54 protein-coding genes (2 of these 54 running past the window's edge) are annotated in these 55,803 nt (G+C 71.5%); 25 read left to right on the forward strand and 29 right to left on the reverse strand.

From position 1 onward, the window contains the following. Both M8C13_RS27420 and M8C13_RS27425 read right to left on the reverse strand, forming a co-directional pair. Window positions 1-50: the 5' portion of an E3 ubiquitin ligase family protein gene (locus M8C13_RS27420; protein WP_252483592.1), read on the reverse strand. Its footprint begins 715 nt before the window's first position; the window shows 50 of its 765 coding nt (coding positions 1-50); it begins with the start codon at window positions 48-50; its stop codon lies beyond the left edge, outside the window. Between the two features lie 10 nt (window positions 51-60). Next, the gene (locus M8C13_RS27425; protein WP_252483593.1) at window positions 61-1,173 is read right to left on the reverse strand and encodes a serine hydrolase; all 1,113 of its coding nucleotides are present in this window, start codon (window positions 1,171-1,173) and stop codon (window positions 61-63) included. Window positions 1,174-1,264: 91 nt separating this feature from the next. Between M8C13_RS27425 and M8C13_RS27430 the strand changes: the two genes are divergently transcribed. Continuing rightward, on the forward strand, window positions 1,265-1,939 hold the full coding sequence (locus tag M8C13_RS27430) for an SDR family oxidoreductase (protein ID WP_252483594.1): 675 nt from the start codon (window positions 1,265-1,267) through the stop codon (window positions 1,937-1,939). Here the strand turns inward: M8C13_RS27430 and M8C13_RS27435 are convergent. Both M8C13_RS27435 and M8C13_RS27440 read right to left on the reverse strand, forming a co-directional pair. Further along, window positions 1,920-2,429 (reverse strand): nuclear transport factor 2 family protein, encoded by a 510-nt coding sequence (locus M8C13_RS27435; RefSeq protein WP_252483595.1) that lies wholly within the window; start codon window positions 2,427-2,429, stop codon window positions 1,920-1,922. The two genes, M8C13_RS27430 and M8C13_RS27435, sit on opposite strands and share 20 nt — an antisense overlap. A 22-nt stretch (window positions 2,430-2,451) precedes the next feature. Beyond that, entirely contained in the window at window positions 2,452-3,210 is a 759-nt protein-coding gene (locus tag M8C13_RS27440) for a TetR/AcrR family transcriptional regulator (RefSeq protein WP_252483596.1), read from the reverse strand. Between the two features lie 100 nt (window positions 3,211-3,310). Here M8C13_RS27440 and M8C13_RS27445 point away from each other — a divergent pair, with 100 nt between their 5' ends. Next, window positions 3,311-5,296 carry an alpha-amylase family protein gene (locus M8C13_RS27445; RefSeq protein WP_252483597.1) on the forward strand — a complete coding sequence of 662 codons (1,986 nt, stop codon included), beginning with the start codon at window positions 3,311-3,313 and terminating at the stop codon, window positions 5,294-5,296. On the opposite strand, the gene M8C13_RS27450 is transcribed toward M8C13_RS27445, so the two are convergent. From M8C13_RS27450 to M8C13_RS27460, 3 genes are all read right to left on the reverse strand, one after another. Beyond that, the gene (locus M8C13_RS27450) at window positions 5,293-6,378 is read right to left on the reverse strand and encodes a serine hydrolase (RefSeq protein ID WP_252483598.1); all 1,086 of its coding nucleotides are present in this window, start codon (window positions 6,376-6,378) and stop codon (window positions 5,293-5,295) included. The genes M8C13_RS27445 and M8C13_RS27450 overlap by 4 nt on opposite strands. A gap of 30 nt (window positions 6,379-6,408) precedes the next feature. Next, window positions 6,409-7,254: a DUF4097 family beta strand repeat-containing protein gene (locus M8C13_RS27455; protein ID WP_252483599.1), complete on the reverse strand. Its 846-nt coding sequence runs from the start codon at window positions 7,252-7,254 to the stop codon at window positions 6,409-6,411. 193 nt (window positions 7,255-7,447) lie between these two features. Continuing rightward, window positions 7,448-8,380, reverse strand: coding sequence for a zinc-binding dehydrogenase (locus tag M8C13_RS27460; protein ID WP_252483600.1), 933 nt, complete (start codon window positions 8,378-8,380; stop codon window positions 7,448-7,450). Window positions 8,381-8,463: 83 nt separating this feature from the next. Here M8C13_RS27460 and M8C13_RS27465 point away from each other — a divergent pair, with 83 nt between their 5' ends. After that, a complete protein-coding gene (locus M8C13_RS27465) occupies window positions 8,464-9,198 on the forward strand; it encodes a TetR/AcrR family transcriptional regulator (protein WP_252483601.1) in 735 nt (244 codons plus the stop codon). Between the two features lie 9 nt (window positions 9,199-9,207). Next, window positions 9,208-9,774, forward strand: coding sequence for a dihydrofolate reductase family protein (locus M8C13_RS27470; protein ID WP_252483602.1), 567 nt, complete (start codon window positions 9,208-9,210; stop codon window positions 9,772-9,774). A gap of 10 nt (window positions 9,775-9,784) precedes the next feature. On the opposite strand, the gene M8C13_RS27475 is transcribed toward M8C13_RS27470, so the two are convergent. After that, on the reverse strand, window positions 9,785-10,825 hold the full coding sequence (locus tag M8C13_RS27475) for an LLM class flavin-dependent oxidoreductase (protein ID WP_252483603.1): 1,041 nt from the start codon (window positions 10,823-10,825) through the stop codon (window positions 9,785-9,787). Window positions 10,826-10,873: 48 nt separating this feature from the next. Here M8C13_RS27475 and M8C13_RS27480 point away from each other — a divergent pair, with 48 nt between their 5' ends. Then, window positions 10,874-11,464 (forward strand): DUF664 domain-containing protein, encoded by a 591-nt coding sequence (locus M8C13_RS27480; RefSeq protein WP_252483604.1) that lies wholly within the window; start codon window positions 10,874-10,876, stop codon window positions 11,462-11,464. Between the two features lie 22 nt (window positions 11,465-11,486). On the opposite strand, the gene dnaB is transcribed toward M8C13_RS27480, so the two are convergent. The 6 genes from dnaB to M8C13_RS27510 form a co-directional block, all read right to left on the reverse strand. After that, entirely contained in the window at window positions 11,487-12,860 is a 1,374-nt protein-coding gene (dnaB, locus tag M8C13_RS27485; RefSeq protein WP_252483605.1) for a replicative DNA helicase, read from the reverse strand. A gap of 472 nt (window positions 12,861-13,332) precedes the next feature. Beyond that, window positions 13,333-13,785 carry a 50S ribosomal protein L9 gene (gene rplI, locus M8C13_RS27490; protein WP_252483606.1) on the reverse strand — a complete coding sequence of 151 codons (453 nt, stop codon included), beginning with the start codon at window positions 13,783-13,785 and terminating at the stop codon, window positions 13,333-13,335. 27 nt (window positions 13,786-13,812) lie between these two features. Continuing rightward, a complete protein-coding gene (gene rpsR, locus M8C13_RS27495) occupies window positions 13,813-14,052 on the reverse strand; it encodes a 30S ribosomal protein S18 (RefSeq protein WP_252483607.1) in 240 nt (79 codons plus the stop codon). Between the two features lie 81 nt (window positions 14,053-14,133). Next, on the reverse strand, window positions 14,134-14,640 hold the full coding sequence (locus tag M8C13_RS27500) for a single-stranded DNA-binding protein (protein ID WP_252483608.1): 507 nt from the start codon (window positions 14,638-14,640) through the stop codon (window positions 14,134-14,136). A gap of 20 nt (window positions 14,641-14,660) precedes the next feature. Further along, window positions 14,661-15,008, reverse strand: a complete 348-nt coding sequence (gene rpsF, locus M8C13_RS27505; protein WP_283662286.1) for a 30S ribosomal protein S6 — start codon at window positions 15,006-15,008, stop codon at window positions 14,661-14,663. A gap of 114 nt (window positions 15,009-15,122) precedes the next feature. Then, window positions 15,123-16,085, reverse strand: a complete 963-nt coding sequence (locus tag M8C13_RS27510) for a hypothetical protein (protein WP_252483609.1) — start codon at window positions 16,083-16,085, stop codon at window positions 15,123-15,125. Window positions 16,086-16,238: 153 nt separating this feature from the next. On the opposite strand from M8C13_RS27510, the gene M8C13_RS27515 reads away from it, so the two are divergent. The 3 genes from M8C13_RS27515 to M8C13_RS27525 are packed head-to-tail and all read left to right on the forward strand — an operon-like array spanning window position 16,239 to window position 19,633. After that, window positions 16,239-17,009 (forward strand): deoxyribonuclease IV, encoded by a 771-nt coding sequence (locus M8C13_RS27515; protein ID WP_252483610.1) that lies wholly within the window; start codon window positions 16,239-16,241, stop codon window positions 17,007-17,009. Further along, a complete protein-coding gene (locus M8C13_RS27520) occupies window positions 17,006-18,361 on the forward strand; it encodes a glycosyltransferase family 87 protein (protein ID WP_252483611.1) in 1,356 nt (451 codons plus the stop codon). Before M8C13_RS27515 ends, M8C13_RS27520 begins: the two co-directional genes overlap by 4 nt. A gap of 45 nt (window positions 18,362-18,406) precedes the next feature. Continuing rightward, a complete protein-coding gene (locus M8C13_RS27525; protein WP_252483612.1) occupies window positions 18,407-19,633 on the forward strand; it encodes an SGNH/GDSL hydrolase family protein in 1,227 nt (408 codons plus the stop codon). On the opposite strand, the gene M8C13_RS27530 is transcribed toward M8C13_RS27525, so the two are convergent. The 3 genes from M8C13_RS27530 to M8C13_RS27540 form a co-directional block, all read right to left on the reverse strand. Beyond that, on the reverse strand, window positions 19,614-21,152 hold the full coding sequence (locus M8C13_RS27530; RefSeq protein WP_252483690.1) for a glycosyltransferase family 87 protein: 1,539 nt from the start codon (window positions 21,150-21,152) through the stop codon (window positions 19,614-19,616). The genes M8C13_RS27525 and M8C13_RS27530 overlap by 20 nt on opposite strands. 182 nt (window positions 21,153-21,334) lie before the next feature. Beyond that, complete coding sequence (locus tag M8C13_RS27535) at window positions 21,335-23,929, reverse strand: transglycosylase domain-containing protein (protein WP_252483613.1); 2,595 nt, start codon at window positions 23,927-23,929, stop codon at window positions 21,335-21,337. 343 nt (window positions 23,930-24,272) lie between these two features. Beyond that, complete coding sequence (locus M8C13_RS27540) at window positions 24,273-24,677, reverse strand: DUF5318 domain-containing protein (RefSeq protein ID WP_252483614.1); 405 nt, start codon at window positions 24,675-24,677, stop codon at window positions 24,273-24,275. A gap of 155 nt (window positions 24,678-24,832) precedes the next feature. On the opposite strand from M8C13_RS27540, the gene M8C13_RS27545 reads away from it, so the two are divergent. Together M8C13_RS27545 and M8C13_RS27550 are read left to right on the forward strand one after the other, a co-directional pair. Beyond that, window positions 24,833-25,360 (forward strand): PadR family transcriptional regulator, encoded by a 528-nt coding sequence (locus M8C13_RS27545; RefSeq protein WP_252483615.1) that lies wholly within the window; start codon window positions 24,833-24,835, stop codon window positions 25,358-25,360. 26 nt (window positions 25,361-25,386) lie between these two features. Next, window positions 25,387-26,472 (forward strand): inositol-3-phosphate synthase, encoded by a 1,086-nt coding sequence (locus M8C13_RS27550; protein WP_252483616.1) that lies wholly within the window; start codon window positions 25,387-25,389, stop codon window positions 26,470-26,472. A 17-nt stretch (window positions 26,473-26,489) separates the two neighbouring features. Here M8C13_RS27550 and M8C13_RS27555 read toward each other — a convergent pair whose 3' ends face one another. Further along, window positions 26,490-27,686, reverse strand: coding sequence for an NAD(P)/FAD-dependent oxidoreductase (locus M8C13_RS27555; protein WP_252483617.1), 1,197 nt, complete (start codon window positions 27,684-27,686; stop codon window positions 26,490-26,492). A 78-nt stretch (window positions 27,687-27,764) separates the two neighbouring features. On the opposite strand from M8C13_RS27555, the gene M8C13_RS27560 reads away from it, so the two are divergent. Further along, window positions 27,765-28,226: a MarR family transcriptional regulator gene (locus M8C13_RS27560; protein WP_252483618.1), complete on the forward strand. Its 462-nt coding sequence runs from the start codon at window positions 27,765-27,767 to the stop codon at window positions 28,224-28,226. On the opposite strand, the gene M8C13_RS27565 is transcribed toward M8C13_RS27560, so the two are convergent. Then, window positions 28,223-29,248, reverse strand: a complete 1,026-nt coding sequence (locus M8C13_RS27565) for a zinc-dependent alcohol dehydrogenase family protein (RefSeq protein ID WP_252483619.1) — start codon at window positions 29,246-29,248, stop codon at window positions 28,223-28,225. The genes M8C13_RS27560 and M8C13_RS27565 overlap by 4 nt on opposite strands. A gap of 35 nt (window positions 29,249-29,283) precedes the next feature. Between M8C13_RS27565 and M8C13_RS27570 the strand changes: the two genes are divergently transcribed. The 4 genes from M8C13_RS27570 to M8C13_RS27585 all read left to right on the forward strand — a co-directional run bounded on the left by M8C13_RS27570 (window position 29,284) and on the right by M8C13_RS27585 (window position 36,284). Further along, window positions 29,284-32,055: an FAD-binding and (Fe-S)-binding domain-containing protein gene (locus tag M8C13_RS27570; RefSeq protein ID WP_252483620.1), complete on the forward strand. Its 2,772-nt coding sequence runs from the start codon at window positions 29,284-29,286 to the stop codon at window positions 32,053-32,055. Between the two features lie 281 nt (window positions 32,056-32,336). Further along, window positions 32,337-32,759, forward strand: coding sequence for a MarR family winged helix-turn-helix transcriptional regulator (locus M8C13_RS27575; RefSeq protein ID WP_252483691.1), 423 nt, complete (start codon window positions 32,337-32,339; stop codon window positions 32,757-32,759). 1 nt (window position 32,760) lies between these two features. Then, window positions 32,761-33,972, forward strand: a complete 1,212-nt coding sequence (locus tag M8C13_RS27580; protein WP_252483621.1) for an MFS transporter — start codon at window positions 32,761-32,763, stop codon at window positions 33,970-33,972. 194 nt (window positions 33,973-34,166) lie between these two features. Next, a complete protein-coding gene (locus M8C13_RS27585; RefSeq protein WP_252483622.1) occupies window positions 34,167-36,284 on the forward strand; it encodes a PhoX family phosphatase in 2,118 nt (705 codons plus the stop codon). Window positions 36,285-36,288: 4 nt separating this feature from the next. Here M8C13_RS27585 and M8C13_RS27590 read toward each other — a convergent pair whose 3' ends face one another. Beyond that, window positions 36,289-37,590 carry an MFS transporter gene (locus M8C13_RS27590; RefSeq protein ID WP_252483623.1) on the reverse strand — a complete coding sequence of 434 codons (1,302 nt, stop codon included), beginning with the start codon at window positions 37,588-37,590 and terminating at the stop codon, window positions 36,289-36,291. Between the two features lie 241 nt (window positions 37,591-37,831). On the opposite strand from M8C13_RS27590, the gene M8C13_RS27595 reads away from it, so the two are divergent. Then, window positions 37,832-38,521, forward strand: coding sequence for an SDR family oxidoreductase (locus M8C13_RS27595; RefSeq protein ID WP_252483624.1), 690 nt, complete (start codon window positions 37,832-37,834; stop codon window positions 38,519-38,521). Here the strand turns inward: M8C13_RS27595 and M8C13_RS27600 are convergent. From M8C13_RS27600 to M8C13_RS27625, 6 genes are all read right to left on the reverse strand, one after another. Continuing rightward, window positions 38,511-39,842, reverse strand: a complete 1,332-nt coding sequence (locus M8C13_RS27600; RefSeq protein WP_252483625.1) for an amidohydrolase family protein — start codon at window positions 39,840-39,842, stop codon at window positions 38,511-38,513. The two genes, M8C13_RS27595 and M8C13_RS27600, sit on opposite strands and share 11 nt — an antisense overlap. Continuing rightward, the gene (locus M8C13_RS27605) at window positions 39,796-41,004 is read right to left on the reverse strand and encodes a VanZ family protein (protein ID WP_252483626.1); all 1,209 of its coding nucleotides are present in this window, start codon (window positions 41,002-41,004) and stop codon (window positions 39,796-39,798) included. The genes M8C13_RS27600 and M8C13_RS27605 overlap by 47 nt, the downstream gene beginning before the upstream one ends. 73 nt (window positions 41,005-41,077) lie before the next feature. Then, window positions 41,078-42,169, reverse strand: coding sequence for a VanZ family protein (locus M8C13_RS27610; RefSeq protein WP_252483627.1), 1,092 nt, complete (start codon window positions 42,167-42,169; stop codon window positions 41,078-41,080). A 111-nt stretch (window positions 42,170-42,280) separates the two neighbouring features. Further along, the gene (locus M8C13_RS27615) at window positions 42,281-43,432 is read right to left on the reverse strand and encodes a nitric oxide synthase oxygenase (protein WP_374213166.1); all 1,152 of its coding nucleotides are present in this window, start codon (window positions 43,430-43,432) and stop codon (window positions 42,281-42,283) included. 125 nt (window positions 43,433-43,557) lie between these two features. Then, window positions 43,558-44,280, reverse strand: a complete 723-nt coding sequence (gene trmB, locus M8C13_RS27620; protein ID WP_252483628.1) for a tRNA (guanosine(46)-N7)-methyltransferase TrmB — start codon at window positions 44,278-44,280, stop codon at window positions 43,558-43,560. 82 nt (window positions 44,281-44,362) lie between these two features. Further along, complete coding sequence (locus M8C13_RS27625; protein WP_252483629.1) at window positions 44,363-44,980, reverse strand: hypothetical protein; 618 nt, start codon at window positions 44,978-44,980, stop codon at window positions 44,363-44,365. A gap of 175 nt (window positions 44,981-45,155) precedes the next feature. On the opposite strand from M8C13_RS27625, the gene M8C13_RS27630 reads away from it, so the two are divergent. Beyond that, window positions 45,156-45,620 (forward strand): universal stress protein, encoded by a 465-nt coding sequence (locus tag M8C13_RS27630; RefSeq protein WP_252483630.1) that lies wholly within the window; start codon window positions 45,156-45,158, stop codon window positions 45,618-45,620. 158 nt (window positions 45,621-45,778) lie between these two features. On the opposite strand, the gene M8C13_RS27635 is transcribed toward M8C13_RS27630, so the two are convergent. Beyond that, window positions 45,779-46,168 carry a hypothetical protein gene (locus M8C13_RS27635; protein WP_252483631.1) on the reverse strand — a complete coding sequence of 130 codons (390 nt, stop codon included), beginning with the start codon at window positions 46,166-46,168 and terminating at the stop codon, window positions 45,779-45,781. Window positions 46,169-46,290: 122 nt separating this feature from the next. Here M8C13_RS27635 and M8C13_RS27640 point away from each other — a divergent pair, with 122 nt between their 5' ends. The 3 genes from M8C13_RS27640 to M8C13_RS27650 are packed head-to-tail and all read left to right on the forward strand — an operon-like array spanning window position 46,291 to window position 48,289. After that, window positions 46,291-46,725 (forward strand): PPOX class F420-dependent oxidoreductase, encoded by a 435-nt coding sequence (locus M8C13_RS27640; protein WP_252483632.1) that lies wholly within the window; start codon window positions 46,291-46,293, stop codon window positions 46,723-46,725. A 56-nt stretch (window positions 46,726-46,781) separates the two neighbouring features. Further along, on the forward strand, window positions 46,782-47,375 hold the full coding sequence (locus tag M8C13_RS27645) for a TetR/AcrR family transcriptional regulator (RefSeq protein ID WP_252483633.1): 594 nt from the start codon (window positions 46,782-46,784) through the stop codon (window positions 47,373-47,375). Next, on the forward strand, window positions 47,372-48,289 hold the full coding sequence (locus M8C13_RS27650; protein ID WP_252483634.1) for an SDR family oxidoreductase: 918 nt from the start codon (window positions 47,372-47,374) through the stop codon (window positions 48,287-48,289). Before M8C13_RS27645 ends, M8C13_RS27650 begins: the two co-directional genes overlap by 4 nt. Here the strand turns inward: M8C13_RS27650 and M8C13_RS27655 are convergent. Next, complete coding sequence (locus M8C13_RS27655) at window positions 48,286-48,945, reverse strand: response regulator transcription factor (RefSeq protein ID WP_252483635.1); 660 nt, start codon at window positions 48,943-48,945, stop codon at window positions 48,286-48,288. The genes M8C13_RS27650 and M8C13_RS27655 overlap by 4 nt on opposite strands. Window positions 48,946-48,971: 26 nt before the next feature. Then, window positions 48,972-50,153 carry a sensor histidine kinase gene (locus tag M8C13_RS27660; protein ID WP_252483636.1) on the reverse strand — a complete coding sequence of 394 codons (1,182 nt, stop codon included), beginning with the start codon at window positions 50,151-50,153 and terminating at the stop codon, window positions 48,972-48,974. 118 nt (window positions 50,154-50,271) lie between these two features. Between M8C13_RS27660 and M8C13_RS27665 the strand changes: the two genes are divergently transcribed. From M8C13_RS27665 to M8C13_RS27685, 5 genes are all read left to right on the forward strand, one after another. After that, window positions 50,272-51,795, forward strand: coding sequence for a dynamin family protein (locus tag M8C13_RS27665; RefSeq protein WP_252483637.1), 1,524 nt, complete (start codon window positions 50,272-50,274; stop codon window positions 51,793-51,795). After that, a complete protein-coding gene (gene grpE / locus M8C13_RS27670) occupies window positions 51,753-52,151 on the forward strand; it encodes a nucleotide exchange factor GrpE (protein ID WP_374213175.1) in 399 nt (132 codons plus the stop codon). Before M8C13_RS27665 ends, grpE begins: the two co-directional genes overlap by 43 nt. Then, a complete protein-coding gene (locus tag M8C13_RS27675) occupies window positions 52,148-53,995 on the forward strand; it encodes a dynamin family protein (protein WP_252483638.1) in 1,848 nt (615 codons plus the stop codon). Before grpE ends, M8C13_RS27675 begins: the two co-directional genes overlap by 4 nt. Before the next feature lie 121 nt (window positions 53,996-54,116). Further along, on the forward strand, window positions 54,117-54,845 hold the full coding sequence (locus tag M8C13_RS27680) for a hypothetical protein (RefSeq protein WP_252483639.1): 729 nt from the start codon (window positions 54,117-54,119) through the stop codon (window positions 54,843-54,845). Between the two features lie 318 nt (window positions 54,846-55,163). Continuing rightward, on the forward strand, window positions 55,164-55,803 hold the start of the coding sequence (locus tag M8C13_RS27685) for a phosphoenolpyruvate carboxykinase (GTP) (protein WP_252483640.1). It continues 1,181 nt past the right edge of the window; only the first 640 of its 1,821 coding nucleotides appear in the window; the start codon lies at window positions 55,164-55,166; the stop codon falls past the right edge of the window.

Consider the following 55,803-nt stretch of genomic DNA (forward strand, 5'->3'; position numbering starts at 1 on the left):
AGATAGCCGCCCACCCCCGCGACCAGCAGCACCAGTCCCAGCCACAGCACACGGCCGAACCTACCCACACAACGCGGTCTCGGCCACCGTCAGCACCCTGGCGAAATCGGGCATACCGGCAGGTCGGCCGGTGGCCAGCGTGGTCACCGCGCGGCCGAGGCCGCCGTCGCGCCGCACCAGCACCCCGGACAGTCCGGAGAAACCGTGCATCTCACCGCCGTGGCCCACGTAGTCCCCGCAGGAGAGCGGGAAGCGCTCCAGCCCGAGCCCGTAGAACGGCGCGGTCGGCCCGCCCGCGCGCCAGGTGGTCAGCTCCGCCTGGACCGGCGGCGGCAGCAGCTCGCCGCCGAGCACCGCGCGGAAGAAGCGGTTCAGCTCCGCGGGGGTGGACACCACCGAACCGGAGGCGTCCAGGTACGAGCTGTCCAGCTCGGTGACGTCGGCCAGCCTGCCGTCCACCGCCAGGTAACCGCGCGGGTGCGGTCCGCGCAGGGTGACCTCGTGCGGCCGGGGCAGGTAGGTCCGGCTCAGCCCGAGCGGCCGGATCACCTGCGCGGTGACCACCTCCGCCCACGGCCGGCCGGTGACCCGCTCGATCACCTTGCCCAGCAACAGGTATCCGGTGTTGACGTAGACCCAGCGCCTGCCGGGCCGGTCCAGCTGCGGCCGGTCCAGCGCGTGTCCGATCAGCCGCATCGGCTCGTGTGCGCGAAAGCGGTTCGCCACGAAGTCCGCGCCCTGCGGCAGGGCTGAGCCGTAGTCGGGCAGGCCGCTGGTGTGCTGCAACAGCTGGCGGATGGTGATCTCCCGCCGTCCGTGCTCGTCGTCCCCGCGCAGCACGCCCGGCAGGTAGGTCTCCACCCGCTCGTCCAGCCGGATCGACCCGGCCGCGACCAGCCGCAGCACGGTCACCGCGGTGAAGGTCTTGCCGATTGAGCCCGCCCGCAGCTCGGCCTGCCACGGGATCGGCGTGCCCCGTCGGCGGTCCCCTACCCCGGCCCGGTACAGCCGGTCCCGGCCGGGCTCGCTCACCGCGGTCAGCACGCCGGGCAGCCCACCGGCCACGATCGCGTCCACCCCTTGCTGCACCGAAGTGTGCGGCCGCGCCTGCGCCGGTGCGACCAGCCCGGCCAGCAGCGCCGCGACCACCGGTGCCAGCATCCATTTCCCCATGCGCACACCGTGCCAGCGGGCCGGGCGTCGATCAGGAGCGCTGGGACCCGTGCGGTGGTGGGCTTTCCCCCACTGCTGCCACGATCAGCGCATGTCGAAGGTCATGATCGTCACCGGCGCGGCGGGCGGGATCGGCGCGGCCACCGCCCGGCTGGCCGCCGAGCAGGGTTTCCGGGTGGTGCTCGCCGGGCGCACCGCCGCGCCGCTGGCCGCGCTGGCCGCCGAGCTGGACGGGCTCGCGGTGCCCTGCGATGTCGCGGACTGGCCACAGGTGCGGGCGCTGGTGGCCAGGACCGTGGCGGAGTTCGGGCGGCTGGACGTGGTCTTCGCCAACGCCGGCCACAGCGTGTCCACCAGCTTCCGCACCGAGGACGGCGCGCCGCCGGAGCAGTGGCCGGGCATGGTGCTGACCAACGTCTGCGGGGCCGCCTTCACCGCCCGCGCGGCCCTGCCGGAACTGTTGCGCGCCAACGGACACCTGGTGCTCACCGGTTCCGCGGCCGGCCGCGGCATCCGGCCGGGCAACCTGTACTCGGCCACCAAGTGGGCGGTCACCGGGCTGGCGCAGAACATCCGCGCCGAGTGCGCGGGCACCGGCCTGCGGGTCAGCCTGCTCCAGCCCGGCCTGGTGGACACCGGCGGCATCCCGCCGGAGCGCGCCGCCGAGCCCAAGCTGACCCCGGCCGACGTGGCCCGCGCGGTGCTCTACGCGGTGAGCCAGCCGCCGCACGTCAACGTGGACGAGATCATCCTGCGTCCCGCCTGACCACCCGCAACGGCGGCCTGCCCGCGGTCCAGCCCGCGCGCAGCGAGAGCTGGCTGAACCGCCAGCCGCCCGGCGTGCGCACCGCCGTCGCGGTGAAGAACGCGCCCACGTCGAAGTGCGCCCCCGGCCGTTCGCCCCTGGCCTCGGTGGTCTCCCGCAGGTGCACGTGCGTCATGATCGCGTTCCAGCGCACCGAGGCGTGGTCGCCGCGCAGGTCGATCACGTGGTTGGCGGTGACGTGCTGGGTCAGCTCGTACTGGCCCATCACCGCGTGCCCGGCCTCGGCGTAGTTCTCCAGCGTCTCCTGCTCCCCCACCGGGAAGTCGAAGCGCACCTCGGGGGTGAACAGCGCGGCCGAGGTGACCGCGTCGAAGCGCCGTTCGTCCAGGCTCAGCGCGTAGGCGTCGATCAGCGCGCCGATCTCCGCGCGGTCGCTGAGCAGGCGGACCTGGGCGCGCAGGGCGGCCAGCTCGTCCTCGATGGTCGGCATGCGCCCAGGGTGCAACTTCAAGTTAACTTGAAGTCAAGCCCCGTTCGGCGAGGTAGCCGGCGATCCCGTCCAGGATGCGCTGCAGGCCGAACTCGAACTTGCGCTCGTGCGCGCCGGCGACCGCGGCCACCCGCGCCGGGTCCGGCAGGTCAGGGCGGGCGGTGACGTCGAAGTGCTTGTGCCACAGCGGGATCTGGCTGGCCCACCACTGCTCGTCGGTCTGCCCGGTGCGCTGCTCGGCCTGGGCGGCGTCCGCGGCGTCCCGCGCCATGCCGCGCACGTAGCCGTCCACGAAGTCGATCATCGTGATCACCTCGTCCTCCGGCAGGCCCAGTCCGGCCAGGATGCCCAGCGCGGAGCCGGCCGCGGCCAGCGTGTTCGGCCCCATCACCGGTCGGTGGCCGGCGATGTGCAGGATCCACGGGTGCCGGGTGTAGAGCGCCCAGTCGTCCCTGGCCATCCGGGCCAGCCGGGTCCGCCAGTCGCCCTTGCCGTCGGGCCGCGGCACCTCGCCGATCACCGTGTCCAGCATGACGTCGATCAGCTCGTGCTTGCCCGGCACGTAGGTGTACAGCGAGGTGGCGCCGACGCCGAGCCGGTCGGCCACCTTGCGCATGGACAGCTGGGCCAGGCCCTCGGCGTCGGCGATCTCGATCGCGGCGCGCACGATCGCCGGCACGCTCAGCCTCGGTTTGGGGCCCCGGCTCGGTGGTTCGGCCAGGCCCCAGAGCAGCTCAAGGGTGCGGTCGGCGTCGCCCTGGCCCGCGTACTCGGTTGTCATGTGCCTCCCAGCCAGTGCCTTGACCGGCAATCCTAGAACACCGTACGGTGTGCGGAGTTTTACTCCGAACAGTGTTCGCCGTTTTGAGGGGATGACGGTGATGAGTGATGGACAGCCCTGGCGCAAGGTCATCTTGGACTTCAACAACAGCCCAGAGGTGCACGGCGTCGGCGCGGGGTTCGACCCGGCGGAGTTCGCCGCCACCCTGCGCGCCGCGCACGTCGAGGCGGTCGTGGTGGTGGCCAAGGACGTGCAGGGCAACTGCTACTTCCCCAGCGCCCGGCCGGGACCGGCGACCTGGGACCTGCTGCGCGGTCAGGTCGAGGCCTGCCGCGCGGCCAACCTGCGGGTGCAGGCCCTGTACCCGTTCGCCTGGGACGAGCACCTCGCCCAGCGGCACCCGGAGTGGCTGGTGATGCGGCGGGACCGGCGCACCGGCCTGCCGCCGGTCGGCGAGGTGCCGGACGTCAGCCAGCTGTGCCTGTCCCACCCCGGCCTGCTGGAGGTGGCGCTCACGCACACCGGCGAGATCCTCCGGCAGTGCGCGGTGGACGGCATGTGGTTCGACATGGTCAACCCCGGCCCGCTGTCGGTGGCCGAGTGCTACTGCGCGCGCTGCCTGGCCGAGCACGTCCGGTCCATCCGGCCCGAGGTCCAGGTCACCTGCAACACCTTGGCGGTGCTGGGATCCGCGGATCGAGTGTCCACTGTGGACACCATCGAGATCGAGGGCATGGCGACCGGGGTCTGGGGCTACGGCTACCTGCCGGTGCACGCCAGGTACGCCCGCACGCTGGGGCGGCCGGTGTACGGCATGCCGGGCCGCTTCGCCACCCAGTGGGGTGACTACGGCGGGCTCAAGCACCCGCTCCAGCTGCGTACCGAGCTGGCCGGGATCGTGGCCAACGGCCTGCGCTGCGACATCGGCGACGATCCCGGCCCGGCGCTGCGGCTGGACCCCGCGGTGTACGCGACCATCGGCGAGGCCTACGCCGAGATCGAGCGCATCCAGCCCTACCTGGAGGGCGCGGTGCCGGTCACCGAGGCCGCCATCCTGGCCGACGGCCCGCCGCTGACCCAGTTCGGCGTGGACGGCGGCGGCGCCGAGGACGGCTGGCTGGCCGACCAGCTGGCCGAGGGCCTGGACGCGTTCGTCGAGGGGTTCGTCCGCGGCGCCGGCGTGGCGGGCGCGGCCCGGCTGCTGATGGAACGCCAGCTCCAGTTCGACATCGTCGACCTGACCGCCGACTTCGAGCGCTACCGCCTGCTGGTGCTGCCCGAGCTGCTCACGGTGGACGCCGGGCTGGCCGCCCGCCTCAACCGGTACCTGGACGCCGGCGGCGCGGTGCTCGCCTCACACGGCGCGCTGCGCGTCGGCGAGAGCGCGGAGCTGTGGCCGGCCGGCCTGTCCGGCCGCTACCACGGCGAAGCGGAGTTCGAGCGCCCCTACACCAGCATCAGCGGGCCGATCCTCGGCGACGATCAGCGGTACGCGGGCTACGACTTCGCCCTCTACGAAGGCTGCGCCCGCTGGACGGTCGGCCCCGGGGTCACCGTGCACGCCCGCCTGACCGAGCCCACGGCTGACCCGGTGCACCTGACCGGGTACGCCGTGCCGCCCTCCGGCGTGGTCAGCGAGTACGCGACCGCGGTGCAGGCCCCCGGCCTCGGCGCGCTGGCCTTCCCGCTGGGCCGCAGTTACCTCAACCACGGCTACTGGATCTACCGCGAGCTCACCGCCAGGCTGCTCGACGGCCTGCTGCCCGAACCCCTGGTCCGCACCACCGCCCCGGCCAGCGCCGAGGTCACCCTCACCCACCAGCCCCGCACCGCCACCGGCCCGGAACGCTGGATCGTGCACCTGGTCAACCACTCGCCGCTGCGCGCCCCACGCGGCCGGGTCGAGTTCCTGGAGGACCCGATCCCGTTGCGGGACATCGAGATCGCGCTGGCCGCCGACCTCGCGGTGACCAGGGCGGCAGAGGTGCGCTGCGGCGTCGAGCTGCCGGTCCGCCGCACCGGTGACCGCTGGTGCGTCACCGTGCCGGAGACCAGGGTGGCCGCCACGGTGGTCTTCGAGGGCTAGCCTGCCTGCCCGCCGAAGACCTCGTTCACCAGCCGGTCCATCACCTTCTGGAACGCCTCGGCCATGTCGACCTCGGTGTCCCCGGCGGTCACCGAGGCGGTCAGGGTCTTGCCGCCGTCGGGGGTGCCGTACATCAGCGCGCCGTAGCCCTGGGTGCCGCCGTTGTGGAAGTAGAGGGTGCCGCCGTCCGGGGCCTCCTGCGCGCGCACGCCCAGGCCGAAGCCGGAGACCGGGTGCGTCTGGCGCATCTCGGCCAGCAGCGGGGCGGGCAGCAGCCTGCCGGCCATCAGCGCGGAGAAGAACGTGTGCAGGTCCTGGGTGGTGGAGATCATGTCGCCGGAACCGGGAGACCAGGACGGGTTCTGGCGGGCGACGTCGAGCACCTTCCACTCGCCCGCGTCCTCGTAACGGACGTAACCGTGCGCGTGCGGTCCGGGGATCTCCGGCGAGTCACCGGGCACCACGGTGCCGCGCAGGCCGAGCGGTCGCAGGATCCGCCGGTCCAGCTCCTCGGCGAAGGAGCAGCCGGTGACCTGCTCGACCAGCAGCCTGGCCAGCGCGTAGTTGGTGTTGGAGTAGCTCCAGTCGGTGCCGGGCTCGAACCGCGCTGGCTTGGCCAGGCCCATCCGCACCAGCTCCTCCAGCTGGTAGCTGTGGAACCGCTTCTCCACCCATTCCTTGCCCTCAAAGGGAATCCCGCGCACGATCGTCCCGTCGGGGAAGAACTCGCCGGTGTAGCTGAACAGTCCGCTGGTGTGCGCCAGCATCATCCGCACCGTGATCCTCGGGTCCAGCGGGAGCCGCGGCAGGTAGTCGGCGACCGGGGCGTCCAGTCCGAGCTTGCCCTCGGCCACCAGCTGCAGGACCGCGGTGGCGGTGAAGGTCTTGGTGTTGCTGCCGATCCGGAACAGTCCGTCCGTCGGCGGCTTCGCGGTCTGGCCCAGTTCGCGCACCCCGGCGCTGCCGACCCATTCGCCCCGCTCGTCGTGCACCCGCAGCTGCACTCCAGCGCAACCCAGGGCGACCGCCTCCTCGATGGCGGTCTGCAACTCCGGGCGATCGGTTTCGGTGAGTTCAGGCATGGCTGTCCCTCGTTTCGAGTAGGTGGGAAATCAGGAACGGCGGATGGTGATGCCGCCGATGGAGGTGTGCGCGCGCAGCTCGACGGTCTCGTCGGCGGGCGCGGGCTGGCTGGTGGTGGTCAGCAGGTTGTGCACCTGGCCGAACTTGGTGGTCACCGCGAGCCGCGCGGCGGTGCCCTCGGCGAGGCCGATCTCCAGGTCGCCGACCGCGGTGCCGAGCTCCACCACGCCGCGGATCACCTCGCCGAGCTGGATGCTGCCGTTGGAGGTCTTCGCCTCGACGCCCGCGCCCGCCCGGTCCACCGCGATGTCCCCGTTCGCCGAGCGCACCCGCACCTGGCCGGCCGCCGCGGCGATCGTGGTGTCGCCGTTGGGGTTGCGGACCAGCACGGTGCCCTCGACCTCGCCGAGGCGGACCTTCCCGGTGCCGGTGCGGATGTCGGCGTCGCCGTCCACCGCGGTCGCGGTGACCTGACCGGCCGCGGTGACCACCCGCAACTTGCCGGTCCGCTCCACCCGCACGCTGCCGATACCGGTCTTGAACCGGCACTCGCCGAGCAGGCCGGTGCCGTGCAGGTCCCCGGCCTGCACCTCACCGGCGAACCGCGAACCGGTGGGCAGGTCGATGGACACCTCCACCGACCTGGTCTTGCGGGAGAAGTCGAACGGGCCCGCCTTCGGCCCGATGACCCGCAGCACGCCGTCCGCGCACTCGACGCGGACCCGTTGCGCGGCCCGCACATCGGAGGCGTCCGCCGGGTCGCGCGGGCGCACCTCGACCGCGGTGTCGGTCCGGTCGCTCGCGGAGATCCGCACGCTGCCGACACCGAGCTCAAGGGTGACGGAGACCGGTTCGGGCGTCGGGAAAGTAGGCATGGCTGTCCCCCAGGAAGGTGGTGTGGTGACCGGAGCTACGAACCAGCTCCATGGGTGCCACAATGGCACAGATATGGCACCACCGCAAGCCAGCTGGGCTCCATTTGTGCGCAAGCTGGCACCACTAGGGGGAAACATGCTGGTCAAGCGCGGCACCACTGAGAAGATCAGTGGTGCCAGCGCGCCAGTTCAGTCAGGGGTGCAGAACGACCTTGGTGGCTCCGGCGGCCCGGTCGCCCGCCACGCGGAAGGCCTCGGCGGCCTCGTCGAGGGGGAAGCGGTGGGTGATCACCGTCTGCGCGATCTCGGGGTTGGCGGCGAGCAGGGCCGCGGCCTGTTCGGTGTCGCGGATGCCGTCGTGCCTGCTGTAGGCGATGGAGTTGAGGTAGGTCAGCTCCTTGACCAGGCTGACGATGCCCGGGATGGGCACGGTCTGCTGGTACACGCCCAGCAGCACCACGCGGCCGCCGGGGCGGGCGAGCTCGGCGCACCGGGCGAGCCCGGCCTCAGAGCCCGCGGCGTCGATCACCACGTCGTAGCCGCCGGTCACCGCGCCCGCGCCCAGGCGTTCCGCGGCCGTCCGCTGGTGCTCGTGGCGCGCCTCGAGATCGACCTCGAAGCCCTGCTGCCGGGCCGTTGCCGCGGCCAGTAACCCGATGCTGCCACCGCCCACGACCGCCACCCGCTCCCCTGGCGCCAGCGCCGCGGTGCGGACCCCGTGCCCGGCCACCGACGCGGGCTCCACCAGGCAGGCGTCCCGCACGTCCAGGCCGGGTGGCAGCCGGATGAGCATCTGCTCGGGAACCGTCACCGCATCGCACATGCCGCCGTCCCGGAAGATGCCGAGCGTGCCGTGCCCGGGGGCCTCGCACCGCTGGACGTGGCCGGCGCGGCACTGGTCGCACTCGCCGCAGTAGACGGTGGGTTCGACGGCGTAGGACTGGCCGTCGGCGGTGGTGCCGGCGAACTCGTGGCCGTAGGTGTAGCCCTGCACGCCACCCAGGGCGAAGTTGACGTCGGTCCCGCAGATGCCGATCGAGGCGACGGCGAGGCGGATCCCCGGACCGGCCGGCTCGTCGGCCTCGGCCACGACGATGCCCTGATCGGTGTTCCGTACGGCGCGCATGGTGTGTCCTTCCTCGGGCCGTTATGCGAACGCGGTTAACTTAACTTAAGTGATGTGTGTTCGCATAGCGCTATCCTGGTCCGGTGGACGAACCGAGCACGACCGCCGAGGCGCCGCGACCGGGAACGGCCGCCTGGTGGCTGGCCAGGGAGAGCGAACCCGCGCGGCAGCGACGGCGGCGGTCACTGACCCTCGAGGGCATCCTCGACGCGTCCATGGCCCTGCTCGACGAGCGCGGGGCCGCCGCGCTGACCATGCGCAACGTGGCCGAGGCGCTGGGCTGCACGCAGGCCTCGCTCTACCGGCACGTGCGCAACCGGGAAGAGCTGGTGACCCTGCTCATCGACCGGGCGGTCAGCGTGGCCAGCGCGCCGCCGCCGGAGGACGCGGACTGGGCCGAGCAGGCGGCGTGGTCGGCCCGCCGGTTCCGCGAGCACCTGCGCAGGCATCCCGGCGTGGCCTCGCTGCTGCGCGGGACCGAGCGGCTCGGCCCCAACTCGCTGGCCGGGATGCAGTACGCCCTCGCCCTGTTCATCGGCGCGGGCCTGCGCCCCGGCCTCGCCTCCGCCGCCGCCTCGGCGCTGGCCACCTTCGTCATCGGCTCGGTGCACTTCAACCTCGGACTCGACCGGCAGGACCCGGCGGAGAAGCGGCACCGGCGAGAGCTGTTCCGCTCCCGGGACGCCGCGACCTTCCCGCTGCTCGTCCAGCACGCCGAGGTCCTCGCCGAGGTCGGCGGCGACGAGGAGTTCGAGGTCGGCCTCACCGCGCTGCTGACCGGGTTCCGCGCCCTGATCGAGCCCGCGGATCGCGCCTAGGCTGGCACGATGCGGAAACTGGTCTACGGCATGAACGTGACCCTGGACGGCTACATCGCCGCGCCCGGCGACGACATCAGCTGGGGCGGGCCGCCGAGCGGCGAGCTGTTCCAGTGGTGGCTCGACTATGAGCGGGCGACCGCCCTGACGCTGTACGGGCGCAAGCTGTGGCAGACGATGAGCTCCTACTGGCCCACCGGCGACCAGCAACCCGGCGCCACTCCGGCGGAGATCGAGTTCGCCCGGAACTGGCGGGACATGCCGAAGGTGGTGTTCTCCTCGACGATCGAGAAGGTCGACTGGAACACCCGCCTGGTCACCGGCGACGCGGTCGCCGAGATCAGCAGGCTCAAGGCCGGGGACGGCGGCCCGATGAGCCTCGGCGGCGCGACGCTGGCCGGGGCCGCCATGCGGGCCGGGCTGATCGACGAGTACGTGCTGGCCACCTACCCGGTGCTGGTGGGCGGCGGCACGCCGTTCTGCACCGCGCTGGACAGCCGGCTGAACCTGAACCTGGTGGAGACCCGGACGTTCCCCGGCGGCGTGGTCCTGACCAGGTACGAGACGAGGCGCTGAGCGCGTCCGCTCAGGCGAGGAGTTCGGCGAGCTGAGCCATCTCGGTCGGTGGGTCGACCACCGGCTGGATGAGCAGCTCGTCGACACCGGCCTGGGCCAGGATGCTGATGCGGGCGCGGAGGTCCGCGCGGGTGCCGACCAGAGCCAGCATGTTCATCAGCGAGGGCAGGACCAGGTCGCGGTCCTGCGGCGCGATGCGCCCGAGGTAGCCGGGGTAGAGCTTGGTGTGCCGGTCCGGCGCGGTCGCGATGGTGCCGCGCCGGTCGAGCAGTCGCCGCACCGCTTCGCGTTCCGCCGGGCCGAGCTGCTCGGCGAAGGAGGGTGCGTCGCCGGCGAAGGCCAGCAGCGACAGCACGAGGTGGCCGGTCGCGTCGCGGGCCGCCTCGCCGTGCGGGTCCTCGCCCTCGCCGAGCACGTGCAGCGCGGTGACCAGGTAGGAGTCCGTGGCGGAGCCGGGGTGCCGGGCGGCGTGGCGGCGGGCGTCGTGCAGCGCGCGCCAGGCGACGGGGTCCAGCAGCCCGAAGGAGATCAGGCCGGTGCCGCGCCGACCGGCCGCGGCGGCGGCCTTCGGTCCGAGCGCGGCCACCACGAACTCGATCGGGTCGGCGGTGTTCACCTGCGCCCCGGTGTGCAGGAACCGGACGTCGCGGACGCGGTCACCTTCGCGGTATCCGGTCGAGCCACCCGCACACAGGTCCTGCAGCGCGGTGGTGAACTCCTCGAGCGCGGCCACCGAGACCGGCGGCATGCCCAGGGTGCGCCGGGCGGTGTTCCCGGTGCCGACCCCGCAGACGATCCGGCCCGGCGCCAGCGCGTTGAGGCTGGCGAACCCACTCGCGGCGGCCGGCGCCGAGCGCAACGCCGGTGAGGTCACGCCGATGCCGAGCTTGATCCGGCTGGTGGCCTTCGCACACAGTCCGAGCGCGATGAAGGGGTCGCCGTGGACCATCGGGGTGTCGTTGACCCAGAAACTGTGCAGGCCCAGCTCCTCGGCCAGCACGGCCAGGTCCTCCACCCCGGGCTGAGCCGTGACCACGACGCCTGCGCGCATGACTTTCCTCCAGCACCATTGTCCGCATCAGGTCTACGGTCTGCTCCCATGACCAACAGCGATCCCCCATGGGAGCCACCCCTGGCCGGTAACGAGGTCGAGCACCTCAAGGGTGCGCTCGACCGGCTGCGCACGACCTTTCGCTGGAAGGCCGACAACCTCGACGCGACCGGGCTCCGGACCCGCGTCGGCGCCTCCTCGCTGACCCTCGGCGGCCTGCTCAAGCACCTCGCCGCCGCGGAGGACTACATGTTCACCACCAAACTGAGCGGGGAGCCGATAGGCCCACCATGGGACACCATCGGCTGGGACGGCGGCAACGACTGGGAGCACACCTTCACCTCCGCCGCCGACGACACCCCCGAACAGCTCTACACGCTGTGGGACGGTGCTGTCGAACGATCCCGGGCTCGTCTCGACGCGGCCCTGGCCGACGGCGGACTCGACCAGCTCGTGCACGTGTCCTGCCCCGACGGACGCCGGGCCAACCTGCGCCGGCTCGTCTGCGACCTGATCGAGGAGTACGGCAGGCACACCGGACACGCCGATCTGCTCCGCGAAGCCGTGGACGGTCTGGTCGGTGAGGACCCTCCGCGCGGATGGCACCCCAAGAGCGGTCCAACTGGTCAGCGCAGCTGACCGTAGCGCTGCGGACGCCGCCTCAGCCCTGGGCCAGGTCGGTGAAGCGGCTGTAGTGCAGCTGGTGGGCGACCACGATGGTCGCGGTGGGACCTGCTCGGTGCTTGGCGATGATCAGGTCGGCCTCGCCCGCGCGCGGGTCGTCGCGTTCCCAGGCGTCCGGGCGGTGGATCAGCATCACCATGTCGGCGTCCTGTTCCAGCGAGCCGGACTCGCGGAGGTCGGAGAGCATCGGGCGCTTGTCGGTGCGCTGTTCCGGGCCTCGGTTCAGCTGGCTCATCGCGACCAGCGGCACCTGCAGCTCCTTGGCCAGCAGCTTGAGGTTTCGGGAGAACTCGGAGACTTCCTGCTGCCGGGACTCGACCTTCTTGCCGGAGGTCATCAGCTGCATGTAGTCCAGCACGATCAGCTTGAGGTCGTGCCGCTGCTTGAGCCGCCTGGCCTTGGCCCTGATCTCCATCATGGTCATGTTCGGCGAGTCGTCGATGAACAGCGGCGCCTCGCTGATCTCGCTCATCCGCCTGGCCAGCCGGGTCCAGTCGTCGTCGGTCATCCGGCCACCGCGCATGTCCGCCAGCCGGATCCTGGCCTCGGCGGAGAGCATGCGCATGACGATCTCGGTCTTGCTCATCTCCAGCGAGAAGATGACGCTGGACATGCCGTGCTTGATCGAGCAGGAGCGGGCGAAGTCCAGGCCGAGGGTGGACTTGCCGACGCCGGGACGGGCCGCGACGATGATCATCTGGCCTGGGTGCAGGCCGTTGGTCAGCGCGTCCAGGTCCATGAAGCCGGTGGGCACGCCGAGGGCGTTGCCGCCGCGGCTGGCGATCGCGTCGATCTCGTCCATGGTCGGCTGGAGCAGGTCCTCCAGCGCCACGTAGTCCTCGGTGGTGCGCCGCTCGGTGACCTCGTAGATGGCCGCCTGCGCCCGGTCCACCACCTCGGTCACGTCGGAGCCCTCCGCCCCGTGGTGGCCCAGCTGGACGATCTTGGTGCCGGCCTCGATCAGCCGCCGCAGCACCGCCTTCTCCGCCACGATCTCGGCGTAGTAGCCCGCGTTGGCCGCGGTGGGCACGGTGGCGATCAGGGTGTGCATGTACGGCGCGCCGCCGACCCGCAGCAGCTCGCCCCTGCGCTCCAGCTCGGCCGAGACGGTGATCGCGTCGGCGGGCTCGCCCCTGGTGTAGAGGTCGAGGATGCACTCGTAAACCGACTGGTGCGCGGGCCGGTAGAAGTCGTTCGGGCGGACCACCTCGACCACGTCGGCGATGGCGTCCTTGGACAGCAGCATGCCGCCCAGCACCGACTGCTCGGCCGCGAGGTCCTGCGGTGGTTGCCGCTCGAAGCCGCCGGAGGAGTCGCCGCCCCTGAAGTCACGGTCGTCCACCACGGCCACGGTCGTGCACCTCCACCAAAGCTCGAGCCCACCAGGATTCTGCTCGCGACCCCTGACAAGACGGCCGCCGGTCCGAGGAGCTCGGTCCGGCCCGGCCGTCACCGCCGGCGCGCAGTCGCGACGCTAGGTCCCCCGTCTGGAGCAGGCAAACCAGCCTGTGGATCGACCTGTGGGCAGCCTGGGGATGGCTGTGCACAGCTGACCACAAGCGTCCCGTGCCCTGTGGACAACTTGGGGAGAACCTGCGAGGAAAAATCAAAGCCCGCTGGTCAGGGCCTGTGTGTGCGATGTGGAAAAACTAACCGGAACTCGGCCCGGCGTGTCGCGTATAACCGCGTTTGCGGCGTGTCGCGGGCCGGGTGTCACAACTGACAAAACGTGCTGTGACGCTGAGACAAACGAGCACAGGCGCCTCCCGGATGGAGTAGCCCCGTTCGGGCGGCGCCTGTGCTCGATGTCGAGCAGAGCGTGCTCAGCCTGCGGCAACCACGAGGTTGACGTTGGCCGTGACCTCCGGGTGCAGGCGCACCGCGACGGTGTGCTTGCCGGTGGTCTTGATGTGGCCGGAGGTCTCGACCGAGCGCTTGTCCAGCGCCGGCCCACCAGCGGCCTTGATCGCGGCCACGATGTCCGCGGTGGTGACCGAGCCGAACAGCTTGCCGCCACCGGCCGCGGCGCGGCCGGTCAGCTGCACGGAGCCCAGGCCGTCGAGCGTGGCCTTGACCTCCTTGGCGTGGTCCAGGTCGCGGATCTTGCGACCCTCCTGCGCCCTCCGGATGGTCTGCACCTGCTTCTCCGCGCCCTTGGTGGCCACGATGGCCAGGCCGCGGGGCAGCAGGAAGTTGCGGCCGTAGCCGTCCTTCACCTCGACGATGTCACCAGGACCACCGAGGCCGGTCACGTCAGCGGTGAGAATGAGCTTCATCGCCAACTCCTCTCTATGGTCTCTGGGTCAGCGAGCGGTGGAGGTGTAGGGCAGCAGCGCCATCTCGCGCGAGTTCTTCACCGCGATGGCGACGTCCCGCTGGTGCTGGGAGCAGTTGCCGGTGACCCGGCGGGCACGGATCTTGCCGCGGTCGGAGATGAACTTCCGCAGCATCGCGGTGTCCTTGTAGTCGATCAGGTGCGCGGTCTTGTCCTTGCAGAACGCGCAGACCTTCTTCTTCGGCTTGCGCACAGGCGGCTTAGCCATGTGTCGTCCTCCTGGAGCTGGACGTGGTCGTGTTCGGAGTCTCGAGGGGTGCGGAGCAGGAGCGCTGGCGAGGCAGCCGGATCAGAACGGCGGCTCGTCGTTGAAGCCGCCACCGCCACCGGAGCTGGCAGGCGGCGCGGAGCCCCACGGGTCGTCCGCGGGCGCGCTGCCGCCGCCGGAGGAGCCGTACCCACCGCCGCCGCCGCCGCCACCGCCGCCACCGCGACTGGCGCGGTTGACCTTGGCCGTGGCGTAGCGCAGCGAGGGGCCGATCTCGTCGACCTCCAGCTCGATGACGGTGCGCTTCTCGCCTTCCTTCGTGTCGAAGGAGCGCTGGCGCAGGCGTCCCTGGGCGACCACGCGCATACCGCGGGTCAGGGACTCGGCGACGTTCTCCGCCGCCTGGCGCCAGATGCTGCACCGCAGAAACAGCGCTTCGCCGTCCTTCCACTCGCCGCTGGCGCGGTCGAGCGTGCGGGGCGTGGAGGCGATGGTGAAGCTCGCCACGGCCGCGCCGGACTGGGTGAAGCGCAGTTCCGGATCGGCGGTCAGGTTCCCGACCACCGTGATTACCGTCTCACCAGCCATGATTCAGCGCTCTCCCGCCGTCAGGCCTTGGGGCCCTTGGACGCCTTGGCAGCAGCCTTCGCGGCGGCCTTGGCGAACTTGGCGGGGTCGCGGCGCAGGACCTTGGTGCGCAGGACGGTGTCCTGCAGGCCCAGCTGGCGGTCGAGCTCCTTGACCGCGTCCGGCGTGCTGTTGATGTCGATGACCGCGTAAATCCCCTCAGGGGACTTGTTGATCTCGAACGACAACCGGCGCTTGCCCCAGACATCGACCTTCTCCACGTTCCCGCCCGAAGTGCGGATGACGTTGAGGAAAGTGTCCAGCGTGGGAGCGACAGTGCGCTCGTCCACGTTGGGGTCCAGGATGACCATCAGTTCATAGTGACGCACGTAGACCTCACCTCCTGTGGACTAATCGGCCACGGACGTTCCGTGGCAGGAGGGTCGTCGCGTCAGCAACCCGAGCAGGCTAACAGCCCAGTGCCCGTTGCTCCCAATCGGTGATCAGACGGTCCGGCGAAGTACCCAGGTACGCACCAGCGCGGCGGTCACCATGGACAGCATCAGCACCGCGACCAGCACCGGAGCGGCCACCCGCCCAGCGCCGCCGGTGGGCAGCGCGCGGGCCTGACCGGCCGAGGCGACCCCGTCGCCCTCGGGCAGCCCGTAGGCCCCCGGCGAGCCGGGCGAGGCCTGCCCGTAGCGGTCGCCAGGCGCCAGCGCGCCGAGTCCACCGGGCGTGGCCACCGGCAGCCCCGAGTAGTCGTAGAGCGGCACCCGGCCGTAGTCGTAGAGGCCGCCGCCCTCCAGGCGCGGCAGCTGGAAGTCCGGGATCGGCGTGCCGGAGCCGGGCGTGCCGGGAGCGGGCGTGCCCGGGTTGGTGCTGCCGGGCGGCGGGGTGCCGGTGCCTGGCTTGCCGGGGCCCGGCTGACCGGGGTTGGTGGTGCCGGGCGGGGGCTTCGGCGTGGTCGAGCCGCCGCCGGGCAGGTTCTTGGCCCCGTCCTGGATCGGCGCGACCGCGGTGTTCAGCGTCTTGACCGTCACCCCGCAGCCGCCGCTGAGCACCTGCTGCACACCCTTGACCACCTCGCCGAGGATCGGCCCGAGCAGCGGGATCTTGCGCAGCGCATCCGTGACGCCGTTGGCGATCTGGCCGCCGGTGATGAACCCGCCCTTGCCGTCGGGCACCGCGCCGATCGGGATCGGCGGCAGCGCGCGCACCGCCTTGTCCACCGCGCCGGCCAGCGGCGGCCCGAGCAGCGGCACCCGCTTGACCACCTCGACCACCGGCGCGGCCACCGCGCCCGCGCTGAGCTGGATCGGCTGGCCCGGTTTGCCCTGGACGGTGGCCGAGCAGTCGCCGATCACGATCGGTTCAGCAGCCAGCGCGGGGCCAGCCAGCCCGACCATGCCCGCCATCGCGAGCAGCACGGATGCCACGGAAAGCCGTGCGAGTCGAGCGAGCATGCCCATCCCTCCGGTGCGTACCGGTCGGTAACGTCTCTGGGTCCAACGACGGTAGGTCGACTAAGTGACGGTTGCCACTCCAATCCATGACGGAATGACACACAAGACTCCACTCGGGGCGTGGCCGTCAGGGGCGCCCACTACGCTCTCGGCATGCGCATCGGGGCACACGTCGCCGACGACAATCCGCTCGGCTCGGCGCAGGACCGCGGCGCCGAGGTCGTCCAGTTCTTCCTGTCCAACCCGCAGAGCTGGGAGTCACCCAAGCCGCACCCGCAGGCCGAGGCCCTGCGGGAGGCCGGGATCTCGGTCTTCGTGCACTCGCCGTACGTGATCAACGTGGCGTCGCTGAACAACCGGATCCGCATCCCCTCGCGCAAGTCGGTGGTGCAGCAGGCCGAGGCGGCCAAGGCTTCCGGCGCGCTCGGCCTGGTGGTGCACGGCGGGCACGTGACCAAGGGCGACGACCCGGCCGACGGCATCGCGAACTGGCGCAAGCTGTTCGAGCGGCAGGCCGAGGCAGGCGGGTTCGCGGTGCCGGTGCTGATCGAGAACACCGCGGGCGGCGACAACGCGATGGCCCGCAAGTTCGACATGCTGGCCAGGCTCTGGGACGCGGTCGGCGAGTTCGGCGCGGGCTTCTGCCTGGACACCTGCCACGCGCACGCCGCCGGTGAGGACCTGGTCGGCATCGTGGAGCGGGTCAAGGGGATCACCGGGCGGATCGACCTGGTGCACCTGAACAACTCCAGGGACGAGTTCGGCTCCGCGCGGGACCGGCACGCCAACATCGGCACCGGCACCATCGACCCGGCCGTGCTGGCCGCGGTGGTCAACACCGCGCAGGCGCCGGTGGTAGTGGAGACACCAGGCGACGGGCAGGCCGGCGACATCGCCTACCTGCGTGCCCAGCTACCCGCGTGACCCGCTTCGGCAGGACCGCGCTCGTCGCGCTGGTCCTGCTGTGCGGACTGCTGCTGCTCGGTGGCTACGCGAACAAGGCGCGCTGCGCCGGCCCTGAGTTCGACCAGTGGGGCCGCAGCGCGCCGGAGTACGCCAACCGGCACGGCGAGCTCTGCTACTCCGACGTGCAGCACCTGTGGCTGGGCCGGGACGTGGACCGGCACGTCTTCCCCTACCTGGGCGGCGGCCTGGACGAGCAGGGCCAGCTGACCGGCGGCTCGGTGGAGTACCCGGTGCTCACCGGCCTGCTGATCTGGGCAGGGGCGGTATTCGCCAGCAACGACGCCGACTTCCTCTTCTACTCCAGCCTGCTGCTGGCCCCCTTCGGCCTGCTCATCGCCTGGCTGCTGGGCAGGCTCTCCGGCTGGCGCGCGCTGATCTGGGCGCTGGCGCCCGGCCTGGTGCTGCACGCCTTCCACAACTGGGACCTGCCCGCGGTGGCCTGCGCGGTCGGCGCGGTGTACGCGGTGCACCGGGGCTGGGGCCGGGAGGGCGCGAGCAGGCCGCTGGTGGAGCGGGCCATGGTGGCCGGGGTGCTGCTCGGCCTCGGCGCGGCGCTGAAGCTGTACCCGGGTTTCTTCGCACTGCCGCTGGCGCTGTACGTGCTCACCGGCGGGCCGGACGGCCGCTGGCTGCCGAGGGGCCGGCGCTGGGACATCGCCGGCGCGCTCCGGGTGCTGGCCGCCACCGCGGTCACCGTGGCGCTGGTGAACCTGCCGTTCGCGGTGCTGGGTTATGAGGGCTGGCGGGCCTCCTTCGTCTTCCAGCAGGAGCGCAAGGTCGACATCACCACCAACTCGATCTGGTTCTGGGCCTTCCGGCCGGCCTCCGACCCGGCCAACACCGACTTCCAGCAGCTGGTCAGCTGGCTCTCGCCGACCCTGATCTGCCTGGCCTTCCTGCTGGCCTGCCTGGTCGGCTGGCTGCGCTGGACCGGCACCGGCGAGTACCCGTGGGTCGGCGTCTCCGGCGCGATGCTGTGCGGGTTCCTGTTGCTGCACAAGGTGCACTCGCCGCAGTACACGCTGTGGCTGCTGCCCTTCTTCGTGCTGCTGGCGGTGCGCTGGGGCTGGGTGCTGGCCTACACCGTGGCCGACCTGGCGCTGGGCACCGGCGTGTTCCTCTGGTACCACGCGATCGAGTTCCAGCTGCCCATGTCGATCTACGACAGCCTGCCCGCGCAGGCGGTGATGATCGGGGTCTGGGGCAAGCTCGCGCTGCTGCTCGGCCTGTTCCTGGTGCTGCCGGGCAGCCGAGTCACCTTCGAGCCGGAATCGGCGGATCGGCGGATGGTCACGCTCCCAGGCCGCTGATTAGGTCGGATGAGTCCCGTCCAGGTGACTCTAGGAGGCTCGCGGATGGTGTCGAACGGTAAGCGCTGGCTGGTCGCGCTGGGTGTGGTCGCGTTGCTGTCCTCGGGCGGCCAGGCCGTCGGTGAGCAGCAGGCCCCCGCGCCACCGGGCAACTGGGTCGGCACCTGGGCGGCCGCACCCTCGGCCGCGTTGCCCAACACCGAGTCCGGCTACCCCAACTACTCGATCCGCAACATCGTGCACACCAGCATCGGCGGCTCCCAGGTCCGGGTCCGGCTGTCCAATGCCTTCGGCCGCGCGCCGGTGCTGTTCGGGCAGGTCACGGTCGCGCTGGCGGCCGGAGCGGACACCCCGAACGCGGTGCCCGGCACCATGCGCACGCTGACCTTCGGCGGCGAGCGGGAGATCACCGCGCCGCCGTTCGCCGACGTGCTCAGCGACCCGGTCGCGCTGACCGTGCCGCCGGATGCCAACCTGCTGGTCACCACCTTCACCCCGGACCCCTCCGGCCCGGTCACCTACCACTCGCTGACCATGCAGAACTCCTACTTCACCCGCAACGGCAACCACGCCGCCGCGGAGTCGGGGTCGGCGTTCACCGAGCAGACCCGGCAGTGGCACTACGTCTCCGGCGTGGACGTGCGCGCGCCGGGCGTGCGCGGCAGCGTGGTGGCCCTCGGCGACTCGATCACCGACGGCGCGAACTCCACCTGGGGCGCCAACCTGCGCTGGCCGGACCAGCTCGCGGATCGGATGAAGGCCGGTCCCGCGCACCTGCGGCTGGGCGTGCTCAACGCCGGGATCAGCGGCAACCGGCTGCTGCTGGACGGCGGCAGCTCCGGGGTGAACGCGCTGGCCAGGCTGGACCGGGACGTGCTGACCGCCACCGGCGCCCGCACGGTGATCGTGTTCGAGGGCATCAACGACATCCAGCAGACCCCGCACCAGACCGACCCGAACCGGATCATCGCCGCGCTCAAGCAGATCGCGCAGCGGGCCAAGGACCGGGGGCTGCGGGTGCTCGGCGCGACCATCACCCCGTTCAAGGGCTGGCGCTCCTACAGCGAGCAGCTGGAGGCCACCCGGCAGGCGGTCAACCGCTACATCCGCAACAACACCGACTACGACGGCCTGATCGACTTCGACGCCACCATCCGGGACCCGCAGGACCCGCAGCGGATCAAGCCCGAGTACGACCAGGGCGACCACCTGCACCCCGGCGACGCCGGGTTCAAGGCGATGGCGAACGCGATCAACCTGTCATCGCTGTAGCCGCGGCCTCGGCCTGCTCGCGCCGCCTCTTCGCGGTGCGGGCAGGCCCGAGCACAAACGCATCCGGCGCGCCGTCCAGCGGACCGCCAGCCGGATCGTCCACGCCGAAGGCACGCACCCGGTCCAGCGCGGGCCGGTAGATCTCGCGCAGCATCAGCACGCAGAGCAGGACCACGAAGATGTCCCTGATGACCACCGCGCCCAGGAACCAGTCCTGCGGCAGGCCCTTGTTGTCCGGGCCGAGGTAGAAGTACATCCGGGGCGCCCACACCAGCGCGTCCACCGCCATCCAGGCCAGCAGCAGCCGCCAGCGGGGCAGCGCGAGCACGGCCAGCGGCACCAGCCACAGCGAGTACTGCGGGCTCCACACCTTGTTGGTCAGCAGGAACGCCGCCACCACCAGGAAGGCCAGCTGCGCCACCCTCGGCCGCCGCGGCGCGGACAGCGCCACCCAGCCGATGCCCGCGCAGCACAGCAGGAACAGCACCGCGGTGACCGTGTTCAGCACGGTCGGGGTGGCGCCTGCCGGCAGCGGGCCGTCGAAGCCGCTCCAGCCGGTGAAGTACTGCACGACGTTGTAGAGGCTGTCCGGGTCCACCCCGCGCTCGGAGTTGAGCCGGAAGAACTCCCGCCAGCCGTCCGGGTAGAGGTAGAAGATCGGCGCGTTCACCGCGCCCCAGGCCAGCGCCGCGGTCCAGGTGGTCCGCCACCAGTGCCCCATCCGCCCCGATCTCAGGCACAGCACGAGCAGCGGCCCGAGGAAGAACAGCGGGTACAGCTTCGCCGCCGCGCCCAGCCCCAGCAGCACCCCGGCCAGCCCCGGCCGGTTGCGCGCCCAGGCCAGCAGCGCCACCGCGGCGAAGCCGGTGGCCAGGGTGTCGAAGTTGGTGAAGGCGTGCACCACCACCAGCAGCGAGACCGCGGCGATGGCGGTGTCCCACGGCCGCCGCCCGGTGAGCTTGAAGGTGGCCCAGATGGTGACCAGCCAGGCCAGCGCCAGCCACAGCGAGCTGAAGTTGAAGTAGACGATCACCGCCATGGCACTGGGCAGCCAGCCGCTGTTGGCGATGGCCACCCAGCCGTGCGCGAGCTGGGCGTTGAACCACTGGAACAACCCGGAGATCACCGGGTACTCCATGTAGCGCACCTGCCCGTTGTCCTCCACCCAGGAGGTCTTGTACGGGAACAGCCCCTTGTCCAGCCGCTCGGCGGTGTAGAGCGGAACGGTGTCGGAGTAGCACATCGCCACGTACTGCCGGGAGTCCCGCCAGTCCAGCTGGGTGACCCCCTGGTCGTCCACGTACTCCTGCACACACGGCGCCTTGGCCGTGTACGCCAGCGCCAGGGTCAGCGTGGCCAGCAGCAGCACAACCCGCAACGGCGTCCAGAACCAGTGCCGCCCGATCACCGCGTGCCGCCCCAGCATCCCGCCAACCGGCCTGCTGGCCTGCCGCGCCAACGGCTCCGACCAGGTGGCCACCTCACGCTCGCGCGGGGTCAGCGACTCGGTGTCCGCGATCCGCTTGGGCGGCGCGGGCGGCGCTTCGCTCCAGTCGCCGACGGTGGCCTGCGGCTCGGGCTGCTCCGATGCATGGGACACCTCGCGGATGCTACGGGTTCGGCCGGGGGGCCTGGGTGAGCCGGTGCGATCAAGCCGGAACAGGAAGGCGGGGGGTGCGACCAGCACCTCCCCGCCCCGGGTCATCCTCCGCCGTTGCCGCCGCCCCGGCCGCGGCCTGGGTCACCGCCGGGTGGGTCCTCCCCGCTGGTCCTGGACGGCCTGGTCGGCGTGGTGGTCGGCTTGCAGCTCGGCCACGGCCAGACCCCGCAGGTGGGGTTCGGGTTGCTGGTGGTCTGCTTGGAGCTGGTCGGCTGCTCGCTGCTGCTGCTGGTGGGCGGGGCCGAGGAGCTCGTGGGGGTGGAGCTGGTCGAGGCGGCGCTGGTGGTGGTCGCCGGCGCCTCGAACTGGCCGATCGGCTTGGCGGCGGGGAAGGGTTCGACCTTGGTGCCGTTGAGGTAGGCGTCCATGAACTCCTTCCACACCCAGCCCGGCTCGTCCTTGCCGTACATGTCCTTCGGCGTGGACTGCAGCTTGCCGGCGTTCCACTTGCCCTTGAGGATCTCGTTCTTGTCGGTGCCCACCCAGACCGCGGTGGAGATCGACGGGGTGTAGCCCACCATCCAGGCACGGGAGTTGTGCGGGCTGCCCTTCTCCTTCTCGTACTGGTGAGTGCCGGTCTTGGCGGCCGAGGGCCGGTCGTTGTCGAGCGGCACGGTGGAGTACTTGGCCACCGGCTTGAGCGCCTCGGTCACGTTGCGCGCGATGTCGGTGTTGCGCTGGCTGTTCGACTGGTCGAAGGCGGGCTTGGCGGCCTTGTCGAACTGGTACTTCACGTTGCCCGCGGAGTCGGTCACCTTGGCCACGAAGTGCTGTTCGATCTTCATGCCGTCGTTGGCGAAGGTCGCGTAGGCCGCGGACATGTCCATGGTCCGTACTTCGTAGCTGCCCAGCGCGATACCCGCCATCGGGGAGGCGCCGCTGCCGAGGCCGAGGGTCGGCTTGTCGTTGATCTCAGACGGAATCCCGGCCTCGATCGCGGCGTTGGCCACCGATTTTGTGCCCACCTTCAGGGCGAGGTCGACGAAGGCGGTGTTGACCGAGTACTGCGTCATCTCCCGGATCGAGCACATGGTGCACGGGTATCCGCCGCGGCTGGCGTTGGTCACGGTGTAGCCGGGCGAGCCCTTGCTGGCGGAGAAGGTCCGCGGCGAGCTGCTGTCGAAGGTCGAGCCGAGGCCGATCTCCTTCTCCAGCGCCGCCGCGACCACGAAGGCCTTGAACGAGGAGCCCGGCGGCTGGGAGGCCTTGGCGTAGTCGAAGCCCTTGCCGTCCTTGCTGCCGTAGTAGGCCAGGATGCCGCCGGTCTTCGGGTCGGTGGCGACCAGGGCCGAGCGCAGGTTCTCCGGCTGGCCCTTGGCGAAGACCACCTTCTGCACGGCGGCCTCTGCGGCCTCCTGGGCCTTCTTGTCGATCGTGGTGGTGATCGTGTAGCCGTTCTTGCGGATCGCCGCCGCGCTGATCTTGTTGCGGTCCAGTTCGGCCTCGACCTGCTGCTGGATCAGCGCCTTCGTGCCCTGCAGGCCGCCCTTGGCCCTGATCGCGTCCTGCCGGTCGCGCAGCTGGCCGGGCTTGTCGCCGTCCTCGGGGAACTGCATCTGGTCCCGGGCGGCCTTCTGGATCTTGCCGTTCTCGACCATCTTGTCGAGCACGTCGTTCCAGCGCTTGACCGACTTCTCCCGGTTGATCGCCGGGTCCCACTCGTACGGGCGCTGGATGACCGCGGCCAGCAGGGCGGCTTCCTCAGGGCGGTTGATCTCCTTGGCGCTCTTGTTGAAGTACGCCTTGGCCGCCGCCTCGATGCCGTCGGCGCCGCGGCCGAAGGCGATCACGTTGAGGTAGTTGGTGAGGATGTCGTCCTTCTCGTACTGGGTGTTCATCTTGGCGGCCTTGACCAGCTCGGTGAACTTGCGGGTCAGCGACCGCTCGTCGTCACCGGTGGAGATCTTGATGTACTGCTGGGTGATGCCGGAGCCGCCGCCGGTGCCGCCGGTGAGGTTGTTGAACACCGCGCGCAGGATGCCGATCGGGTCGAAGCCCGGGTTCTCGTAGAAGTTCTTGTCCTCGGTCGAGAGCACCGCGTCTCTGATGACCTGCGGGATCTCCTGGAACTTCAGCTGGACCCGCTCACCGCCCTGCGGCACGATCTTGCCGAGCTCGCTGCCGTCCGCGTAGTTGATCGTGACGACCTGCTTGACGTCGGCGAAGACCTCTTCGGGCGTCTTCACCGTGACGAACTGGTAGGCGATCACGAAGGCCAGCACCGGGGCGATGATGCCGATGGCGGCCAGCACGTAGCCGGTGCGGCGGACCCGGCGCCAGATCTTCTTCTTGCGCAGTTTCCGTTCCTCCTCCGGGTCCAGCTCGTCGGCTTGGACGACGTGGGTGTCGTCGTAGTCCGGGTCGCCCGGCAGGGGTTCGCGGTGGGTGAGCAGCTCTGGCTCACGCGGGTAGCCGTCGTCGACCGGGGGGAGCATGTCGGTGGGCATGTCCGACGGGTGCTGCTGGCGGGGCGGGCCGCCGAAGCCGCCGTTCGGGCCGGGGCCGCCGGGGCCGCCGTTGAACGGGGGGCGCTGGCCGGGCGGCATGGGCGCGCCGCCGGGGGGCGTGTTCGGACCGCCGTGGCCCATCGGTGCGCCGCGGGGCGGGGTGTTCGGGCCGCCGGGACCCATGGGCATGCCGGGGGGTGGCATCGGCCCGCCGCGGGGCGGGGTGCCGGGACCGCCGGGGGGCATGGGCCTGCCGCCCTGGGGCGGCATCGGGGGGCGCGGGCCGCCGGGCGGCGGGCCGTGTGGCCCACCCGGCGGCGGGCCCTGGCGGGGGCCCGGTGGCGGAGTGTCGTCTTCGTCCCAGTTGGGCACCCACTGACCGGTGTGCTCACCGGTCTCCTCGGGTCCACCCGGTCGGCCGTCACGCCGTCGGTCGTCGCGCTCGTTCACGAAAAGGCCCTTCCACCGCCGTCGCACGGTGCGACGTCGTTTGGCGGTCGTTCGTCAGTACGTACCAGCGACATGAGCTGGATCACTCCGCGGCGGTCTTCCTTTGGGAGCTGCCGCTGCGCAGGCCACCCGTCCCGAGGACGTATGACTGCACCAGGTGGTTCCAGCTGCAGGTGCGGCACACCTCGACTACGTAAACGCTGAACTCCACAAAAAGGGTTGCCATGCGCGCGAGTTCTTCAGCTGTGCGGGCCGAACCCGCAGCGTGCTTGAGCTCGTCGCCGTACACCCAGGACACCAGCGTCAGGGGTTCCTTGCGGCACACAGGACAGGTCACCGTGCTGGGTTCGCCGTGGAACTTCGCCGCGCGGAGCAGGTATGGACTGGCGTCGCACACCTCCATGACCCCAGAACGGCCGGCGTAGACCTCCGCGAGCAGCGCACGGCGCTGCAACGCGTAGTCCACCACCTGCCGCTGGGTTCGCACCCCATCAGACTACGTGGCTGGCACAAGGTCCCGGTGAGCCGTTCAGGGCAGTGCTGCCGGGGCGTTGTCCATCTCACGCCCCGAAGCTGGTGGCTTCGATGTATCGGCCCGATATAGTCCGCCTGTTTGTCAGCCGAGCCAGGAGGAGGTGCCAGATGCTGGAGCTGGCGATCCTCGGCATCCTGCACCGGGCCCCCATGCACGGCTACGAGCTGCGAAAACAGCTGGGCTGCCTGCTCTGTGGGCACCGGCCTGCCTTCTCCTTCGGCTCGCTCTACCCCACCCTGCGCCGGTTGCAGGACGCCGGGCTGATCGCCGAGGACGGCGGGGGCGCGGCGGCCACCGGGGGCCGGGCGCGGCGGGTCTACGGGCTCAGCGCGGCCGGCCGGGAGCACTTCGCCTGCCTGCTCGCCGAGGTGCAGCCGCAGCACTGGGAGGACGACTGCTTCGGCGTCCGCCTGGCCTTCTTCTCCCGCACGCCGCCGGCGACGCGGCTGCGGATCCTGGAGGGCAGGCGGCGCTGTGTGGCGGAACGGCGGGAACGGATCCAGTCCACGCTGGACCGCTCCTGCGAGCACGTCGACCACTACACCCGGCAGTTGCAGCGGCTCGGCCTGGACGGCGCCGACCGCGAGGTGCGGTGGCTGGACGAGCTGATCGAGGCGGAACACCGCCAGCCATGAGGATGACTGTGAAGGAGGACCCGGCCATGTCCGGAGACCGCCGCAAGGTGCGGGTGGCCATCGTCGGCGTCGGGAACTGCGCCGCCTCGCTGGTGCAGGGCGTGCAGTACTACCGCGACGCCGACCCCGGCAGCCGGGTGCCCGGCCTGATGCACGTGCAGTTCGGCGACTACCACGTGCGCGACATCGAGTTCGTGGCCGCCTTCGACGTGGACGCCAAGAAGGTCGGCGCCGACCTGTCCGAGGCGATCCTGGCCAGCGAGAACAACACCATCAAGATCTGCGACGTGCCGCCGCTGGGCGTGCCGGTGCAGCGCGGGCACACCCTGGACGGGCTGGGCCACTACTACCGGGAGACCATCCAGGAGTCCGACGAGCAGCCGGTGGACGTGGCGCGGGCCTTACGCGAGGCCGAGGCCGACGTGCTGGTCTCCTACCTGCCGGTGGGCTCGGAGGCGGCGGACCGCTTCTACGCCCAGGCCGCCATCGACGCGCGGGTGGCCTTCGTCAACGCGCTGCCGGTGTTCATCGCCAGCGACCCGGTGTGGGCGGAGAAGTTCCGCGCCGCTGGCGTGCCGATCGTGGGCGATGACATCAAGTCCCAGGTCGGCGCGACCATCACGCACCGGGTGCTGGCCAAGCTGTTCGAGGACCGGGGCGTGATCCTGGACCGCACCATGCAGCTCAACGTGGGCGGCAACATGGACTTCATGAACATGCTGGAGCGGGACCGCCTGGAGTCCAAGAAGGTCTCCAAGACCCAGGCGGTCACCTCCCAGGTCGAGCACGACCTCGGCGCCCGCAACGTGCACATCGGCCCGTCGGACTACGTGGCCTGGCTGGACGACCGCAAGTGGGCCTACGTCCGGCTGGAGGGCCGCGCCTTCGGCGACGTGCCGCTGAACCTGGAGTACAAGCTGGAGGTCTGGGACTCGCCCAACTCCGCGGGCGTGATCATCGACGCGGTGCGCGCGGCCAAGATCGCGCTGGACCGCGGTATCGGCGGCCCGGTGCTCTCCGCCTCCTCCTACTTCATGAAGTCCCCGCCGGAGCAGTACGACGACTCCGCGGCCAGGGAGAAGGTCGAGCGGTTCATCCGCGGCGAGGACTGAGCGGACGGGGGCCGTGGTCAGCCGCGGCCCCCGACCGGTTCGGCGAAGTCGATCCGGTGGTCGAAGATCCACGAGTGGCCGCTGGTCCGGGACAGGCGCCGGAGCACCACGCGCAGCGCCAGGTCCCGCAGCGCGACCGCGACCGGGTTGGTCAGGGTCTTCAGCCCGCCGCGCCGCTGCCCCTCGGCGATGATCTTCTCCACCCTGGGCCTGCGCAGCTGCTCGAACCGGCGCAGCGCGGGCCCGGGCTCCGGCAGGTCGCGCAGGCACTGGGCCAGGGTGATCGCGTCCTCGATGGCCATCGCCGCGCCCTGCCCGCTGGAGTTCGGCACCGCGTGCGCCGCGTCGCCGATCAGGCCGACCCGGCCGCTGGTCCAGTGCGGCAGGTTCGCCAGGTCGTAGAGGCCGAAGGGCTGGAACCAGCGGGACTCGCTGCCGGCCAGGATCGTGGTCGCGTCCGGCAGTTGACCGGCGAACCGCTCGATGAGGTGCTGCCGCCAGTACGCGGGGCCGCGCGCGGCGATCTCCGCGCGGCTGAGCTCCGGGTGCGGGAAGTTGACGCCCCAGTAGACGTCGCCGTCCGGCGCGGCGCCGTAGAGGAAGAAGCCCCGCCTGCCGAACACCATCCGGCCGGTGGCCGCGGGGGTGGGCCGGACCGGCAGCCCGGTGGTCCAGCCGCCGAGGCCGAGCAGGCCGGAGTAGCGGGGCGCGGGCGCGCCGGGGTCCATGATCCGGCGGACCGGGGAGTGCAGCCCGTCCGCGCCGATGAGCAGGTCACCTTCGGCGGTGCTGCCGTCGGCGAACTCGGCCACCACCCCGGCGGCGTGCGCGGTGTAGCCGACCAGCCGCTTGCCGTACTGGACCCGCACGCCCGCCGCGAGCGCGGCCTGGAGCTCGCCGCGCCGCACGCCGAGGCTGTGCAGCTCCGGCTCCAGCGCCGCGGAGCCGTCGTCGAGCAGGCCGAGCCGCCGGCCCGCGCCGTCCAGGAACTCGGTCCGGTGGCTGACGTGCGCCCCGGGCGTCGCGCGCACCGCCTCGAGCAGACCGAGGGTGCGCAGCACGGACAGCCCGTTGGGGGCCAGCCCGAGGTAGGCGCCGATGCCGATCCCCGGTCCGCCGTGCGCCTCGTAGACCTCGGCGTCCAGCCCGACCTTGCCCAGCGCGGCGGCCAAGGTCGGCCCGCCGACCCCCGCGCCGATGATGATCACTCGCATCGCTCTGCCCCCACGTAAGATGACTCCGGAAGATATTTCCTTCGATCGAACGAAATAATATCCGGCCAGGGAGGACCCGTGTCAACGCACCGCGACGAGCTGGTGGCCCGGCTGGCCAACGCCGGTCGGCGGACCAGCGACGCCGCCGTCATGTTCCACAGCGCGCTCAGCGCCCGCCTGGACATCAGCGTCACCGACTGGAAGCTGCTCGGCCTGCTGGAAACCCACGGCCCACTCAGCGCCGGCGAGCTGTCCCAGCACTCCGGCCTGGCCCCCGCCTCCATCACCAGCGCGATCGACCGCCTGGCCAAACGCGGCTACGTGCACCGCAACCGCGACACCACCGACGGCCGCCGAGTCCTGGTCGCCCTGGACGAGGGCCTGCTCCAGGGCGTGGACGCGCAGTTCGAGGGGTTCTTCCGCCGCCTCGGCGCGCTGGTGGAGCGCTACACCGACGCCGAGCTCGACCTGCTCGCCGGGTTCCTGGAGCAGAACGCGGCCCTCATGCGGGAAGCGACGGCCGAGCTGACCGAGCGCTAGGGCTCGATCATGGTCATGCCCGCCGACGGGCTGGTGTGCAGCTGTGGCAGGGCCCGCGCCGCCTCCGTCAGCCCGATGGTGCGGGTGATCAGCCGGTCCGGCCGCAGCTTGCCGCCGCTGACCAGGGCCATCAGCTCGGGGTAGGCGTGGGCGGCCATGCCGTGGCTGCCCAGGACCGCCAGCTCGTGCGCGATCACCCGGCCCATCGGCAGGGGGGTGGGGCCGCCGGGGAGCAGGCCGACCTGGACGTGCCTGCCGCGGCGGCGCAGGCTGTTGATCGAGGCGGCGGCGGTGGCGGGGTGGCCGAGGGCGTCCAGGGAGACGTGCGCGCCGCCGCCGGTGAGCTCGCGGACCGCCTCGGCGGTGTCGCCGCCGTTGACGGTGGCGGTGGCGCCGAGCTGGGTGGCCAGGGACAGGGCTTCGTCGTTGATGTCGATGGCGATCACCTGGGCGCCGGCGGCGGCGGCGATCATCACCGCGGACAGGCCGACGCCGCCGCAGCCGTGCACCGCGACCCACTCGCCCGCCCGGGTGCGGGCGATGTCGCGGACCGCGCGGAAGGAGGTGGCGAAGCGGCAGCCCAGCGCGGCGGCGGTCTGGTAGGCCATGGTCTCGGGCAGCGGGATCAGGTTCGTCTCGGCGTGCCGGATGCGCACCACTTCGGCGTAGGAGCCCCAGTGGGTGAAGCCGGGCTGACTCTGCGCGGGGCAGACCTGCTGGTCACCGGCCTGGCAGGACGGGCAGCTGCCGCAGGCGTTGATGAAGGGCACGGTGACCCGGTCGCCTGGGTGGAACCGGCGCACCTCCGCGCCGACCTCGCGCACGACTCCGGCCAGCTCGTGGCCGGGCACGTGCGGGAAGACCGTGATGTCCGCGTCGTGGCCCATCCAGCCGTGCCAGTCGCTGCGGCACAGGCCGGTGGCCGCCACCTCGATCACCGCGTCGGCCGGGCCGGGGGCCGGATCGGGCAGCTGTTCGACGGTGACCGGGCCGCCGAAGGAGTTGTAGACCACCGCGCGCATGAGCGAAACCTAACCCGGCTCTGCACAATGTGGGCGTGCGCGAGGGCGAGGAGTTCGGGCGGCGGTTGCGGGCCGAACTGCCGGGTGCGGCCAGGCTGGATGCGCAGACCCAGGCCGCTTACGGCTCGGACGCCTCGATCTACCGGGTGCTGCCCTTGGCCGTGCTGGAACCGCGGGACCTGGACGAGCTGGGCGCGGCGCTGGCCATCGCGCGCGAGCACGGGGTGCCGGTCACCGGCCGGGGTGGCGGGACCTCGGTGGCGGGCAACGCGATCGGGCCCGGTCTGGTGGTCGACTTCTCCCGGCACCTCAACCGGGTGCTGGCCATCGATCCCGAGGCGCGCACCGCGACCGTGCAGCCAGGGGTGGTGCTGGACGAGCTGCGTCGCCAGGCCGCGGCGCATGGACTGACCTTCGGGCCGGACCCGTCCACCCAGTCCCGCTGCACGCTCGGCGGGATGATCGGCAACAACGCCTGCGGGCCGCATTCGGTGGCCTGGGGCACCACCGCCGAGGTGGTGCACCGGCTGGACCTGCTGCTCGCCGACGGCCGCACGCTGAGCGCGGGGCCGGGCGGCAGTGGGGACGCGGAACTGGACCGGCGGCTGATCTCGTTGCGGGACAAGCACTTGGCCGAGCTGCGGCGGGAGCTGGGCCGGTTCCGCAGGCAGGTCTCCGGGTACAACCTGGCGGAGTTGTTGCCGGAGAAGGGTTTCCACCTGGCGCGAGCGCTGGTCGGCTCGGAGGGCACCTGCGCGCTGGTCACCTCGGCCACCGTCGCGCTCACCCCGGTGCCCGCGACCACGGTGTTGCTGGTGCTGGGTTTTCCCGATGTCTACACCGCGGCGGACCAGGCCCCGGTGCTGGCCGCGGCGGGCGCGCTGACCGTGGAGGGCATGGACGACGCGCTGATCGCCGCGCTCGGCAGCGGGCCGGGAAGCGTTGCCGCGCGGGAACTTCCGCCCGGCCGGGCCTGGCTGTACTGCGAGGTCGCCGGGGAGGCGGCGGCGCGGGAGCTGGCCGGGCTGGTCGAGGCCAGCGCGCTGGTGGTCACCGACCGGGCGCGGGCCGCCGCGCTGTGGCGGATCCGCAAGGACGGCGCGGGCATCGCGACCAGGATGGCCGACGGTGACGAGGCCTGGCCCGGCTGGGAGGACTCCGCGGTGCCGCCGGAACGCCTCGGCGGCTACCTGCGCGAGCTGCACGCGCTGCTGGCCGATCACGGTTACCGCGGCATCGCCTACGGGCACTTCGGCGAGGGTTGCCTGCACCTGCGCTGCGACTGGGACCTGCTGAGCGCGCAAGGGGTTTCCCGCTACCGCGCGTTCATCGAGGCGGCCGCGGACCTGGTGGTGGCGCACGGCGGCACCAGCTCCGGCGAGCACGGCGACGGCCGGGCCCGCTCCGAACTGCTGGCCCGCACCTACTCGCCCGCGGTGCTGCGCGCCTTCGCCGGGTTCAAGGCGGCCTTCGACCCGGACGGCCTGCTCAACCCCGGCGTTCTTGTTGCGCCACAACCACTCGACGCCGACCTGCGGCCGGGCCACGACCGGATCGAGCTGCCCGTGGTGCACGCCCTGCACGCCGACCGCGGCTCCTTCGCCGCCGCGGTGCGCCGCTGCGTCGGCGTGGGCAGCTGCCGCCAGGCCAGCGGCCCGATGTGCCCGTCCTTCCAGGTCACCAGGGACGAGGTGCACTCCACCAGGGGCCGGGCCAGGGTGCTCGGGGAGATGCTGCGCGGCGAGCTGCTCGACCCGGACGCCACCGCCGTGCGTGAGGCGCTTGACCTGTGCCTGTCCTGCAAGGCGTGCAAGCACGACTGTCCGGTGCAGGTGGACATGGCCACCTACAAGGCCGAGTTCCTGCACCGCCACTACCGCCGGAAGCTGCGGCCCCGCGCGCACTACTCGCTCGGCTGGCTGCCGCTGCTGGCCCGGCTGGCCCGCCCCGCGCCGCGACTGGCCAACGCGCTCACCGGCAACCGGACCGCGCTGCGGCTGGCTGGGCTGGAGCCCCGCCGGGACCCGGTCTCCTTCGCCCGCACCAGTTTCCGCTCCTGGTGGCGTCGCCGCGGCGGGGCGCGGGGGACCGGCACACCGGTGCTGCTGTGGCCGGACACCTTCACCAACTTCCTGAACCCGGAGATCGGCATCGCCGCGGTGGAGGTGCTGGAGGCGCTGGGCTACCGGGTCGAGCTGCCGCGCGGCCCGGTCTGCTGCGGCCTGACCTGGCACTCCACCGGGCAGCTGGACATCGCCCGCCGGGTGCTGCGCCGCTCGGTCCGCGCGCTGACGGGCGATCAGCTGGTCATCGGGCTGGAACCGTCCTGCACGGTGCTGCTGCGGGAGGACGCCGCCGAGCTGGTGCCCGAGGCAGCGGGCCTGCGCGACCGGGTGCGCACGCTGGCCGAACTGGTCGCGGCGCACCAGGGTGACTGGCCGTTCGAGCGGTTGGACGCCAAGGCGGTCCGGCAGCCGCACTGCCACCAGCAGGCCACCTTCGGCGACGCGGCCGAGCGGGAGGTGCTGGCCCGGCTGGGCGTCGAGGTCGACCAGGTGGACGCGGGCTGCTGCGGCCTGGCCGGGAACTTCGGCTTCGAGCCCGGTCACTGGGAGGTCGCGCAGGCCTGCGCGGAACGCCAGCTGTACCCGAAGATCAGGGCCGCGCCGGCCGGCACGCTGGTGCTGGCCGACGGGTTCTCCTGTCGCACGCAGGCGGCGCAGGGCACCGAGGCCACCGCGGTGCACCTGGCCGGCCTGCTGCGGAAGGCGCTCAGCCCTCCGGCATCTTCGAGGAGTGGTGGTTGATGATCACCCAGCGCCCGTTCCGCTTCTCTTACACGAAGGTGTAGCGCGCATTCTCCAGGAAGTGGTTGAAGTAGTTCACGATCCCGGCCCGATCCGTGCGCACCCGGTTGGACAGCGTGGGGACCAGAACCGCTCCTGCTTGCCGGGCTGCCGCCCGCTCGCGCTCGCCACCACGCCACCGCCGAGCACCAGCCCGGCGACCAGCGTGCCTGTGATTGTGACCGGACTTACTTAGGGTGTCTAAGCAAACTTGTTAGACTGGCTAAGTGTCCACCGGTGCAATGAAGATCGACTACCTGGCGCGGGAGCTTCGCCCGCTGGTTTTCCGGCTCTACTACGTGGTGCGCCGGGAGACCCCGCAGCACCAGCTGACGCTCACCCAGGCCTCCGTGCTGGCCACCCTGGTCACCGACGGGCCGCAGCGGATGAGTGCGCTGGCCGAGCGGGAGGGCGTGCGGATGCCGTCGATGACCGACGTGGTCGCCCGCCTGGAACGGCTGGGCTACGCCCGCCGCGCGCCGGATCCGGTGGACCGCAGGGCCGTGCTGGCCGAGGCGACCGAGCAGGGCACCCGGCTGATCGAGGAGCTGGTGCGGGCGCGCGAGGAGTTCCTCAGCGCCCGGCTGGCCGAGCTGGGTGAGACCGACCGCGCCGCCATCGCCGCCGCCCTGCCCGCACTGTGGCGCTTGCTGGAGGTCAACTGAGATGAGTTCTGAGGTAAGGCTGCTCGATGCCTTGAAGGGGCAGCCCCGAACGGTGTGGATCACCGCCTTCGCCGCGGTGATCGCGTTCATGGGCATCGGGCTGGTCGATCCGATCCTGCTGTCCATTGCCACCGCCTTGCAGGCCACCCCGTCCCAGGTGACCCTGCTGTTCTCCTCCTACCTCGGCGTGCAGGTGGTGGCGATGCTGTTCACCGGGGCCTGCGCGGCCCGCTTCGGCGCCAAGCGCACCCTGGTCGGCGGGCTGGCGCTGATCGTGGCGGCCACCCTGGCCTGCGCGCTGGCCTCCTCGATCACCGAGCTGGTCAGCCTGCGCGCGGTCTGGGGACTGGGCAACGCCTTCTTCATCGCCACCGCGCTGTCGGTGATCGTGGGCGCGGCCTCCGGCGGCCAGCAGGGCGCGATCCTGTTGTACGAGGCGGCTTTGGGCATCGGGCTGTCCACCGGGCCGCTGCTCGGCGCGGCGCTGGGCTCGCTGTCCTGGCGCGGCCCGTTCGCCGGCACCGCGGTGCTGATGGCGATCGCGCTGGTGCTCGCCGCCGCGCTGCTGCCCGGCGACGCGCACGCCAAGCGCGAACCGGTCCGGCTGCTCGACCCGCTGCGCGCGCTGCGGCACCGCGGCCTGCTGCGCACCTCGGTCGGGTCCGCGCTCTACACCGCCGGGTTCTTCACCGTGCTGGCCTGGGCGCCGTTTGTGCTCCAGTTCTCCGCGGTCCAGGTCGGCCTGGTCTTCTTCGCCTGGGGCCTGTGCGTGGCGGTGGCCGGCGTGCTGCTCGCGCCGAGGCTGGCCGCCCGGCTCGGCGAGCGCCGCGCCACCGTGCTCGCGGTGCTGGCCAACGCGGCGCTGCTGGCGCTGATGCTGGTGCCGGACAAGCCGGTGCTGGTGGTCGCGGTGATCCTCAGCGGTGTCGTCTCCGGCCTGCTGAACACGCTGTTCACCGGCGCCGCGATGAGCATCAGCCCGGCCCCGCGCGCGGTGGCCAGCGGCGGCTACAACTTCCTGCGCTGGCTGGGCGGCGCGGCCGCGGCCACCCTGGTCGGGCACCTGGCCGAGTGGTTCGGCTGGACGCACGCCCCGTTCCTGGTCGGCGCGCTGCTCTGCCTGCTGGCCGGTGGCCTGCTCGCGCTGGGCGCGGACGAACCGGACACCAAGGAGGTTCCGGTCGAAGCGGCCATCGTGGGTGAGGAACTCTAGTAGCTGTTCACAGTGTGCGGACCATGGCCGGTGAATCACTCACGGTGATGGTCCGCATGACTTATTTCACCGTTATGCCCGCTAGCCAGGTTGCAAGCTGACAACGGAGCGTGTCTGTTTGTGTTCTGTTCACTTTCAGGTCTTCCCCGGCTCGCTTGACGGACCTACGGTCACGCCGTTCCCAGACTGACGTCGTGGAGGTACGTGTGTCTCAAGGAGAGCAGGGTCACCGCCTGCTGCCGCTGCTGCCCAACCACCCGTTGGGCCGTTCGGCGCTGACCTGCGAGTACCGGTGTGGCAACGCGTGTGCGCACGAGGAGCCCAACAACTCGGGCAATGAGTACTTCGGCGACATGGCTCGCAAGGCGATGTCCCGGCGGGGCATGCTGCGGGCCGGCGCCGTGCTGGCCATCGCGGGCGCGGGCGCCAGCACGCTGGCCGGCACCGCGGCCGCCGACGTCAAGCTGGACCTGAACGCCGGTCCGGTGGACGTGGACCTGGAGCTCGGCTTCGGTGGCGGCCGCCGCACCGCGGGGGTGAACTTCGAGCCGGTCGCGCCCAACCGGGACGACAAGGTCACCGTGCCCAAGGGCTACACGCACGAGGTGCTGATCCGCTGGGGCGACCCGGTGCTGCCCGGCGCGCCCAAGTGGGACTTCGAGAAGCAGACCGCGGCCGCCCAGGCCATGCAGTTCGGCTTCAACAACGACTACTGCGGCCTGGTGCCGATCCCCGGCTGCGATGACAAGTGGCTCATGGTCAGCAACCACGAGTACACCACCGAGGAGTTCATGTTCCGCGGCTGGAACAAGGACAACCCGACCCGCGAGCAGGTGGAGACCGCCTGGGCCGCGCACGGCCAGTCCGTGGTGCTGGTGGAGCGCAACCGGCGCACCGGCAAGCTGGAAGCCAAGGTGGACAAGCGGTACAACCGCCGGATCACGCTGACCACGCCGTTCGAGGTGCGCGGCCCGGCAGCCGGTTCGCAGTACCTCAAGACCTCGGCCGACCCGACCGGCACCGTGGTGCTGGGCACGCAGAACAACTGCGCGGGCGGGCTCACCCCGTGGGGCACCATCCTCTCCGGCGAGGAGAACGTCAACCAGTACTTCGCCAACGCGGACAAGGTCACCGACCCGGTCACCAGCGCGCGACTGGCCCGCTACGGCTTCCCCAAGGGCACCAGCACCCGCAAGTGGGAGCGCTTCGACAAGCGTTTCGACCTGGCGCAGGAGCCCAACGAGGCCAACCGGTTCGGCTACATCGTGGAGATCGACCCGTTCGAGCCGGACCAGCCGCCGGTCAAGCACACCGCGCTCGGCCGGTTCAAGCACGAGGGCGCCAACGTGATCGTGGCCCGGGACGGCCGCGTGGTCGCCTACATGGGCGATGACGAGCGCTTCGACTACATGTACAAGTTCGTCACCGACGGCCGGATCAAGCACGGGCACAGCAAGCGCGCCCGCGAGCACAACAAGCGGCTGCTGGACTCCGGCACGCTCTACGTGGCCAAGTTCAGCGGGGACAGCCCGGCCGCGGAGATCGACGGCTCCGGCAAGCTGCCCAGCGACGGCCAGTTCGACGGCACCGGCGAGTGGATCCCGCTGGCGCACAACAACAAGTCCTTCGTGCCCGGCTTCACCGCCGAGGAGGTCTACGTCTTCACCCGGCTGGCCGCGGACAAGGTCGGCGCCACCAAGATGGACCGGCCCGAGGACGTCGAGCCGAACCTGCGCAACCGCCGGATCTACGCCGCGCTGACCAACAACACCGACCGCGGCAAGCCGGGCAAGGAAGGCGCCACCGAGGTCGCGCCGCGCCTGGGCAACAAGAACGGCCAGGTGCTGGAGATCGAGGAGCGGTTCTCCGACAACACCGCGACCCGGTTCAAGTGGAACCTGCTGCTGGTGTGCGGCGACCCGAAGGCCGCCGACACCTACTTCGGCGGGTACGACAAGACCAAGGTCAGCCCGATCTCCTGCCCGGACAACGTGGCCTTCGACGGCTACGGCAACCTGTGGATCTCCACCGACGGCAACGCCCTCGGCGCCAACGACGGCCTGTTCGCCACCCCGCTGGAGGGCAGGGAGCGCGGCCACGTCCGCCAGTTCCTGACCGTGCCGATCGGCGCGGAGACCTGCGGACCGGTCATCGGCGAGCGGTTCGTGCTGGTCTCGGTGCAGCACCCGGGCGAGGTGGACGGGGCGAGCATCGAGAAGCCCGCCTCGCACTGGCCGGACGGCGGCACCAGCCAGCCGCGGCCGTCCGTCGTGGCGGTCTACAAGAACGACGGCGGCCGCATCGGCAGCTGAGTGATCAGCGGTGCTCGTTGCCTCTCCGCAAGGCGAGCACGAGCACCGCTGACATCAGCATCGCCCCGCCGACCAGCCACAACCCGGTCCGCTGGCTGCCGGTGGCATCGGCCAGCGCGCCGGTGAGGTAGGGCGCGACGAACCCGGACAGGTTGCCCAGCGAGTTGATCAGCCCGATCGCGCCGGCCGCCGCGGCGCCGGAGAGGAACGTGGTCGGCAGCGCCCAGAAGGTGGGCATCGCGGCCAGCACGCCGCAGGCGCACACGGTCACCGCGATCATCGCCGCCAGCGGGTTGCCCAGGTAGAGCGCGATCGGGATGGCCAGCCCGCCCAGCAGCGCGGGCAGCGCCACGTGCCAGGTGCGCTCGCCGGTCCGGTCGCCGTGCCGCCCCCACCAGATCATCACCGCCGCGCCGATGGCGTACGGCACCGCGTTGATCAGCCCGCGCTCCACCACGGTGTAAGCGGTGCCGAACTGCGCCTCGAAGCCCTTGATGATGGTGGGCAGGAAGAAGCCGAGCGCGTAGAGCCCGTAGACGATGCCGAAGTAGACCAGCGCCAGCGCCAGGATCCGCGGCGAGGTGAGCGCCTTGCGCAGGGTCCAGCCGTGCTTGGCCTCGGTCGCCTTCTCCTCCGCGGCCAGCTCCTCGGTCAGCCAGGTCCGCTCCGCCTCGGTCAGCCACTTGGCCTCGCTGGGCCGGTCGGTGAGGAAGAACCAGGTCACCCCGGCCAGCAGGATCGCCGGCACCCCCTCGGCCAGGAACATGAACCGCCAGCCGGACAGGCCGAACACGCCGTCCCCGTAGCTGATCAGCAGGCTGGACACGGTGGCGCCGATCGCGCTGGAGACCGCGACCGCGGCCATGAACTGCGCGACCACCTTGGCCCGCTGGTAGGCCGGGAACCAGTAGGTCAGGTAGAGGATGATGCCGGGGAAGAACCCGGCCTCGGCCACACCGAGCAGGAACCGCAGCACCGACAGCGTGGTCGCGTTCGGCACGAAGGCCATCGCGGTGGCGATGATGCCCCAGCTGATCATGATCCGGGCGATCCAGCGGCGCGCGCCGAAGCGGTGCAGCGCCAGGTTGCTGGGCACCTCCAGCAGCAGGTACCCCACGAAGAATATGCCGGAGGCGAAGCCGAACGCCTTCTGGTCCATGCCCAGCTCGGCGGTCAGCCCGTTCGGCCCGGCAAACCCGATGTTGACCCGGTCCAGGTAGTTGATGAAGTACAACAACCCCAGGAACGGGACCAACCGCCAGGTGACCTTGCGCATGACCCGGTCCCGCATCGCGACGGTGTCCATCCCGGGTTCCTAAGCGAGAAGATCGCGCACGTCAAGCCGAACAGGTTCCTGACAACCGCCTGGTTGGGTGAGCGCATGCGTCTCGCCCGCCGCGGCCCGGTCCTACGCGGCCGCGCGGGCCGAGCTCCGCCAAGCCGGTCACCGGCGGCCGGGACTACTTCGACAACGCGGCCCGGCACAACACCGTGCCGGTCTGCCGCGCCATCCGCGTGGCGAACCCGCGCTGAGCTAGCGTCGAGCCATGACGTCCCGCCCCCGCGCCCTGGTCACCGGCGCCTCCCGAGGCATCGGCAAGGCCATCGCCCACGCCCTGTCCCCCACCCACGACCTGCTGCTGGGCGGCCGCGACCAGACCGCGCTGTCCGCACTGGCCGGCGAGCTGGGCAACGCCATCCCGTGGACCGCCGACCTGGCCGACACCGAGGCGCTGACCGCGGCCACCGCCGAGATCGACCGCCTCGACCTGCTGGTGCACAGCGCCGGCGTGGCCGAGCTGGGCGCCATCGCGGACACCCCGGCCAAGGTCTGGCGGGAGACCTACGAGATCAACGTGGTCGCGGTCGCCGAGCTCACCCGCCTGCTGCTGCCCGCCCTGCGCACCGCCCGCGGCACCGTCATCCTGATCAACTCCGGCGCCGGCCTGCGCGCCAACCCCGGCTGGGCCGCCTACGCCGCCAGCAAGTTCGCCCTGCGCGCCCTCGGCGACGCGCTGCGCGCCGAAGAGGAGGCCAACGGCATCCGGGTGACCTCGGTGCACCCCGGCCGCACCGCCACCGACATGCAGCGCGGCATCCGCACCGCCGAGGGCGGCGAGTTCCAGCCCGATGCCTACCTGACCCCGGAGTCGGTGGCCGGCGCGGTGGCCATGGCCGCCAACGCCGGTCCCGACGCCCACCTCACCGAGATCGTGATCCGCCCGGCTAGCCGCTGATCCGCTCCGCGATCCGCCGGACCTCCGCCTGCGCCTTGCCGCGGTCCACCCTGGTCGGCTCGTGCCCGCTGACCACGTGGTCCCCGGCCACCCACACATCGGTCACCTGGTTCGCCGCCGAGGACCACACCAGGTTGGACAGCAGCTGCACGTCCGGCGCGTCGGTGCCGCGCGGGAAGGCCGGGCTGTCCACGTCCACGTGCACCACATCCGCCCAGCGGCCGGGTTCCAGCGCGCCGATGTCGGTGCGGTTGACGGCGTTCGCGCCCTCGCGGGTCGCCATCAGCAGGGCCTGCGGGGCGGTGAGGGCATCGGCGGCGTCAGCGTCCAGGCGGGCGAACAGCACGGCCAGGCGGGCCTCGTCCCAGATGTCCAGGTCGTCGTTGCTGGCCGGGCCGTCGGTGCCCAGGCCGATGCGCAGGCCGTGCGCGCGCATGTCCAGCAGGCGGGCGGTGCCGGAGGCGAGCTTGGCGTTGGAGTTGGGGCAGTGCGCCACGGCCACGTCGTGCCGGGTGAAGATGGCCAGGTCCTCATCGGAGAGGTGCACCGCGTGCGCGGCCAGCACCCGGCCGCCCAGCGCGCCGATCTTCTCCAGCAGCTTGGGCACCGAGCCGTGCTCGGCGCGGACCGCGACGTCCTCCTGCAGGCCCTCGGCCACGTGGATGTGCAGCAGCGCGCCGCGGTCGCGGGCCAGCTGGGCGACCTCGGCGATGATCTCCGGGGTCAGCGTGTACGCCGAGTGCGGGCCGTAGCCCAGCTCGATCCGGTCACCCGGCCCGAACCGCAGGCCGTCGGCGTCGATCCACCGGGTGGTGTGCCCGGTCAGCTCCTGCCAGCTGCCCAGCCGCTCCAGCCCCGGCGCGTTGATGATGCCCGGCGTCAGCAGCACCCGGCCGCCGGTGTCCAGCACGGCCTGGGCCATCTGCTCGCCGTGGAAGAACATCTCCACGCTGGTGGTCACCCCGGCGCGCAGCATCTCCACCGAGCCGAGCAGCATGCCGTCGTAGGAGTCCCGCTCCACCATCCGGCCCTCGGCAGGCCAGATCGCCTCGGCCAGCCAGCGCATCAGCGGCAGGTCCCCGCCGAGGCCGCGCAGCGGCATCATCGGGGTGTGCGCGTGCGTGTTCACCAGGCCGGGCAGCAGGATGCCGGTCAGCTCCCTGACCCGCGCCCCGGCCGGTGCCGGCGGCGCGTCCGCGCTGGGTCCACAGTGGACGATCCGGCCGGTCTCGTCGAAGTCGACGACGGCGTCCCGCAGCACCGAGCAGGCGGCGTCACAGGGCAGGACTACGGGAGCTTTCAGGCGAGTCGACTCGGGCATGCACGGATCCTGCCACCTCGCCGGGAGCCGGTGGCGCGGGCTTCGGGTGGTCCAGCACACAGCGCAGCCCGGCCAGCTGGTCGTGCCAGGCCCGCTGGTCCCGGCGGAACACCGGCAGCATCAGCACCAGGGTGAACCCGGCCAGTCCGATCAGCGCGAACATGATCAGCATCTCCCGCTCCGGCATGCCCAGCCGGGTGGCCAGGTCGAACCGCTCGTGCAGCCGGATCACCACCGCGCCGACCACCACCGCGGCCATGGTCAGCACCGCCAGCATGCCCGCCGGGCCGAACAGCTCGCGCAGCACCAGCCTGCCCACCGTGGCTGGACTGCCGTTCGCCTTGCGCACCTTGAACTTCAGCAGCCGCCCGCCCGGGGTGTAGCCCTGGTCCAGCAGCGGCAGCACGATCCGCACCAGCAGGTAGGAGGCGAAGCTCAGGAAGACCGGTTCCGAGCCGGTGAAGGTGTGCGCGGCGAAGGCGATCAGGCCGACCGCGATCATGTCCAGGCCGTAGCCGACGATCTGGCGGGGCAGGCTGGTGGAGTCGGCCAGCGCGCGAACCTCGTTGGGCGGCAACAGCTTCGGCACGATCAGCGCGGCGGGCGCGATCAGCCCGCCGAGCGCGGCGCCCAGCGTGTTGGCCACCAGGTCGTCCACGTCGAAGAGCCGGTACGGGCACGGGTAGATGCCGAAGTTGCCGGTCAGCTGGGTGATCTCGATCAGCAGCGAGGCGACGGACCCGATGGCCACCACCCAGCGCCGCTGGAGCCCGTAGACCTTGCGCAGCAACACACCCAGCGGCACGAACAGCGCGATGTTGAACACGAAGGACAGCATCGACTTGGAGGTCAGCCCGGCCAGGAACCCGGACTGGCCGTGCTTGGCCAGCTCGGTCTGGATGTCGGCGAGGAACTGGAAGGGCGTGAACTGGGTGCTCTGCCGCCCGGTGCACACGCTGTCCAGCGGCGGGAACGGCATGAACACCAGGGCCAGCAGCACCAGGCCGTACATCAGCGCCGCGTACAGCACGAACGACCGGCGCGGGTCCACCCGGCCGAACCGCACGTAGTGGAAGACCACCACCGGTATCAGCAGCGCGAAGCCGACGATCACGAAGTAGAGCAAGCCGGTCTGGATGTTCTGCACGTACAGGGTGGGCACGAGAAGAGTCTGCGGCCCGGCGCGAAGATCCAGATCGACCTATCGGCCACCCGCCCTCGGCAAAACGGCTGATTCACCCAGTAGGGGTGAGGCGACGATCGGCCTCAGGGTGCTCGATCGGGGCGACCGGCCGCCGTTGCACCGGCACGGCCCGCTCCCGCCGGGTGGCCGGGACCTCCGCCGAGCGGAAGGCCAGCACCAGGCCCAGTCCGGCCAGCAGGCCCAGCGCGAGCAGCACCCGCAGGTCGCCGGAGAGCCCGTCGGCCAGCACCGGCGCGATCAGCACGAAGCAGCCCAGGCCGGGCAGCGTGCCGGCTTCCCGCCCGGCCAGCCGGAGCAGGCCGCGCCAGGAGCCGTCCTCGTGGCCGGCCCGGTAGCCGAGCAGCCGTCCGCCCGGCGTCCAGCCCTGCGCCAGCCACGGGACGAACACCCTGGTCAGCAGCACCGGGATGGCCGCGGCGAACAGGGAGCCGCCGGTGGTCAGGAAGAACATCCCGCTCAGCAGCAGGTCCACGCCGAGCGCGGCCACCTTGCGCGGCACGCTGACCGGACCCAGCGGCAGCGCGGGAGTGGGCAGCAGCCTGGGCACCAGCACCACCAGCGGGGCGATCGCGAAGCCGAGCAGGGCGCCGGTGGTGTTGCCCAGCAGGTCGTCGACGTCGAAGAGCCGGTAGGAGCAGGGGAAGGTGCCCCAGTTGCCGGTCAGCTGGGTCAGCTCGATGAACAGCGAGACGGCGAAGCCGGTGGTCACCGTGGTGCGCAGGTTCTTGCCGAAGGCCCGGCGCAGGAACACGCCCAGCGGCGCGAACAGCGCGATGTTGAACACGAAGGACAGCACCGACTTCGAGGTCAGCCCGGCCAGGAGCCCGGAGCGGCCGTGCTTGGCCAGCTCGCTCTGGGTGTCGGCGAGGAACTGCAACGGCCGCAGCTGGGTGGTGTCCTGAACTGCGGCGCACACCTTCATTGGGTCCGGCAGCGGCAGGAACACCAGGGCGAGCGCGACCGCGGCGTAGGCCAGGAAGCTGTAGAGCACCAGCGCGCGCCGGGCGTCCAGCCTGCCGTAGCGGCGGTAGTGCACCGCGGCCACCGGCAGCAGCAGCACGAGGCCGATGCCCAGGAACAGCAGCAGTCCGGCGCGGATGGAGCCGAGGTAGGTCGCGGTCACGAGATCAATGCTCGGGAAAACCGCGCTCCACCCCATCGACCGCGCAGTCAGGACCGCTCGGCCGAAGGGCCCGTCCCCGCCCGCCGGAGATCGGCCGGATGGCCGAGTTGATCAGACCGAGTCGAGCCGTTTCCGCAGCGCGGCCAGCCGGCCACCTGGCGGGACCGCAGGCTGGCCGAACTTGGCCGGGCCGCCGAAGCGGGCCCGCTGCACCGCGCCGGTGTCCACCCGGAACGCGGGCCGCCCGCCGCTGGGCCGCTGCCGGGAACGCAGCCAGGCCAGCCGGTGCTGGGCCTCGCTGTGGTGGTCGGTGATGGTCACCTCGGCCGCGTCGAAGGAGTGCAGCACCGCGCGGTTGAGCTCCAGGGTGGCCCGGTCCCGCCACAGCGTGCGCTCGGAGCCGGTGTCCAGGCCCAGCCGGGTGGCCACCGCGCCCGCCATCGCGTACGCGCCCTCGTCGGCCAGCGCCCTGGTGCCGATCTCCGCGCCGACGAACCAGGAGTTGAACGGCGCCGCCGGGTAGCCGACCCCGCCGATGGACAGCCGCATGTTGCTGATCACCGGCACCGCGTGCCAGCGCAGCTCCAGCTCGCCGAACCAGCCCAGCTCGGGATGGGTCAGCGGCACCTCCAGCACCGCCTCGCGCGGCACCGTGAACAGCTTCGGGCCCTCGTCCGCGGTCTCCACCACCAGCGGCAGCAGGTCGAACCGGCCCGGCTCGGCCGGACTCCGGTAGCCCAGCGCGCGCATCGCGTCGGTGAACTCGGCGTAGCGCGGGTCGCCGATGACCGAGCCGTCCTCGGCCCGGTGCCCGGCGTAGCGCACCAGCTGCTCGTTCCAGATGCACGGGCCCGGCCGCTCCGGGGTGTCCGGCGCGAACACGGTGACCAGCGGGCGGATCGCGCCCTCGTTGGTGGCCTGGCGCAGGTGCTCGAAGCACTCGGTGGCCACCGCGGCCGGCCTGCGCACCCCGCGCAGGTCGCGCACCTTCAGCCGCCGCCACGGCATGCCGCTGGTGCACCAGCCCGAGTCCCGCAGCGCCACCCGCGCGCCGTAGGCCAGCTCCGCGGGGGTGTGCCGGTAGGTGCCGGTCTTGCCGACCTCCGCGCGGACCTCGGCCAGGCGCTGGCTCAGCGGGCCCGCGCCGGAGTGCGAGTCATGGAACATGCGGAGGAACTCCTCCGCGGCCATGAGATCGACCTGGGCGGCCGGGGAGCTCGCCGCCGGCGCGAAGCTGATCACCTGGGTGTCGACTACGGTCACGGCTCGGTAACGTAGTTCGTGAACCCGGTCACGCGTCACTGCCGTACGGGGCAAGAAAACCAGCAGGTCGTCTCACCCGATCCAGTGGTCAATTCACCGAGGGTGGCGATCTTGACCACGGACCGTCAGATCCGCTCGAAGATCAGGTCGTGGATGACCCGGCCTTCCTCGTGCGCCCTGGACTCGAACTTGGTCACCGGCCGCCAGTCCGGCCGCGGCGCCCAGCCGCCCGGTTCCCCGGCGAACCGGTTGCGCAGCAACGGCGTGGCCAGGCAGGCCGCCATCATCTCCTCGCTGTACTGCTCCCAGTCGGTGGCCAGGTGCAGCGTGCCGCCCGGCTTGATCCGGGAGGCGGCCAGCGCCACGAACTCCGGCTGCACCAGCCGCCGCTTGTGGTGTTTCTTCTTCGGCCACGGGTCCGGAAAGAAGATCCGGATGCCGTGCAGCGAGTCGGCCGGGATGTTCTTGCGCAGCAAGGTGACCGCGTCCCCGCGCAGCAGCCGCAGGTTGGTCAGCCCGAGCTTCTCCACCCGCAGCAGCAACTGGGCCAGGCCGGGCTTGTAGACCTCGGCGGCCACGTAGTTCAGCTCGGGCGCGGCCGCGGTCAGCTGCGCGGTGGTCTCGCCCATGCCGGAACCGATCTCCAGCAGCACCGGCGCGCTGCGGCCGAACCAGGCGTCGAAGTCGACCGGGTCCTCGCCCAGCTCGTCCACCTTGCGGCCCAGCGCCGGCCAGTACTGCTCGTAGGCGCGCTGCTGTCCTGGGCTGAGCCGGGCGGTGCGCTGCACGAAGCTCACCACGGTGCGCCAGTGCGCAGGCCGGACGGGGTCCTGCCCAGTCGAAGTCATCGTTCCCTCACGCCGCTGTGCTGCGATTACGGCCCCGACTCTGCCATTTGGCAGCGCCGGGGCCGTAGTCGGGTCCAGCGGGCTACCAGCCCTCGATCTCCGGCAGCCGGGCGGCGAGCCCGGCCACGCCGGCGATCGGCACCGCGGGCCGGGGGTCGTTCTCGTGCGCGGGCAGCGCGTCCAGCCAGCCCTGGTGCTCGTGGGTCAGCACCACGGTGGTCGGCAACCCGGTCGAGGTGCCGGGGTCCGAGGGCACGTACTCCCAGTAACCGTCTTCACCATCACCCACCCAGGGGACGTAGAACCACCCGGGACGGTTGGTCAGCAGCTCGTGCACGCCGTCCTCCACGGCGAACCCGGCCGCCCGGTGCAGCAGGTCGCCACGGTGCAGGGCGCGCAGCCACCACGGCGCGGGAACCTGGTTGCCGCCCGCGGAGGCGGCCCGGAACAGGTGCAGCACCTGGCGTTCCGGCGCCCGGTCCACCCAGGACCGGCGGGTCTGCGCGGGGTCGGTCGCGGCGGTGGCATAACCCATGCGCTCGATCGCCTGGGACCATTCCAGTGCCGCGGTGGGCTCCACCCTGAGCCCGGCGAGTCGTGCTGGCGGGCGACGCTTGGTCTGGTCCCCGCGCTGGTTCGGCAGTCTCGACAACGCTGTCGATGCGCTCACCGTCGGTGAGTCGAGCATCGGTTCGGTCATGATCACCTCCGACCTCTGTGAGGTCTCAACCCCATCTGAGCGGGCTTGATCGCCGGTGTCATGTCGAAGTGCGCTGTTTCACGGTCCTTTAACGCAATGCATACGGCGCGCAACCTCCACGTCATGCCCGTAATGTGATCTCGACAACATTGTGGTCACTGCGGAGGGTGGTTCCGTGGGCGAGCGCGAGATCGGCATCAACGGCGGCGTGGTGGTCGGGGTGGACGGCTCGGCGTCGTCCCTGCGAGCCCTGCGGGTGGCGGTGGAGGAGGCCTGCCGCCGCGGACTGACCCTGCACGTGCTGCGGGCCTGGACCCTGCGCACCGCGCCCCGGCCGCCGGACTGCCCGGCGGGCTCGGTGGCCAGCGTGACCCAGTACGAGGAGTGGCTGCGCAAGGCGACCGCGGAACTGGTGACCGAGCACATCGGCGAGCGGGAGGACTGCGAGATCGCCGTGCACATCGCGCACTCGCCCTCACCGCAGGCCCTGATCGCCGCCTCCAACGGCGCCGACCTGCTGGTGGTCGGCCATCGCGGCCGGGGCGGGTTCGCCGGACTGGTGCTGGGCTCGGTGGCCGACCAGGTGGTCCGGCACGCCCACTGCTCGGTGCTGGTGGTCAGACCAAGCGTCCAGAAATAGCACGAGGCCCCGGCGACCCCCCGAAGGTCGCCGGGACCCCTGCTGCCGACTTCGCGGGCCCCGAACCCGCAGCTATCGGTTGTTTCCCGATGAAGTCCTCGCCTGGAGGACGTCACTGGGGGCACCCGGGTTGCGTTGCTGGCGAAAATTTCTTTCCGCTACCCCGGGGAGTTCGTGCGCAGCTCGTGCAGCACCAGCCGATGACTGGCCGCCAGCTCGCCGACCTGCTCCGCGCTGGCCCCGCTCACGGTGAGCGAGCCGACCCATTCGTTGTCCAGTTCCCGGTGCACCCCGAACCCGGCCCCGGTGAGCACCCTGGCCAGCTCCTCGCACTGCGGGCTGCGCACCAGCACAACCGGATTCCGTTGGCGCACAAGGAGTTCCGGGTGCGCGAGCAGATCAGGAGCCCCGTGCTCGGCCCGGACCGAGGCAGGCGCGTGCTCCGGCTGGACCCCGGCCAGCCTGCGCAGCACCCGGCCGAAGCGGCAGGTGGTGTGCGCAGCAGACCTGGTCCCGCACGGTTCGGTCGCGGTGACCGTCTCGATCATGCCGGGGCTCCTGGGGGTGAGAACGCCTCCCCTGCACACAATGACCGGATCGGGTGGTTCCGCGCGTCCTCCGTTGGTCGGGATTTCCCGTCATACCTCGGAGGTAGACCTACCGTTCCAGCATGGGTTACAACGATGCGCCAGACGGGTGGTGGCGCGAGTTCATCGCGGCCACCCCGCCGCACACCGGCAAGCTCGCGGTCACGCGCAAGGACGGGTCCCCGCACGTCTCGCCGATCTGGGTCGACCTGGACGGCGACGACCTGGTGTTCACCACCTACGCGCCCTCGATCAAGGGCAAGTCGATCCTGCGGGACGGCCGGGTGTCCATCTGCTTCGACAACGAGCGCCCGCCCTTCGACTTCGTCACCATCACCGGCACCGCGACCACCACCGACGACCCGGAGACGGTCCGCTACTGGGCCGGTCGGCTGGGCGCGCGGTACATGGGCGCGGACCGGGAGCGGGAGTACGCCGAGCGCAACGGCGGCGAGGGTGAACTGCTGGTCCGGGTGAAGATCGAGAAGGTGGTGGCCAAGACCGACGTGGCCGAGTGAGCCCCAGTTTATGAACCACGGTTCACAAAGTTCGTGAACCGTGGTTCACTAATGTCGTGGCCCGACCCAGAACGATCACCGACCGCAGGCTGCTGGACGCCCTCGGCGTGGTGCTCGGCCGATCCGGACCCGCCTTCACCATCGCCGAGGTGGCCCGGCAGGCCGGGGTGGCGACCGGCACCGTGATGCAGCGTTTCGGCAGCAAGCACGGCCTGCTGCTGGCACTCAGCCGCGACCACCGGGCCGGGCAGGCCGCGGCGATCCGGGCGGCCGCGGCCGCCGCGGACAGTCCGCGGGAGGCGGTGCTGGCCGGCGCGCTGGTCGGCTACGAGTTCCTGGACAACGCCGAGCAGGCCGCCAACAACCTGGCGCAGCTGGGCGTGGACCTGGCCGATCCGGAACTGCGCGAGGAGCTGGCCCTCGGCTACGCCACGGTCAACGCCGAGCTGGCCGAGCTGCTGACCGCTGCCGCGCTGCCGGGCGCGCCCGCGCCGGAGATCGCCGCGCGGATCCTCGGCGCGCTGGCCTCCGGCGCCGCCATGCACTGGTCGGTCCGGCCACACGGACGTCTGGTGGACCGGGTCCGCGCGGACCTGGACGCCGTGCTCGCGGGCTGGTCGCGGCCCGCGCTGGGAGAGGAGTCGGAATGAGCAAACCGTTGGCAGGCAAGGTCGCTCTGGTCACGGGTGGCACCCGTGGCGCGGGGCGTGGGATCTCGGTGGAGCTGGGCGCGGCGGGAGCCACGGTGTACGTCACCGGGCGCAGCAGCCGGGCCACCGGACCCTCGCCGATGGGGCGGCCGGAGACCATCGAGGAGACCGCGGAGCTGGTCACCGCGGCAGGCGGGCTGGGCATCCCGGTGCGCTGCGACCACCTTGAGGAGTCCGATGTGGACACTCTGGTGGCCAGGATCCGGGACGGGCACGGGCGGATCGACGTGCTGGTCAACGACGTCTGGGGCGGCGACGGCTTCTCCGAGCACAAGCCGGTGTGGGAGCACGACCTCGGCAAGGGGCGGGCCATGCTGCGCAACGGCCTGGACACCCACCTGATCACCCTGCACAAGGCGCTGCCGCTGCTCATCGCGCAGCCGGGCGGCCTGCTGGTGGAGATCACCGACGGCGACGAGATGTTCAACCAGCGCTACCGCGAGGCGGTCTACTACGACCTGGTCAAGGCGGCCATCCTGCGCCTGGGCAAGGTCCTGCACCAGGAGCTGGCCCCGCACGGCGGCACCTCGGTCGCGCTCACCCCCGGCTTCCTGCGCTCGGAGGAGGTGCTCGCGCACTTCGGCGTCACCGAGGCCACCTGGCGGGAGGCGCTGGCCAAGGACGTGCACTTCGGCATCTCCGAGACCCCGCACTACCTCGGCCGCGCGGTGGCCGCGCTGGCCGCCGACCCGGACCGGGCGCGCTGGGGCGGGCAGTCGCTGTCCTCCTGGCAGCTGGCCAAGGCCTACGGCTTCACCGACGTGGACGGCTCCCGGCCGGACTGCGGCAGCTACTTCACCGACAACGTCTTCGCCGAGTCACCGCTGGGCAAGGACCCGGCCGAATACCGCTAGGCGTCGCCGGGGCGGGCCAGCCCGGTCTCGTAGGCCAGCACCACGGCCTGCACCCGGTCGCGCAGGTCCAGCTTGGCCAGGATGCGGCCCACGTGCGTCTTCACCGTCGCCTCGGACAGGAACAGCGTCTTGGCGATCTCCGCGTTGGACATGCCCTTGGCGATGAGCACCAGCACCTCGCGCTCCCGCTCGGTCAGCACGTCCAGCATGGTCGCATCGCGCAGCTGCCCGGAGTCCGCCGAACCGAGGAAGCGGTCCAGCAGCCGCCTGGTCACACTCGGCGAGACCACCGCGTCCCCGCTGGCCACCGCGCGCAAGGCGGAGACCAGGTCCGCCGGCGGGGTGTCCTTGAGCAGGAAGCCGCTCGCCCCGCCGCGCAACGCGGCCAGCACGTACTCGTCCAGGTCGAAGGTGGTCATCACGAGCACCTTCGACGTGCCCTCGGCGCTGATCCGCTTGGTCGCCTCCACCCCGTCCAGCACCGGCATGCGCACGTCCATCAGCACCACGTCCGGGCGCAGCTCGGCGGCCTTGCGCACGGCCTCAGCGCCGTCCCCCGCCTCCCCGACCACCTGGAGGTCCTCCTGCGCGTCGAGCACCATGCGGAACCCCATGCGCATCAGTTCCTGGTCGTCCACCAGCATCACCCGGATCACGCAGCGAGCTTAGAGGCAATGTCCACTCAGGACCCGACGGTTCGATTGGTCAGCGGCAACCGAGCGGAGACCTGCCACCCGCCACCCGGTCGCGGACCGGCCTCCAGCTCGCCGCCGAAGACGCTGGCCCGCTCCTGCATGCCGATCAGCCCGTTGCCGCCGGAGACCAGGCCCGAGCCGGCGCCGGGACCGCCGCCGCTGTCGAGCACCTGCACCCGGACCGCGTCCTCCTCGCGGTGCACCCGCACCACCGCCCGCACGCCCGCGCCGCCGTGCTTGATGGTGTTGGTCAGCGCCTCCTGCACGATCCGGTACACGCCGAGCCCGATGCCGGCCGGCAGGTCGTCCAGGTCGCCGCGCAGGTCCAGCTGCACCGGCAGGCCCACCGCGCGCACCTTCGCCACCAGCTCCTCGACCTGGCCCGCGCTGGGCTGCGGGGTCATCTCCGGGTCGTTCTCATCCGTGGTGCGCAGCACGCCGAGCAGCCTGCGCAGCTCGTTGAGGGCCTGCCTGCCGGTGGTGGAGATGGTCTTCAGCGAGCGCTCGGCCAGCTCCGGTTTGTCCTTGATCATGTAGGACGCGCCGTCGGCCTGGACCACGATCACGCTCACCGCGTGCGCCACCACGTCGTGCAGCTCGCGGGCGATCCTGGTGCGCTCGGCGGCCACCGCGATCTTGGCCTGCTGGTCCCGTTCCAGCTCCAGCAGCAGCAGTCGCTGCACCGCCTCCTCGTTCAGCGCCCTGCGGGCCGCGACCATCTCGCCGAGCAACCAGGCGAAGGCGGGCGCGGCGAACCAGCTGAACGCCGACCAGGCGGCCGGACCCGGCTCCGGGAAGCGGATCAGCACCACCACGTTGACCAGCAGGATGCAGAAGGCGAACGCGCCAGCCGAGCGGCGGGTGCCGTACACCGCGAGGGTGTAGAGCATGATCGGGATGCCCAGCTCGCCGACCCGGTAGTCCATGTCGGCCGGGTGCGTGAAGATCCGCAGGAACTCGGCGAAGACGATCAGCCCGCCGGCCACCAGCGGCTGGCGGCGGCGCACGATCAGGGGAACGGTGAGCAGCGCGCCGACCGAGTAGTAGTTCGTGTCGGTGACCACCCAGTTCGGGTTCTTGCCCAGCATGTCCAGCGTGGTGAGCAGGACGACCAGCGCCGTGTCGCCCACCAGGGGGTGGGCCCGCAGCCACAGGCTCAGTCTCCGCACCCGACGAGGGTAAACGCGGCCCGGCCGGGTGGCGTCGTACCGCAGGCGGAGATTCGCTACCCCTTGTGGATTACCGCCGGGCCCGCGCCGGAGCCGCCCTGCGTGCGACGATGCACCGGTGAACCCGGGGCCACTGTCCGCAGCCGTCGCCCACCTCTGCCAGCGGCTGACCCCGCAGGTCGGCTCGCGCACCGCGGCCGGGTTCGCCGAGGTGCTCCGGCGGCTGGGCGCCCCGCTCCAGGTTGCGGTCGCCGGCCGGATCAAGTCGGGTAAGTCCACGCTGGTCAACGCGCTGATCGGGCGGCGGGTGGCGCCCACCGACATCGGCGAGTGCACCCGGCTGGTCACCCGCTTCCACTACGGCACGGTGGACCGGGTCGAGGTGATCTTCACCGACGGCGGCAAGCAGGTGCTGCCCTTCGACGCCGACGGCATGATCCCGGCCAAGCTCGGCGTGGACCTGGACCGGGTCTCGCACCTGGAGGCCTACCTGACCAGCGCGGTGCTGCGGGACCTGACCGTGATCGACACCCCCGGCCTCGGCTCGCTGGACGCCGCCTCGGTGGCCCGCACCGAGTCCGAGCTGCTCGGCGAGCCCGGCCAGGCCGCCGACGAGCTGGACGAGGTCTCCCGCAACGCGGTGGTCGGCGCGGAGGCCGTGCTCTACGTGGTCACCCAGACCGTGCGCTCGGACGACCGGGCCGCGCTGGCCGCCTTCACCGCGGCCACCGCCAGCCGGGAGGCCGGTCCGGTGAACGCGATCGCGGTGCTGAACAAGGCCGACACCATCGTCCCGGAAACCGTGGCCGGCTCCGGCGGCGACCTGTGGAAGGCGGCCGAGCTGCTGGCCGCGCACCAGGCCGAGACGCTCAAGCCCAGGGTCGCCGACGTGCTGCCGATGATCGGCCTGCTCGCCGAGACCGCGGAGACCGGCGGCTTCACCGCGGCCGACGCCGAGGCGCTCAAACAGCTCGCCGCCCTGGACGAGACCACCCGCGCCACCATGCTGCTCTCCGCCGACCTGTTCACCAGCTGGGACACCCCGGTGCCGTCGGCCACCAGGGAACGCCTGCTCAGCTGCCTCGACCTGCACGGCATCAGCACCGCGCTGAACCTGCTCGCCGCCGACCCGGAACTGACCGCGGGCGCGCTGCGCCGTGGCCTGCTGGAGGCCTCCGGACTGGCCGCGGTCCGGGCCAAGCTGGACGTGGTGTTCAAGGCCCGCGCCGACGGCATCAAGGCCGCCGCCGCGCTGGCCTCGGTCACCGCGCTGGCCCGCGCCTCCGGCGACCCCGGCGAACGCCAGCGGGTGCACGACGCCATCGAGGTCCTGCTGGCCAAGCCGGAGGCGCACCAGCTCCGCCTGCTGGAAGCCCTCACCCTGGTCACCTCCGGCCAGGTGGCCATGCCCGCCGACCTGGCCGAGGAGGTGCTGCGGGTGGGCGGCTCGGCCAAACCCGACCAGCAGCTCGGCCTGCCCGGCCGCCCCCGCCAGGAACTGCTCGCCTTCGCGCTGGAACGGGCCGGGTGGTGGCGGGCCTTCGCCTCCTTCGGGGCCACTCCGGCGCAAAGCCGGGTGGCGCACGTGGTGCACCGCGCATACTTCCTGATCTGGCAGCAGCTCGGTGGAGGATCGAGATGACGACCGGGGGAACCGGACCGGTGGACGCCGCGTCGGAAGAGGTCATGTTCGACCCCGCACGCGGTGAGCGGAAGAAGCTCATCCAGCTGTGCCTCTACGCGCTCGACCGGGCCCGCAGCGCCGGTGTCGCGGAGCGGATCGTGGACGGACTGGCCGGGGTGGGGGTGACCCCGGTGCGGCCGGACGGGGAGCGCTTCGACCCGGCCGTGCACGAGGCGGGCGGCACCCAGCCCACCGACGACCCCGCGTTGGCCGGGCTGGTCGCCGAGACCGAGGTGGTGGGCTTCCTGGACCACGGACAGCCGGTGCGGCCGCCGGTGGTGACCGTGTACACGCTGCGCGAGGCCGCCGGGTGAACGCGCCGGTGACCTCGGGCGTGCCGCTGCCCAAGCTGGTGCGGCACACCGTCGGACGGCTGGTCGAACTGCTCAAGGAGGCCGATCCGGCCGCCGCCGAGTGGGTGGCCGCGGTGCGTGACGGGCGGCCCTCGGTGCCCTCGGTGGTGGTCGTCGGTGAGACCAACCGGGGGAAGAGCTCGCTGGTCAACGCGTTGCTGGCGGCGGAGAACCTGTCGCCGGTGGACGCGCACGTGGCCACCGCCAACTACCTGGTCTTCGCCCACGGCGAGGAGTGGGCCGCGCAAGCCTGCTATTCGGGACAGGTGCAGCCGGTGTCCTTCCCGGTGGAGCAGCTGCACCGCTGGGTGACCGTGACCGGGGAGCTGCCGGAGGGCCAGCTGCCGCCCCGCTTCGTCCGGGTCGAGGCGCCCATCCCGCTGCTGAGCCGGTTGACCGTGATCGACACCCCCGGGGTCGGCGGGCTGGACTCGATGCACGGCGAGCTGGCCGCCGAGGCCGCCGCCAACGCCACCGCGCTGCTGTTCGTGGTGGACGCCTCCGCCCCGCTGACCAGCGGCGAGCTGACCTTCCTCGCCCAAGCCGGCGAGCGGGTGGAGACGGTGCTGTTCGCGCTGACCAAGACCGACCAGTACCGGGGCTGGCGGCAGGTGCTGGAGGCCAACCGGGCACTGCTGGCCGAGCACGCGCCCCGGTTCGCCGGCGCGGTCTTCCACCCCGTCAGCGCCCGGATGTTCGGCCTGGCCAAGAACGCGCCCACGCCGGAGACCGCGGCGCTGTTGCGCGAGCAGTCCGGCATCGCGCCGTTGCAGACCGGCCTGCAGGAGCTGGTCGCCGCGCACGCGGCCATGCTGGCCGAGGCCAACACGCTGCGCGCGGCGGCCACCGCGCTGGCCGAGCAGACCGCGAAGCTGACCGCCGAGCAGCGCACCCTGAGCACCGGCGAGGACGAGGCCGAGTCGCTGCGGGCGCGCAAGGACGAGCTGGTCGCGCTGCGCCGCTCGGCCACCAGGGGCTGGCAGGTGCGGCTGCGCGGGGAGACCCAGCGGGCTCGGGTGGAGAGCTCGCACGAGGTGGCCAGGCAGATGCGGGACGTGCAGTCCTGGTTCCGCCGGGCCATCGACGCCGCCGACCGGGAGGGCCTGCAACGGCTGCCGCAGGAGCTGGACGCGGCGCTGCAACTGGTCTCCGGCCGGTTGAGCGACGGACTGGCCGCCCGGCTGGACGCGCTGGCCAAGGCGGTGCTGGCCGAGCTGTTCTCCCCGGACGAGCTCGATGTCATCCGGTCCCAGTTCGCCCGCGCCGGGCAGCCGCCGGTGCTGCTGCGCAGCCCGGACCGGCGCCCGCCCAACGCCGAGGACAAGCTGCTGGTGTTCATGGGCGTCTCCGGCGGGCTCGGCCTGGGCAAGGCCGCCGCGCTGCCGCTGGCCGGACTGGGCATCGCCGCCTCCAGCGCGCTGGTGCTGCCGGTGACCATCGTGCTCGGCCTCGGCGCGGGCTGGTGGCTGGCCCGCACCCGCAAGCACACCGCGGACAAGACCTACCTCAAGCAGTGGCTCACCGAGGTGGTCGCGGACGCCCGCTCCACCATGGAGCAGCTGGTCTCCGAGCAGCTGATCGAGGCCGAGCAGCAGCTGTCGCTGGCCATGGACGACGCGCTGGGCAGGCGGATCGGCGCGATCGAGGACGAGCTGCGCGAGGTGGACAAGGCGCTGCGGATGGACACCGCCGAACGCAACCGGCGGCTGCAGGCGGTCGGTAAACGGCTCGCCGAGGTCAAGGCGGGGCGGGCCCAGGCGGAGATGCTGCTGGGACGCATCCGTGATCAGCGGGACGCGGGTTGACAGGTTGTCACCATTTCGATCGGTTGCCGACTTGGCGATGGAACCGAACGGGCCTACCGTAAGTCGAAGTGGCAAGAAACGCCCAGCTTGCCCGCACCCCGGGTAGTCCAAGGGGGATCAGGTGTACATCGAGGAGACCGGCGCCACCGACGGTGACATCAAGGTGACCGTGGACGGTGAGGAGATGACCGTCGAGGCTGTCAGCGACAGCAACCAGGACGGGATCGACGACACGGCGGTGGTCGAGACCGACGACGGCTACCTCAGCTTCACCGACACCAACGGCGACGGCACCGCCGACGTCATGCGCACCCTCGACGACAAGGGCGCGGTGGTCAGCACCGCCCGCTTCGACTCCGCCAGCGGCGAGTGGGTCACCGAGGGGCAGCGCTCCAGCGCGGGCCCGCAGACCGCGGTGGGCACCGGGTCCGGGCTGATCGTGCACGGCCCCGACGGCGAGCAGCACCTGCAGGGCGAGCTGACCGACACCGACGGCGACGGCAAGGGCGACACCCTGGTGGTCACCGACGCCGACGGCGACACCGTGGTCTTCGCCGACATCGACGGCGACGGCGACGCCGACGTGGCCACCGAGATCACCGGCAGCGGCCAGGTGATCGTCAGCGAGCACCGGGGCAACGGCGAGTGGGTCGTGGTGCACGACGAGAGCCTCGGCGACACCATGGGCAGCGAACCGGCCCGGCTCTCCGACGCCGACTGGGAGGTCGAGACCGCCACGGACAAGGCGCCGCAGGGCAGCTTCCACGTGGACCCGGTCACCGGCGAGTGGGTCGACTCCACCGGCACCGGCGGCGGCATCGGTGGCGCGCAACAGCCCCGCTGGACATAGAACTCCGACCCGGAGTACCCCGGGTCACCCTGGCTAAAACCCGAATCAACCTCATCCGGATACCGGGTGGGGTTGATCTCTTTGTGGGACACGCCACCAGAGAGCGCTTGCTGAGCTGGGCGGGGCCGGAAACGTCACCCGTTCATCTCCGCGCCACAAGTGGCTGAATCGATCCCCTTATCGGTCTTGTGAGCGAGGCGACACTCCGGGTGTCGGCAGCGCCTGTTGGCTACCGCTAGCCTCAAAACAATCCCTTTCCACGCCACGCCCGGCGCCCCCGGGCGTAGCGTCGCTTTCTTCGCTCAGGCAGGAGACGCCATGACCGCACTGACCATCCCCGGTCTCGATCAGGCACCCACGACGCACGCGCGCCTGCTTTCCTGGGTTCGTGAGGTCGCGGAACTGACCGCGCCGGACGAGGTCGTCTGGGTCGACGGGTCGCCCGAGGAAGCTGAGCGCCTGAACCAGAAACTGGTCGACGCAGGCACCTTTGTGCGACTCCAGAACAAACCGAACTCGTTCTGGTGTGCCTCTGACCCCAATGACGTGGCCAGGGTGGAAGAGCGGACCTACATCTGTTCCGTTGACGAGGCCGACGCCGGTCCGACCAACAACTGGATGAATCCGGTCGAGATGAAGTCCATCATGACCGAGCTCTACCGCGGTTGCATGCGCGGCCGCACGATGTACGTCATTCCGTTCTGCATGGGCCCGCTCAGCGCGGAAAAGCCCATGCTGGGCGTGGAAATCACCGACTCCGAATACGTCGTTGCGTCCATGGGCATCATGACCCGCATGGGCAGCAAAGCGTTGGCGCTCTTCGGTGACGACGCCGACTACGTGCCCTGCCTGCACTCGGTCGGCGCGCCGCTGGAGCCCGGCCAGCAGGACGTGCCGTGGCCCTGCAACGACACCAAGTACATCACCCACTTCCCGGAGACCCGCGAGATCTGGAGCT

The sequence above is a fragment of the Crossiella sp. SN42 genome (genome assembly GCF_023897065.1).
Classification (GTDB): domain Bacteria; phylum Actinomycetota; class Actinomycetes; order Mycobacteriales; family Pseudonocardiaceae; genus Crossiella.

Excerpts from the sequence above, each read along its gene's own strand:
- M8C13_RS27425 (WP_252483593.1), bottom strand. The coding sequence starts at position 1,173 with ATGGGGAAATGGATGCTGGCACCGGTGGTCGCGGCGCTGCTGGCCGGG.
- M8C13_RS27430 (WP_252483594.1), top strand. The coding sequence starts at position 1,265 with ATGTCGAAGGTCATGATCGTCACCGGCGCGGCGGGCGGGATCGGCGCG.
- M8C13_RS27435 (WP_252483595.1), bottom strand. The coding sequence starts at position 2,429 with ATGCCGACCATCGAGGACGAGCTGGCCGCCCTGCGCGCCCAGGTCCGC.
- M8C13_RS27440 (WP_252483596.1), bottom strand. The coding sequence starts at position 3,210 with ATGACAACCGAGTACGCGGGCCAGGGCGACGCCGACCGCACCCTTGAG.
- M8C13_RS27445 (WP_252483597.1), top strand. The coding sequence starts at position 3,311 with ATGAGTGATGGACAGCCCTGGCGCAAGGTCATCTTGGACTTCAACAAC.
- M8C13_RS27450 (WP_252483598.1), bottom strand. The coding sequence starts at position 6,378 with ATGCCTGAACTCACCGAAACCGATCGCCCGGAGTTGCAGACCGCCATC.
- M8C13_RS27455 (WP_252483599.1), bottom strand. The coding sequence starts at position 7,254 with ATGCCTACTTTCCCGACGCCCGAACCGGTCTCCGTCACCCTTGAGCTC.
- M8C13_RS27460 (WP_252483600.1), bottom strand. The coding sequence starts at position 8,380 with ATGCGCGCCGTACGGAACACCGATCAGGGCATCGTCGTGGCCGAGGCC.
- M8C13_RS27470 (WP_252483602.1), top strand. The coding sequence starts at position 9,208 with ATGCGGAAACTGGTCTACGGCATGAACGTGACCCTGGACGGCTACATC.
- M8C13_RS27475 (WP_252483603.1), bottom strand. The coding sequence starts at position 10,825 with ATGCGCGCAGGCGTCGTGGTCACGGCTCAGCCCGGGGTGGAGGACCTG.
- M8C13_RS27480 (WP_252483604.1), top strand. The coding sequence starts at position 10,874 with ATGACCAACAGCGATCCCCCATGGGAGCCACCCCTGGCCGGTAACGAG.
- rplI (WP_252483606.1), bottom strand. The coding sequence starts at position 13,785 with ATGAAGCTCATTCTCACCGCTGACGTGACCGGCCTCGGTGGTCCTGGT.
- rpsR (WP_252483607.1), bottom strand. The coding sequence starts at position 14,052 with ATGGCTAAGCCGCCTGTGCGCAAGCCGAAGAAGAAGGTCTGCGCGTTC.
- M8C13_RS27500 (WP_252483608.1), bottom strand. The coding sequence starts at position 14,640 with ATGGCTGGTGAGACGGTAATCACGGTGGTCGGGAACCTGACCGCCGAT.
- M8C13_RS27510 (WP_252483609.1), bottom strand. The coding sequence starts at position 16,085 with ATGCTCGCTCGACTCGCACGGCTTTCCGTGGCATCCGTGCTGCTCGCG.
- M8C13_RS27515 (WP_252483610.1), top strand. The coding sequence starts at position 16,239 with ATGCGCATCGGGGCACACGTCGCCGACGACAATCCGCTCGGCTCGGCG.
- M8C13_RS27525 (WP_252483612.1), top strand. The coding sequence starts at position 18,407 with ATGGTGTCGAACGGTAAGCGCTGGCTGGTCGCGCTGGGTGTGGTCGCG.
- M8C13_RS27535 (WP_252483613.1), bottom strand. The coding sequence starts at position 23,929 with ATGCCCATGGGTCCCGGCGGCCCGAACACCCCGCCCCGCGGCGCACCG.
- M8C13_RS27545 (WP_252483615.1), top strand. The coding sequence starts at position 24,833 with ATGCTGGAGCTGGCGATCCTCGGCATCCTGCACCGGGCCCCCATGCAC.
- M8C13_RS27550 (WP_252483616.1), top strand. The coding sequence starts at position 25,387 with ATGTCCGGAGACCGCCGCAAGGTGCGGGTGGCCATCGTCGGCGTCGGG.
- M8C13_RS27555 (WP_252483617.1), bottom strand. The coding sequence starts at position 27,686 with ATGCGAGTGATCATCATCGGCGCGGGGGTCGGCGGGCCGACCTTGGCC.
- M8C13_RS27565 (WP_252483619.1), bottom strand. The coding sequence starts at position 29,248 with ATGCGCGCGGTGGTCTACAACTCCTTCGGCGGCCCGGTCACCGTCGAA.
- M8C13_RS27575 (WP_252483691.1), top strand. The coding sequence starts at position 32,337 with ATGAAGATCGACTACCTGGCGCGGGAGCTTCGCCCGCTGGTTTTCCGG.
- M8C13_RS27580 (WP_252483621.1), top strand. The coding sequence starts at position 32,761 with ATGAGTTCTGAGGTAAGGCTGCTCGATGCCTTGAAGGGGCAGCCCCGA.
- M8C13_RS27590 (WP_252483623.1), bottom strand. The coding sequence starts at position 37,590 with ATGGACACCGTCGCGATGCGGGACCGGGTCATGCGCAAGGTCACCTGG.
- M8C13_RS27595 (WP_252483624.1), top strand. The coding sequence starts at position 37,832 with ATGACGTCCCGCCCCCGCGCCCTGGTCACCGGCGCCTCCCGAGGCATC.
- M8C13_RS27600 (WP_252483625.1), bottom strand. The coding sequence starts at position 39,842 with ATGCCCGAGTCGACTCGCCTGAAAGCTCCCGTAGTCCTGCCCTGTGAC.
- trmB (WP_252483628.1), bottom strand. The coding sequence starts at position 44,280 with ATGACTTCGACTGGGCAGGACCCCGTCCGGCCTGCGCACTGGCGCACC.
- M8C13_RS27625 (WP_252483629.1), bottom strand. The coding sequence starts at position 44,980 with ATGACCGAACCGATGCTCGACTCACCGACGGTGAGCGCATCGACAGCG.
- M8C13_RS27635 (WP_252483631.1), bottom strand. The coding sequence starts at position 46,168 with ATGATCGAGACGGTCACCGCGACCGAACCGTGCGGGACCAGGTCTGCT.
- M8C13_RS27640 (WP_252483632.1), top strand. The coding sequence starts at position 46,291 with ATGGGTTACAACGATGCGCCAGACGGGTGGTGGCGCGAGTTCATCGCG.
- M8C13_RS27650 (WP_252483634.1), top strand. The coding sequence starts at position 47,372 with ATGAGCAAACCGTTGGCAGGCAAGGTCGCTCTGGTCACGGGTGGCACC.